At 69.2% G+C, this 55,767-nt stretch carries 52 protein-coding genes (1 of these 52 only partly in view); 24 read left to right on the plus strand and 28 right to left on the minus strand.

Going from position 1 to position 55,767, the window contains the following annotated elements; all coding sequences use genetic code 11:
- The 4 genes from ACX93N_RS05855 to ACX93N_RS05870 all read right to left on the minus strand — a co-directional run.
- The coding region (locus tag ACX93N_RS05855) for a retention module-containing protein (RefSeq protein WP_459427468.1) at positions 1–1,938 on the minus strand (1,938 nt) is incomplete at its 3' end.
- A gap of 196 nt (positions 1,939–2,134) precedes the next feature.
- On the minus strand, positions 2,135–2,761 hold the full coding sequence (locus ACX93N_RS05860) for a response regulator transcription factor (protein WP_459427469.1): 627 nt from the start codon (positions 2,759–2,761) through the stop codon (positions 2,135–2,137).
- Between the two features lie 9 nt (positions 2,762–2,770).
- Positions 2,771–4,216, minus strand: coding sequence for an HlyD family type I secretion periplasmic adaptor subunit (locus ACX93N_RS05865; protein WP_459427470.1), 1,446 nt, complete (start codon positions 4,214–4,216; stop codon positions 2,771–2,773).
- Positions 4,213–6,339: a type I secretion system permease/ATPase gene (locus tag ACX93N_RS05870; RefSeq protein ID WP_459427471.1), complete on the minus strand. Its 2,127-nt coding sequence runs from the start codon at positions 6,337–6,339 to the stop codon at positions 4,213–4,215. The genes ACX93N_RS05865 and ACX93N_RS05870 overlap by 4 nt, the downstream gene beginning before the upstream one ends.
- A 256-nt stretch (positions 6,340–6,595) precedes the next feature.
- Between ACX93N_RS05870 and ACX93N_RS05875 the strand changes: the two genes are divergently transcribed.
- Positions 6,596–7,915 (plus strand): MFS transporter, encoded by a 1,320-nt coding sequence (locus ACX93N_RS05875; protein ID WP_459427472.1) that lies wholly within the window; start codon positions 6,596–6,598, stop codon positions 7,913–7,915.
- 17 nt (positions 7,916–7,932) lie between these two features.
- Here the strand turns inward: ACX93N_RS05875 and ACX93N_RS05880 are convergent, their stop codons facing one another.
- The gene (locus ACX93N_RS05880) at positions 7,933–8,535 is read right to left on the minus strand and encodes a hypothetical protein (RefSeq protein WP_459427473.1); all 603 of its coding nucleotides are present in this window, start codon (positions 8,533–8,535) and stop codon (positions 7,933–7,935) included.
- Positions 8,536–8,562: 27 nt separating this feature from the next.
- Entirely contained in the window at positions 8,563–8,973 is a 411-nt protein-coding gene (locus tag ACX93N_RS05885; protein ID WP_459427474.1) for a bactofilin family protein, read from the minus strand.
- Between the two features lie 344 nt (positions 8,974–9,317).
- Between ACX93N_RS05885 and ACX93N_RS05890 the strand changes: the two genes are divergently transcribed.
- Genes ACX93N_RS05890 through ACX93N_RS05905 form a run of 4 tightly spaced genes read left to right on the plus strand, consistent with a single transcriptional unit; the run spans position 9,318 to position 11,250 of the window.
- On the plus strand, positions 9,318–9,785 hold the full coding sequence (locus tag ACX93N_RS05890; protein WP_459427475.1) for an EF-hand domain-containing protein: 468 nt from the start codon (positions 9,318–9,320) through the stop codon (positions 9,783–9,785).
- Between the two features lie 37 nt (positions 9,786–9,822).
- Positions 9,823–10,365: an RNA polymerase sigma factor gene (locus ACX93N_RS05895; RefSeq protein WP_459427476.1), complete on the plus strand. Its 543-nt coding sequence runs from the start codon at positions 9,823–9,825 to the stop codon at positions 10,363–10,365.
- Positions 10,355–10,771 (plus strand): hypothetical protein, encoded by a 417-nt coding sequence (locus ACX93N_RS05900; protein WP_459427477.1) that lies wholly within the window; start codon positions 10,355–10,357, stop codon positions 10,769–10,771. Before ACX93N_RS05895 ends, ACX93N_RS05900 begins: the two co-directional genes overlap by 11 nt.
- The gene (locus ACX93N_RS05905) at positions 10,768–11,250 is read left to right on the plus strand and encodes a periplasmic heavy metal sensor (RefSeq protein ID WP_459427478.1); all 483 of its coding nucleotides are present in this window, start codon (positions 10,768–10,770) and stop codon (positions 11,248–11,250) included. The genes ACX93N_RS05900 and ACX93N_RS05905 overlap by 4 nt, the downstream gene beginning before the upstream one ends.
- 99 nt (positions 11,251–11,349) lie before the next feature.
- On the opposite strand, the gene ACX93N_RS05910 is transcribed toward ACX93N_RS05905, so the two are convergent.
- Both ACX93N_RS05910 and ACX93N_RS05915 read right to left on the minus strand, forming a co-directional pair.
- On the minus strand, positions 11,350–12,078 hold the full coding sequence (locus ACX93N_RS05910) for a TorF family putative porin (RefSeq protein ID WP_459427479.1): 729 nt from the start codon (positions 12,076–12,078) through the stop codon (positions 11,350–11,352).
- A gap of 266 nt (positions 12,079–12,344) precedes the next feature.
- Positions 12,345–13,076, minus strand: a complete 732-nt coding sequence (locus tag ACX93N_RS05915) for a DUF6733 family protein (protein ID WP_459427480.1) — start codon at positions 13,074–13,076, stop codon at positions 12,345–12,347.
- A 323-nt stretch (positions 13,077–13,399) separates the two neighbouring features.
- On the opposite strand from ACX93N_RS05915, the gene ACX93N_RS05920 reads away from it, so the two are divergent.
- Positions 13,400–13,810, plus strand: coding sequence for a hypothetical protein (locus ACX93N_RS05920; protein WP_459427481.1), 411 nt, complete (start codon positions 13,400–13,402; stop codon positions 13,808–13,810).
- 56 nt (positions 13,811–13,866) lie between these two features.
- Here the strand turns inward: ACX93N_RS05920 and ACX93N_RS05925 are convergent, their stop codons facing one another.
- Both ACX93N_RS05925 and ACX93N_RS05930 read right to left on the minus strand, forming a co-directional pair.
- Positions 13,867–14,181, minus strand: a complete 315-nt coding sequence (locus ACX93N_RS05925; protein ID WP_459427482.1) for a hypothetical protein — start codon at positions 14,179–14,181, stop codon at positions 13,867–13,869.
- Between the two features lie 153 nt (positions 14,182–14,334).
- The gene (locus tag ACX93N_RS05930; protein WP_459427483.1) at positions 14,335–14,544 is read right to left on the minus strand and encodes a hypothetical protein; all 210 of its coding nucleotides are present in this window, start codon (positions 14,542–14,544) and stop codon (positions 14,335–14,337) included.
- 154 nt (positions 14,545–14,698) lie between these two features.
- Between ACX93N_RS05930 and ACX93N_RS05935 the strand changes: the two genes are divergently transcribed.
- The 4 genes from ACX93N_RS05935 (at position 14,699) to ACX93N_RS05950 (ending at position 21,442) form a co-directional block, all read left to right on the plus strand.
- A complete protein-coding gene (locus ACX93N_RS05935; RefSeq protein ID WP_459427484.1) occupies positions 14,699–16,501 on the plus strand; it encodes a DUF885 domain-containing protein in 1,803 nt (600 codons plus the stop codon).
- Positions 16,502–16,661: 160 nt separating this feature from the next.
- Positions 16,662–17,720, plus strand: a complete 1,059-nt coding sequence (locus tag ACX93N_RS05940; protein WP_459427485.1) for an efflux RND transporter periplasmic adaptor subunit — start codon at positions 16,662–16,664, stop codon at positions 17,718–17,720.
- The gene (locus ACX93N_RS05945; protein WP_459427486.1) at positions 17,720–20,848 is read left to right on the plus strand and encodes an efflux RND transporter permease subunit; all 3,129 of its coding nucleotides are present in this window, start codon (positions 17,720–17,722) and stop codon (positions 20,846–20,848) included. Before ACX93N_RS05940 ends, ACX93N_RS05945 begins: the two co-directional genes overlap by 1 nt.
- Positions 20,849–20,899: 51 nt before the next feature.
- Positions 20,900–21,442: a PepSY-associated TM helix domain-containing protein gene (locus ACX93N_RS05950; protein ID WP_459427487.1), complete on the plus strand. Its 543-nt coding sequence runs from the start codon at positions 20,900–20,902 to the stop codon at positions 21,440–21,442.
- Here the strand turns inward: ACX93N_RS05950 and ACX93N_RS05955 are convergent.
- From ACX93N_RS05955 to ACX93N_RS05970, 4 genes are all read right to left on the minus strand, one after another.
- Positions 21,439–21,948: a TlpA family protein disulfide reductase gene (locus ACX93N_RS05955; protein ID WP_459427488.1), complete on the minus strand. Its 510-nt coding sequence runs from the start codon at positions 21,946–21,948 to the stop codon at positions 21,439–21,441. The two genes, ACX93N_RS05950 and ACX93N_RS05955, sit on opposite strands and share 4 nt — an antisense overlap.
- Entirely contained in the window at positions 21,920–24,031 is a 2,112-nt protein-coding gene (locus ACX93N_RS05960; protein WP_459427489.1) for a TonB-dependent receptor plug domain-containing protein, read from the minus strand. Before ACX93N_RS05960 ends, ACX93N_RS05955 begins: the two co-directional genes overlap by 29 nt.
- A 72-nt stretch (positions 24,032–24,103) precedes the next feature.
- Entirely contained in the window at positions 24,104–25,954 is a 1,851-nt protein-coding gene (gene recQ / locus ACX93N_RS05965; RefSeq protein WP_459427490.1) for a DNA helicase RecQ, read from the minus strand.
- Positions 25,951–27,789 (minus strand): alkyl sulfatase dimerization domain-containing protein, encoded by a 1,839-nt coding sequence (locus ACX93N_RS05970; protein WP_459427491.1) that lies wholly within the window; start codon positions 27,787–27,789, stop codon positions 25,951–25,953. Before ACX93N_RS05970 ends, recQ begins: the two co-directional genes overlap by 4 nt.
- A 233-nt stretch (positions 27,790–28,022) precedes the next feature.
- On the opposite strand from ACX93N_RS05970, the gene ACX93N_RS05975 reads away from it, so the two are divergent.
- The 4 genes from ACX93N_RS05975 (at position 28,023) to ACX93N_RS05990 (ending at position 32,172) form a co-directional block, all read left to right on the plus strand.
- Complete coding sequence (locus ACX93N_RS05975; RefSeq protein ID WP_459427492.1) at positions 28,023–29,399, plus strand: FAD-binding oxidoreductase; 1,377 nt, start codon at positions 28,023–28,025, stop codon at positions 29,397–29,399.
- 16 nt (positions 29,400–29,415) lie between these two features.
- Positions 29,416–29,853 carry a D-aminoacyl-tRNA deacylase gene (dtd, locus tag ACX93N_RS05980; RefSeq protein ID WP_459427493.1) on the plus strand — a complete coding sequence of 146 codons (438 nt, stop codon included), beginning with the start codon at positions 29,416–29,418 and terminating at the stop codon, positions 29,851–29,853.
- 5 nt (positions 29,854–29,858) lie between these two features.
- Positions 29,859–30,563, plus strand: a complete 705-nt coding sequence (locus ACX93N_RS05985; RefSeq protein WP_459427494.1) for a hypothetical protein — start codon at positions 29,859–29,861, stop codon at positions 30,561–30,563.
- A gap of 64 nt (positions 30,564–30,627) precedes the next feature.
- Positions 30,628–32,172, plus strand: coding sequence for a BCCT family transporter (locus ACX93N_RS05990; protein WP_459427495.1), 1,545 nt, complete (start codon positions 30,628–30,630; stop codon positions 32,170–32,172).
- 10 nt (positions 32,173–32,182) lie between these two features.
- On the opposite strand, the gene ACX93N_RS05995 is transcribed toward ACX93N_RS05990, so the two are convergent.
- Positions 32,183–33,466: an amidohydrolase gene (locus ACX93N_RS05995; RefSeq protein WP_459427496.1), complete on the minus strand. Its 1,284-nt coding sequence runs from the start codon at positions 33,464–33,466 to the stop codon at positions 32,183–32,185.
- A gap of 174 nt (positions 33,467–33,640) precedes the next feature.
- On the opposite strand from ACX93N_RS05995, the gene ACX93N_RS06000 reads away from it, so the two are divergent.
- On the plus strand, positions 33,641–33,877 hold the full coding sequence (locus ACX93N_RS06000; protein ID WP_459427497.1) for a hypothetical protein: 237 nt from the start codon (positions 33,641–33,643) through the stop codon (positions 33,875–33,877).
- Complete coding sequence (locus tag ACX93N_RS06005; RefSeq protein ID WP_459427498.1) at positions 33,874–34,071, plus strand: DUF2283 domain-containing protein; 198 nt, start codon at positions 33,874–33,876, stop codon at positions 34,069–34,071. Before ACX93N_RS06000 ends, ACX93N_RS06005 begins: the two co-directional genes overlap by 4 nt.
- Here ACX93N_RS06005 and ACX93N_RS06010 read toward each other — a convergent pair.
- Positions 34,068–35,297 carry an MFS transporter gene (locus ACX93N_RS06010; protein WP_459427499.1) on the minus strand — a complete coding sequence of 410 codons (1,230 nt, stop codon included), beginning with the start codon at positions 35,295–35,297 and terminating at the stop codon, positions 34,068–34,070. The two genes, ACX93N_RS06005 and ACX93N_RS06010, sit on opposite strands and share 4 nt — an antisense overlap.
- Before the next feature lie 120 nt (positions 35,298–35,417).
- On the opposite strand from ACX93N_RS06010, the gene ACX93N_RS06015 reads away from it, so the two are divergent.
- Complete coding sequence (locus ACX93N_RS06015; protein WP_459427500.1) at positions 35,418–36,752, plus strand: sodium-dependent transporter; 1,335 nt, start codon at positions 35,418–35,420, stop codon at positions 36,750–36,752.
- Between the two features lie 28 nt (positions 36,753–36,780).
- On the opposite strand, the gene ACX93N_RS06020 is transcribed toward ACX93N_RS06015, so the two are convergent.
- Both ACX93N_RS06020 and ACX93N_RS06025 read right to left on the minus strand, forming a co-directional pair.
- A complete protein-coding gene (locus ACX93N_RS06020) occupies positions 36,781–37,548 on the minus strand; it encodes a slipin family protein (RefSeq protein WP_459427501.1) in 768 nt (255 codons plus the stop codon).
- A gap of 35 nt (positions 37,549–37,583) precedes the next feature.
- Positions 37,584–38,957, minus strand: a complete 1,374-nt coding sequence (locus tag ACX93N_RS06025; RefSeq protein WP_459427502.1) for an NfeD family protein — start codon at positions 38,955–38,957, stop codon at positions 37,584–37,586.
- A 186-nt stretch (positions 38,958–39,143) separates the two neighbouring features.
- On the opposite strand from ACX93N_RS06025, the gene ACX93N_RS06030 reads away from it, so the two are divergent.
- A complete protein-coding gene (locus ACX93N_RS06030) occupies positions 39,144–41,459 on the plus strand; it encodes a DUF6351 family protein (protein ID WP_459427503.1) in 2,316 nt (771 codons plus the stop codon).
- A gap of 9 nt (positions 41,460–41,468) precedes the next feature.
- On the opposite strand, the gene ACX93N_RS06035 is transcribed toward ACX93N_RS06030, so the two are convergent.
- Both ACX93N_RS06035 and ACX93N_RS06040 read right to left on the minus strand, forming a co-directional pair.
- Positions 41,469–41,786 (minus strand): AzlD family protein, encoded by a 318-nt coding sequence (locus tag ACX93N_RS06035; RefSeq protein ID WP_459427504.1) that lies wholly within the window; start codon positions 41,784–41,786, stop codon positions 41,469–41,471.
- The gene (locus tag ACX93N_RS06040; RefSeq protein WP_459427505.1) at positions 41,783–42,490 is read right to left on the minus strand and encodes an AzlC family ABC transporter permease; all 708 of its coding nucleotides are present in this window, start codon (positions 42,488–42,490) and stop codon (positions 41,783–41,785) included. Before ACX93N_RS06040 ends, ACX93N_RS06035 begins: the two co-directional genes overlap by 4 nt.
- Before the next feature lie 171 nt (positions 42,491–42,661).
- On the opposite strand from ACX93N_RS06040, the gene ACX93N_RS06045 reads away from it, so the two are divergent.
- Positions 42,662–44,122: a hypothetical protein gene (locus ACX93N_RS06045; RefSeq protein WP_459427506.1), complete on the plus strand. Its 1,461-nt coding sequence runs from the start codon at positions 42,662–42,664 to the stop codon at positions 44,120–44,122.
- A gap of 3 nt (positions 44,123–44,125) precedes the next feature.
- On the opposite strand, the gene ACX93N_RS06050 is transcribed toward ACX93N_RS06045, so the two are convergent.
- On the minus strand, positions 44,126–45,355 hold the full coding sequence (locus tag ACX93N_RS06050) for an MFS transporter (protein ID WP_459427507.1): 1,230 nt from the start codon (positions 45,353–45,355) through the stop codon (positions 44,126–44,128).
- Between the two features lie 59 nt (positions 45,356–45,414).
- Here ACX93N_RS06050 and ACX93N_RS06055 point away from each other — a divergent pair, with 59 nt between their 5' ends.
- On the plus strand, positions 45,415–46,923 hold the full coding sequence (locus ACX93N_RS06055) for an alpha/beta fold hydrolase (RefSeq protein WP_459427508.1): 1,509 nt from the start codon (positions 45,415–45,417) through the stop codon (positions 46,921–46,923).
- Positions 46,924–46,933: 10 nt separating this feature from the next.
- Here ACX93N_RS06055 and def read toward each other — a convergent pair whose 3' ends face one another.
- The 5 genes from def to pufB form a co-directional block, all read right to left on the minus strand.
- Positions 46,934–47,419, minus strand: coding sequence for a peptide deformylase (gene def, locus ACX93N_RS06060; protein ID WP_459427509.1), 486 nt, complete (start codon positions 47,417–47,419; stop codon positions 46,934–46,936).
- A 10-nt stretch (positions 47,420–47,429) separates the two neighbouring features.
- The gene (locus tag ACX93N_RS06065) at positions 47,430–48,890 is read right to left on the minus strand and encodes a BCD family MFS transporter (protein WP_459427510.1); all 1,461 of its coding nucleotides are present in this window, start codon (positions 48,888–48,890) and stop codon (positions 47,430–47,432) included.
- Positions 48,891–49,119: 229 nt separating this feature from the next.
- Positions 49,120–49,764, minus strand: coding sequence for a hypothetical protein (locus tag ACX93N_RS06070; protein WP_459427511.1), 645 nt, complete (start codon positions 49,762–49,764; stop codon positions 49,120–49,122).
- Between the two features lie 235 nt (positions 49,765–49,999).
- Positions 50,000–50,146 carry a light-harvesting protein gene (locus tag ACX93N_RS06075; protein ID WP_459427512.1) on the minus strand — a complete coding sequence of 49 codons (147 nt, stop codon included), beginning with the start codon at positions 50,144–50,146 and terminating at the stop codon, positions 50,000–50,002.
- Positions 50,147–50,158: 12 nt separating this feature from the next.
- Positions 50,159–50,323, minus strand: a complete 165-nt coding sequence (gene pufB / locus ACX93N_RS06080; RefSeq protein WP_035517902.1) for a light-harvesting antenna LH1, beta subunit — start codon at positions 50,321–50,323, stop codon at positions 50,159–50,161.
- Between the two features lie 430 nt (positions 50,324–50,753).
- Here pufB and ACX93N_RS06085 point away from each other — a divergent pair, with 430 nt between their 5' ends.
- Entirely contained in the window at positions 50,754–51,821 is a 1,068-nt protein-coding gene (locus tag ACX93N_RS06085) for an SMP-30/gluconolactonase/LRE family protein (RefSeq protein ID WP_459427513.1), read from the plus strand.
- Positions 51,822–51,842: 21 nt separating this feature from the next.
- On the opposite strand, the gene ACX93N_RS06090 is transcribed toward ACX93N_RS06085, so the two are convergent.
- Complete coding sequence (locus tag ACX93N_RS06090; protein ID WP_459427514.1) at positions 51,843–52,934, minus strand: adenylate/guanylate cyclase domain-containing protein; 1,092 nt, start codon at positions 52,932–52,934, stop codon at positions 51,843–51,845.
- A 170-nt stretch (positions 52,935–53,104) separates the two neighbouring features.
- Between ACX93N_RS06090 and udk the strand changes: the two genes are divergently transcribed.
- The 3 genes from udk to ACX93N_RS06105 are packed head-to-tail and all read left to right on the plus strand — an operon-like array spanning position 53,105 to position 55,540.
- Positions 53,105–53,755 (plus strand): uridine kinase, encoded by a 651-nt coding sequence (gene udk, locus ACX93N_RS06095; RefSeq protein WP_459427515.1) that lies wholly within the window; start codon positions 53,105–53,107, stop codon positions 53,753–53,755.
- The gene (locus ACX93N_RS06100) at positions 53,752–54,972 is read left to right on the plus strand and encodes a NupC/NupG family nucleoside CNT transporter (RefSeq protein WP_459427516.1); all 1,221 of its coding nucleotides are present in this window, start codon (positions 53,752–53,754) and stop codon (positions 54,970–54,972) included. The genes udk and ACX93N_RS06100 overlap by 4 nt, the downstream gene beginning before the upstream one ends.
- Before the next feature lie 55 nt (positions 54,973–55,027).
- A complete protein-coding gene (locus tag ACX93N_RS06105) occupies positions 55,028–55,540 on the plus strand; it encodes a DUF427 domain-containing protein (protein ID WP_459427517.1) in 513 nt (170 codons plus the stop codon).
- 4 nt (positions 55,541–55,544) lie between these two features.
- On the opposite strand, the gene ACX93N_RS06110 is transcribed toward ACX93N_RS06105, so the two are convergent.
- Positions 55,545–55,767 carry the 3' portion of an alpha/beta hydrolase family protein gene (locus ACX93N_RS06110; protein ID WP_459427518.1) on the minus strand. Its footprint extends 722 nt past the window's final position, so the window shows 223 of its 945 coding nt (coding positions 723–945); its start codon lies off the right edge, out of view; it ends in the stop codon at positions 55,545–55,547.

Genomic DNA, 55,767 nt, shown 5'->3' on the forward strand with positions numbered 1-55,767 from the left:
CGGCCCGCCGGTGACGACGACGGTGGCGGGGTCGATGCTGCCGTCGGGGTCGCTGTCGTTGCCGGTGATGGAGAAGGTGACGGCAGTGTCCTCCGCCGTGCTGGCGGCGTCATCGATGGCCACGGGCGGGTCGTTGTCCGGCGGCGGAGGCGGAGGCTCCGAGCCGTCGATGATCGTGATCGTGCCCGTGCCGTCGGCGATGGTCGCGCCTACGGGGCTGTTCAGGTTCAGGAGAGCGTTTTCGTTGCCCTCTTCGAGATCGTCGCTATTGGTCTGGACCAGGATGGTCTTCCCGGTCTCGCCGGGGGCGAAGCTCAGGGTACCGCCGACCGGGTCGTAGTCGCCCCCCACGACTGTCGCGGTGCCGTCGGCGCTGGCAAAGCTCACGGTGACCGTGCTGTCGCTGGGCGAGGACAGGGTGACGGTGACTTCGGCCGTGTCGCCTTCCACAACCGTGCTATCGCCGATGGCCAGGGTCGGCAGCTCCTGCGGGGGCGGCGGAGGCGGCTCCGAGCCGTCGGTGATCGTGAGTGTGCCCGTGCCATCAGCAATGGTCGCGCCGCCGGGGTTGCTCAGGTTCACGAAGGCGTTTTCGGTGCCCTCTGCGAGATCGTCCTCGTTCGTCTGCACAGTGACGGTGGCCGTCGTGCTGCCCGGCGCAAAGGTGACCGTGCCGCTGTTCGGGTCGTAGTCGGCGCCGGAGACCGCGGAACCGTCCGCGGTTGCGAAGGCCACGGTGACCGGGCTGTCGACGGGATTCGACAGGGTGAGCGTGAACTGAGCGGCTTGACCCTCGGTGACGGTGACGTCATCGATACTGATGCTCGGCGGTGCCGGGGTGAAGTCGTCGGTGATCTCGACGATGCCCGCGCCGTCAGCGATCACGGCATTGTCGGGTGCCGTCAGCTCGAGGTTGAGAAATTCGGTGCCTTCCTCGAGATCGTCGCTGTTGGTCTGGACCAGGATGGTCTTCCCGGTCTCGCCGGGGGCGAAGCTCAGGGTGCCGCTGACCGGGTCGTAGTCGCCCCCCACGACTGTCGCGGTGCCGTCGGCGCTGGCAAAGCTCACGGTGACCGTGCTGTCGCTGGGCGAGGACAGAGTGACCGTCACCTCGGCGGTATCGCCCTCGATCACCACGGCGTCGCCTATGGACAGGGCCGGCAGTTCCGGCGGCGGGGGCGGCGGCTCGCTGGTCGGGGTGACGTCGACGGTCACCGTGGTGGTGCCGGTGACATTGCCGTCCGGTGTGATGGCCGTGTAGGTAAAGGTGTCCTGGCCGGTGAAGCCCGGGTCGGGCGTGTAGGTCACGGTGCCGTCTTCGTTGATGCTGGCGGCGCCGTTCTGCGGTACGGAGACAGCACTGACGATGGCGCCCTCGACGAAGTCGTCGTTGTCGAGGACCGGGATGGTCACCGGTTGCTCTTCCGGCGTCGTGGCCTCGTCAGGCCGGAGGTCCGCGCCGATGATGGGTTCACCCTGCTCGACGAAGGCGCTGGCGTCCGCGCCGGAGGCGTCCCGCAGGCCGCTGAACTCGGGCGTTTCCTCGCTGATGCGGGCCAGGCGGATGAAGCTGGAGCCGGCATTGGTGCCGGCGTCCCCGCCCGCGGCGGGGGCATCGAGCACCTCGGAGAGATCGCCGTCGCCGTCGAGGGCGGCGATCACCTCGTCGAGGGTCGCTTCGCGGACTGCGGCCTCATCGGCGCTCGCGGCGAGCCGGGTGAGCATGTCGGCGCTGATCGCCAGTTCCTCGGCCTGAGCAACGACCATGGCCTCGCCCTCGGCGCTCTCGAGCTCGACGCTGCTTCCCTCGGGGGTGACCAGGGTCTCGCCCTGGCGCAGTTCGTCACCGACCCTGAGTTCGCGCAGTTCGCCCTCGGCGCTTCGCGCGTAGGCGGTGCCTTCGATAGCGGTAACGGTCGCAATAACGGCTGTAGCCATGGTGATAATCCCTGTTCTGTCAGCACGGACGAGCGGCGTGTTGGCCCGCTCCGGTTATCCATGGACACAGGATGGGGCCTGGAGCGCTTCCAGCCATCGTACCTTTGGGCAGACTTCGCTCATCGCATCAGGAATTGTGATACGCCTCACAGCCTTGTTCCGTATGGCGGGCAGGGAGGTGGTAGCAGGGCCCCGGTCAGCTTTCCTTGGCGATCGGGATGTCGTTCATGGCCAGGGCGAGCTGCACCCGGTCGCGGACGTCCATCTTGCGGAAGATTGAGGACAGATGGGCTTTCACGGTGCGCTCGGACATGGCCAGGCGCTCGGCGATTTCCCGGTTGCTGGCGCCGCCGCCCACGAGGCTGGCCACGGCGAATTCCTTGTCCGTGAGGCTGCTTACGCCGGCGGCGTCACGCGGCTCGGGGGACACCACCCGCCGTGAAAGCGAGACCAGGCGCCGCAGCAGCTCCGGCGGCATCCAGATGCCGCCTTCCGCGACGACCCCGGCGATCTCCCGGAGCTGGGCGGGGCTCGCCGCCAGGTGGCAGTAACCGCTGACGCCGCGGGAAAGCAGTGCAAAGGCCTCGCTTTCCGACGGTGCCGGGCGCATCACGATCACCCGCGGCGAGACTTCAAGCGCCCGCCGTGCCGCGCGCTCCAGGCTCTCCCGGTCGCCGATACGGCCGCCGTCCAGCCAGAGCAGGGCGCCTGCTGCGCCGTCGATCTCCGCGGCCGCGCGCGGCTCAACCAGCCGCGCCCGGGGGAAGGCTTCCCGCCAGCGGGCCGCCAGGGTGTTGCCATCAGAGAGAAAGATCTGGTCCATGAGCCTGGCTCAGCGCTCGGAAAGCGCGTACTCCTTGGCGCGGAGCACGGGCTTCATGAGGTAGGCGAGCACCGTCTTCTTGCCGGTGAGAATGTCCACTTCCGCCGTCATGCCCGGGATGATCGGCTTGTCTTCGCCGAGGCTCGCTTCCTGGGTCCGTACGTTGACCTTGTAGAAGGGGTTGCCGTCCTCGTCCAGCACCGTATCGGCGCCGATATGCTCCACGGTGCCGTCGAGGCCGCCATAGACCACGAAGTCGTAGGCGGAGAACTTCACCAGCGCCTCCTGGCCGGGCACCAGGAAGGCGATGTCGCGTGGGCGGATGCGCACCTCCACCAGCAGCGTGTCGTCCAGCGGGACGATTTCCACGATCTCCTTGCCGGGGAGCACAACGCCGCCGATGGTGTTGTAGTAGAGCTGCTTGACAGTGCCGGCCACCGGTGAGCGCACATCCGTCTGCGCGACCCGGTCGGAGAGGCCCGCCCGGGTCTCCTCGAGGGCGCTGATGCGGCTGAGGGTCTCCGTGAGGTCCTCCCGGGCGAGGTTCAGGAACTCCACGGTCACTTCCTCGACCTTGCGCTCGGCCTCCGTAATGGACGCTCGAATGCGCTGCATCTGCGCCCGGGCCTGGTCGCGCTCGCCGGCGAGCTGGTTTACCTCGCGCTCGAGGCGCAGGATCTCGACCTCGGACACGGCGCCCGAGGCCACCATCGGCCGGGTGACGGCAAGCTCCCGCTGCGACAGTTCCAGCGAGCGCGCCATCTGCCGCTCGCGGGCGGTCACCTCAGTGAGTTCCTCCCGGCGCTGGGTCAGCTGCTCGCGGGCAATCTGCTGCTGCAGGGCGAGCTGCTCGAGGCTGGACTCGTAGAGTTCCCGCTCCTCGGCGACGATCTCCGGCACGGCCTCCACGAATTCCGCCGGCGGCTCGAAGGGGGAACGGTCGATGAGCGCCTGCAGGCGCAGCGCCTTCAGCTTCAGTGCGCGGGTCTCGGCGACGTTCTCGCGCAGCGTGGAGCGGGAGCGGGTCTGGTCCAGACGCACCAGCAGTTCACCGGCCTTCACCACCTGGCCTTCGCGGATGTTGATCTCCCGGATCACGCCGCCATCCTGGGACTGGATGACCTGTACCTGCCGGGACGGGATGACTTTTCCGCTGCCGCGGGTCACCTCATCGATCTCGGCGAAGGCAGCCCAGGTGAGCAGCGCGATGACGGTGAGCGCGACGGCATAGAGAAGGGCGCGGGCGCGCAGCGGGTTCTGCTCGATCCGCGCCTGGTGCGCGTCCTGCTGCCAGTTGATGGTGTCCGCCTCGACCTCTCGCATCCAGGGCGCAAAGAGGCGGTCCACGAGGCGGCGCCCCGCGCCGGGCCGGCGTGCCGCACCGCCGTCGGTCCCGGGGATCACGGGTGGCGCCGTGTTCCGGTGATCCTCGTCCCTGCGCTCCGTGTCAGTCATTTCACTTTCCCGATGCGCCCCTGCTGCAGGGCCTCGATGACCTTGTCGCGCGGGCCGTCGGCGACGAGCCGGCCGTTGTCGATGACGATGATACGGTCGACCATGGACAGCAGCGAGTTGCGGTGCGTCACCACCAGCCAGGTCCGGCCCTGGAGATACGCCTCGAGGTGCTTGCGTACGGCGGTTTCCGTCGAGTGGTCCATGGAGCCCGTGGGTTCGTCCATGAGCAGGATCGGCGGATCGCCGACGAGGGCCCGGGCGAGGGCGACGCACTTGCGCTGGCCGCCGGAGAGCGAATCACCCCGCTCGCCGATCATCATGTCGAAGCCTTCCGGGTGGCGGTTGATGAACTCGCCGAGGTTGGCGATCTCGGCTGCGCGTACCAGCGCGCTGTCGCCCACGCCCGTGTGGGCCAGGGTCAGGTTGTCGCGCAGGCTGCCGTAGAAGAGGGTGACGTCCTGGGGTACGTAGCCGATGCGGGAGCGCAGTTCCGTGGGGTCGAGCTGCCGCAGGTCGATCCCGTCGATCATGATGGCGCCGTCGGAGGGCTGGTAGAGGCCCATGGCCAGCTTCTGCAGCGTCGTCTTGCCGGAGCCGACACGGCCGAGGATGGCGACATGCTCTCCCGGCTCGATGCGGAAGGAGACGTTTTCCAGCGAGGGCATGGCCGCGTCCGGGTAGTGGAAGCTGACGTTCCTGAACTCGATCTCGCCGCGGAACATCTCCCGGGAGAGGAACCGGGCCCCTTCGGGGCGCTCCAGCGGCGTCTTCATGACCTCGTCGAGGGACTTCAGGGCGATCTCTGCGTTGTGGTACTGGGTCAGGAGCCCCGCGACCTGCGAGATGGGCGCCATGATCCGGCCCGAGAGCATCGTGCAGGCGATCAGTCCGCCCATGGTCAGCTCGCCGGCGGTGATGAGATAGACGCCGGTGACGATGACGAACATGGTCACCATCTGCGAGGCCCACTGGGTGAGGTTAACGTTGGAGTTGGTCAGCAGCCGCAGCTGTACGCCGACGTGGCTCAGGAAGGCGGTCGCGTCCTCCCACTTGCGCTGCATGACCGACTCGGCACCCATGGCCTTGATGGAGTCGAGGCCGACGAGGCTCTCGATGAGCGTGCTGTTGCGCTGCGCGCTCGCCCGGAAGGTGGTCTCCGTCAGTTCGCGCAGCTTGCCCTGGAGGATCATGGCGTAGACCAGCACGACCGTCAGGCCCACGGCGATGGGGATCAGAAGCGGCCAGGCGATCCAGGCGATGACGGCCATGAAGATGAGGGCGAAGGGCACGTCGATCATGGTGGCGATCGTGGCGGAGGTAATGAAGTCGCGCACGGTCTCGAAGGCGCGCAGGTTGACCGCGTAGGAGCCGACGGACGGTGCGCGGTGCTCGAGGCGCATGCCGAGGACCCGCTCGAGGATGCGCGCCGACAGCTTTACGTCCACGCGCTTGCTGGCGAGGTCGAGGAAGTAGCCGCGCATGGTGCGCAGCGTGATATCGGCGAGGAGGATCACGATGACGCCCGCCGCCAGCATCCACAGCGTCTCCACCGCGTAGTTCGGTACCACCCGGTCGTAGACGTTCATGGTGAACAGGGGCAGTGCGAGGGCGAACACGTTGATGAAAAAAGCCGCCAGGAGCACATCCCGGTAGATGGGGGCGTTCTCCCGCAGCGCGCTCCAGAACCAGTGCCCCCGGTCCGTGGTCCCCGTGCGCGGCGTGCGGGCATCGAAGCGGAAGCGCGGCCGGCAGATGATCACGTCGCCGGTGGCCCGGCGCCCGAGTTCACCGGCGTCGAGCTCTACCTCGGCATCGTTCAGCTCCGGGAAGACGACCCGGGCGTGACTGCCGTCGTCACTCCAGCCGAGCAGCAGGCAGGCTTTCTGCTCCTCGAGGAGGATGACTGCGGGCAGCAGCGCCCGGTCGATGGCCGCCGGCGCGCGCTCGAGGATGCGGCTGGTCATGCCGGCGCGGCTGGCGGCCCGCTCGAACAGCGAGGGGGTCAGGCCGCTGTCGCCGAGAGGCAGCCCGGCGCGCAGCGCCTCGCGGGTCGTCGGCAGCCGGTGCAGCCGGCACAGCCCCAGCAGGCATTCCAGGAGGTGGTCTGTCTCGTCAGTCTGCACGCGGCGGCAGCTCCAGCATGGTCGAGGCCTGTCTCAGCGTAAAGGGCATAATGCATCTGTCTGGCTGGCGATCGCCAGCATAAGGGATAGAGACAGACCCGGTCACGGCTGACGGGCCTTCGGCACTCCGCTTCTGTGCCGCCGTTCACGCTTCCGGTCACGGCGCCTTCCGCGGCGGGTACTTTTCCGCGCCATTGCCGCTTGCCAGCCTGCCGGCAGCGTCCCTAGACTCGCGCCCCCGAACCGGTACTCGCTCATGGCTGCTCGCACGCTGTTTTCTCTCTGGCCTCTCTTCTTCGGCCTCCTGCTCGTGGGCCTGGCAAGCGGCGTGCAGGGCACGCTGCTCGGCTTCCGTGCGGAACAGGAAGGCTTTGCCGAAGGGCTCACGGGCCTGGTCATGTCGGCCTATTTCGCCGGCTTCCTGCTCGGCTCCGTGTGGGCGCCCCGGCTCATCGACCGGGTGGGGCACATCCGCACTTTTGCGGCCGTTTCCGCGGTGGCCTCCGTGACCATCCTCGCGCACGCCAGCTTTGTCGATCCCTGGGTCTGGGCCGCCATGCGCCTGGTGACGGGGCTGGCCTTCTCGACCATCTTCGTGGTGACCGAAAGCTGGCTGAACGAGGCGGCGACCAACGAGAGCCGCGGCCGCATTCTCGCCGCCTACATGGTCATCCTCCTCGCCGGCACGGCGGGCGGCCAGTTCCTGCTCACGCTCGCGGACCCGGGCGGTTTCGCCCTCTTCGTGCTTGTCTCGGTGCTGGTCAGCGTCGCCGCTATCCCGATCCTCATGACCGTGCTGCGAACACCGGTGATCGAGGCTACGGAGCGGGTCAGCCTCGGGCACCTGTGGTACCGCGCCAGGATGGGGGTCATCGGGCTCGTGCTGATCCAGTGGTGCGGCAGCATGGTGTACGGCATGGGCGCCGTCTACGCTGCCAGGCTCGGCCTCGATGCCGGGGAGGTCGCGCTTTTCATGGGGGCGCTGCTCGGCGGCGCTATGCTGCTGCAGTGGCCGCTCGGTCAGCTGTCCGACGTGGTCGATCGCCGTTGGGTGCTCGGTGGTGCCAGCATCCTCGCTGCTGTCGCGGCCGTCTATGCCGCGGCGGAGACCAGCGCCGGCCCGCGACTCTACCTGGCGGCCTTCGTTTTCGGCGGTTTCTGCCTGTCGCAGTACTCGCTGGTCGTAGCACTCATCCACGACCACCTGCGGCCTGCGGAGATCACGCCGGCAAGCGGTACTATCGTTCTCCTGTCGGGCATCGTTTCCGTGGCCGGCCCGCTCACCGTGTCCGTCGTGCAGGCGAGTTTCGGGCTCGAGAGCTTCTTCCTGCTGATGGCGGGGCTCCTGTTGCTCATGGCCGCGATCAGCATCTGGCGGGTGCTCACCATCCCCGCCCTGCCGGCCGAGTACAAGACCACGACCACCATGCAGGCCCCGGTGGCTGCCGTGGGCTCCGTCCTGCACCCGGAGGAGAAGGAGGTCGTCGAGGCGCCCGCAGAGGAGGGCGCAACGGAAACCGTCTTCGACGGGGTCGGCGGGGCCGCGAACGAGGCCTCCAGTAAGGACGTGGCCTGAGGCGGGTGACCAGCAGCCTAGCGGAGCAGGAACTCCTGGCGGCCGTCCCCGTGCAGCACCGCATGCTCGATAGCCAGGGGAAGCATGGCCTCGTTGATGACCTTGCGGTTGTGCAGGTGCAGCGTCAGCGGCTGCTCCTCGATGAGCCGCAGCGTATCCTCCGCACAGATACCGAAATGCCGGAAGCGGGGTTCCACGGTGCGCTTGTGCAGGATAAAACCGTGGCCCTGGCAGCCGTCATGGAGGTGTTCGGCGAGGAAACGGAAGAAGGCCGGCAGGTCGCCCACCGGCAGGAGGTTGATGCAGTCCCAGAGCAGGACGATGTCGAAGCGCTGGCCGGCGAGTTCCGGGAAGAGGGTGTCGAACTCCGCCACCGCCGCGGGCGGGCTGTCCTCGTCCTGTGGACGCTCCGCCAGGGGCCGCAGCGTATCGGCCGCGTCCAGCACCTGCAGCCGGCATGGATGGTTACTGAAGTAACCGAGGCTGTCGGCATTCGCGCGGCCGAAGTCGAGCACGCGCGCCGTGCCGAGCTTCTCGAGCCGTTCTGTCCCGAGTAGCCGCGGCAGCAGGCGGCTGCGCAGGACCCCGCTGTCGTCCCGTCGCGCGGATGCGATTCCCATCTCGCCGCTCAGGCTGCCGGGGCGGCGCTAGCTGGCTTTCTCCACGCCCGCGACACCGGCCTTTGCCTGCGGCGCGGTGTCGGCGGAAGCAGTTTTCGGCGAGGGCGATGGCGAGGGTGCCGCTGCCGCCTTGCTGCCCCCCATGTCGATGCTGCCCTTGAAGCGGCCGCCGTCCTCCAGCATGACCCGCGGGGCGCTGACGTTGCCCTGCACATTGCCGGAGGCGGTGATCACGACCCGCTCCCTGCCGGTAATGTCACCCTGTACCTCACCCTCGATGCGTACGGTCTTGGCCTCGATATCCGCGCTAACGCGCCCCGAGTTGCCGATCACGAGCTCGTTCTCCGCGAGCGTTACCGTGCCGTTGACCTCGCCCTCGATGAGGAGATCCTCCGCGCTCTCGATGTCGCCGGTGACTTTCACTTTGGATCCGATCATGGCCCTGGCCTCGCTGCTTGCTGACTGGGTGGGTGCCTTTGCCTGCACCGGTGGTGCCGCCGGCGCCGCGCTTGCTGCGCCAGGCGCGGGCTCGGCCTCGGGCCGGGAACTCTTGCGCTCGAACATGGTGCCGCCCCCTGCTGTCCTTTGCGGGTGTCTTGGGTGGGTCTATCGTGCGGGTACCGGCGCACCCGTTTCGGCCGGTGGCCCCCGATGCTAGGCCAACCCCGGGGGCAGCGCAAACGGGCTGCGTGATCCGTTCGGACCTGCGACGGAAAGCAGCGCCCCGGCCGTATCATAGGCAGGCGGACGATGATGCCGCCGGTCCACAAGGGAGGTACACCATGAAGCGGCAATTCCCAGCACCTGTTTCAGCACTCGGAGCGCTGCTCCTTGCGAGCGCGCTGGCGGTAACGGCCGTCGCCCAGCCGGGGCGCGGTCCCGGGGCGGCGGCGATGTTCGACGCCATGGATGAGGACGGCGACGGTCGCATCGGCCCGGGCGAGTTCGAGCCGCCCCGCCTGGGCCGGGGCGCCGATCAGCGCGAACAGGCCGACAGCGATGGTGACGACCGGATCAGTCGCGCCGAGCACGACGCCATGCAGGCGGACCGTGCCCGGCGCATGGCGGAGCGGGCTGACGCCATGTTCGAGGCCATGGATGCCGATGGTGACGGTTACATCACCGATGCCGAGGCCCGCCAGCAGGCTTTCGAGCGCTTCGACGCGGATGGCGACGGCCATATCACCGAGGACGAGTTCACGCGCATGCGTGACCGCCGCCCCGGCATGAAGCCGCGGCGTCCCGAGTAGGGAGCGGTGTAAGCGGCCGCCGCAGGCCCTGCCGGGCGTGGCCAGCGAGGAAGCGGCGCTCGTCGCCCGCGTCGCCGCGGGGGATGAGCATGCCTACCGGGCCCTGCTGGGGACGCACCTGGGGCCACTCAATCGCTACGCCCGGCGGATGCTCGGCGATCGCGACGAGGCCGACGACGTGACCCAGGAAGTCTTCGTGCGCCTGTGGACCGATGCCCACCGCTATCGGCCGGAGGCGGCCCGGCTCACGACCTGGCTGCACCGAATCGCCCACAACCTCTGCGTGGACTGGCAGCGGCGCCGGGGACGGGTCTCCCCGGCGGGTGATGCGCTGCCGGAGGGAGAGGCGCCCGGCCCGGACGGCACTCTCGCCGGCGCCGAGCGCGTGCGGCGGGTGCGCGCCGCCGTCGCCGCCCTGCCGGAGCGGCAGCGCAGCGCCCTGCTGCTCTGTCACTACCAGGGGCTCGGTAACCGGGAGACCGCCGAGATCGTGGGCGTCAGCGTCGAGGCGCTGGAATCGTTACTGGCCCGTGCGCGGCGGACGCTGCGCCGGGCCCTGGAGGACGAACATGGAGCTTGAGCGTTTTCAACGCCTGGTCGATGTGTACGGGGGCGATGATGCCGCCTGGCCGGCCGGGGAGCGCGATGCGGCGCGGGCGCTGCTGGCAGTGGAGCCGCGCGCCCGCGACCTGCAGCGGGCGGCACGGGCGCTGGACGAGGAGCTGGCGCTGTTCCAGGTGGCGTCGCCGCCGCCGGTCAGTCGCATCCTGGCGGCCCGCCCAGGGCCTGGTGCGGTGGAGCGCCTGCTGGCCTGGATGGTTCCCGCAGCGCCCCTGCAGTTGTGGCGTCCCGCCCTTGCGGCGATGCTGCCACTGGCCCTCGGCGTGCTCCTCGGGGCGGGGCTGCCCGCATCCCTCGAGACGGATGGCTGGGAGCAGCAGGAGCGCCTGCTGCTTGCAGCGCCGGGCGCGGGGGAAACACCATGAAGAAATCGCACTGGGTCGGCCTCGCCCTGGCGCTGTCCGTGGCGGTAAACCTGCTGGTTGGCGGTGCGCTGGTCGGTCGCCTGTTCCGTGCGCCGCCGGGGCCGCCCCCGCCCATGGCCTGGGCGCTGCGTGACCTTGACCCCGCCGTTCGTGAGACCCTCCGTCCCAGGCTGCGGGAGCGCCTTTCCGAGGCTCAGCCGGCCCGGCGAGAGCTTCGCCGCGCCTTGCAGGCCCTAGGCCATGCACTGCGAGCGGAGCCGATGGACCGTGACGCGGCATCGGCTGCGCTGGCAACGCTGCGCGAGAGCGGTGAGCGCTACCAGGCGGTGCTCCACGAGAGCCTCCTCGACATTCTCGCCGAGCTGCCGGCGGCGCGCCGCGAGGCGGCCATGCGTGCTGCGCTGCGCGGCAAGGGCGGCGCACTACTGCCCGGGCCTGGCCGGCTGCCTTCATCCAGGGAAAGCGGGGTGGACGAATAAACAGCGGCGACCCTGCGCTGCCCGACCGTAGCGGGTCCGGAAGGCCCTGTTGAGCAAAGGAAAAAAGGGCGCGGGCCGGCCGGCCCGCGCGGGGAAGGCTTACATCAGGTCGACGTCGACGGAGTAGGACACGACGAACTTGGGCTCGTCGTTGTCGTAGCCGCCCTCGGCCGCGGGGCCACCGGCGTTCGTGTCGGTGATCATGAAGCCGAAGCCGCCCTTGGACAGGCTGATGTTGTAGTCGAAGTAGCCATCGTCGGTGCCGTTGAAGGCCTCGGCGAAATCGCCGTCGTGGTAGCCCACGTGCAGGCCCATCTCGACGCCGTTACCGATCTCGAAACCGTAGTCTGCCGACAGGTAGTAGGTGCCAAAGGCCTCGAAGTCCTGGTCCGGTCCCTCGTCGGCCTCCGTGTTGGTGAGGAAGTAGCCCGAGAAGCTGAAGCCGCCCATGCCGATGGTGGCGTAGACCTCGCCGAAGTCGAAGTTCGCCTCGGAGTCGTAGTTGTAGTACAGGTAGCCGACATCGAAGGTCATGCCACCTGCCTCGAAGGCGTAGCCCGCGTAGATGTCGTGCTCGTAGGAGTAGACGTCACCGGCGCCGTAGTTAACGTTCGACGCCCAGGTGCCGACGTAGAAACCGCTGTCCGCGGCATAGTCGATACCGCCCTGGACGGCCGCCTCGTTTTCCGTTTGCGTCAGGCCGCGCCAGATATAGTTGTTGTTCACCGAGACGTTGCCGCTCAGGCTGCCGGCCTGGCTCGGGGCCGCGACGGCCAGGCCGAAACCGGCCAGCAGGACGGCAGCAGAAATGCCTTTGATTGGCTGCATGGGTTCCCTCTCCCTCTATTGTCTGTCGTTCGTGCGGTGGTCTGTCGTTGCGCCACCGTCGCGGGGTGCACAGCAGGCGCCGTGCCATAACCGGAAAAAAGGCTGACGGCTCATGGGGTTAAGGGAGTTTTCGAGGGCAAAAAAGGAACGTCCACAGCCCTGGCTGCGGCTTTATGGTGCGCGTCCGACCGCGGCTGCGTCGCTGCGCGCTATTCTGGTGCCTGGTGCCGCCGGCCGCCCCCGGGGCGGCGGCCGGCGGCTGGCGCTCAGAAGCTGTAGAAGAACTGCAGCTTGTAGAAGTCGCTGGTCGAGAACGAATCGTCGTCTTCGGTCAGGTCGGCGCCGAAGGAAAAGCGCATGCCGGCGTTGTCCTTCGCGATCTGGATGTAGGGCCCGAGCCACTGGTAGCCGTCCTGGCTGCTCACGTTCGAGCCGCCCTCCAGCGACAGTTCCTCGAAGTGCAGGCCGACGGAAAAGTAGTCGCCGAACTTTCTGCCGCCGTTGACCCAGTAATGCAGGTATTCCAGCGTGGTACCGTCCTCCGGTGCCTCGTCCCGGAGTTCGCCGTACCAGCCGGCGTACAGGTTGCCCTCCCACTCGTCGGTGTCGTAGACGAGGGTGAGGTTGGGCACGATGGCGTCGCCGACCACGCCGTCGCCGGCCGTACCCGAGGACACGAGGTTGCCGTTGGTGAAGCCGAGCTGCGGGTTCACGTACAGGTCCCCATCCATCATCTCGAAGCCGAGGCCGACGCCGAACTCGGTCCAGTTGCCCCAGTCCCCGCCGCTGCCGGCGCCCCAGGCAATGCCATAGAACGTGAGGTCGTAGCCTTTCCCGGTGTCGTAGCTGGCGCCCACGAAGGGGTTCGGCCCGAAGAAGGCATCGGTGTTGTAGGACACGGACACGCCGAGCCGGTCATCGTCCTGTGCCAGGGCGCCCTGGGCGATGCCGGCCAGGACGAGAGCGGAAGAAAAACGAACGAGCTTGCTGTTGGTCATGATCAGATCCTCAGTCACTTGTCGATTGTCATCTGTGCAGTAACGGCGGCCCGTGATCTCGCTCTTTTCTGGTTGTCGAGCGGGCTCCCGGGATCCCTCCGACCGAAGTAACGCAGAAACCATGCCAATGCTTATCAAATGGCGTTTTGCTGATAACTTAGACTAATCAACAAAAGCTCGATGGTTCGTTTTTGCACCACATTGGTGCGAATTGTTGGTGCGTCGGGCCGGGCGGTGTGCGCGGGGCCGGGTGGGCGGCTCGCCGGGGTGCACGGTGGCTTTTGCAGGCTATACTGCGCAATCACCAACGATGGAGAGCTGCCATGCGCCCGTCTGTTCTGACCGCTCTGTGCCTTTGCGGGTTTGCCGCCGCGGCACCCTTCGCTGCGCCCGACGATGACTGCGGCGCAATTGTTGCAACCACGATCGAGGAGCTGCGGGTGGCTGCGGGGAAAGCCTGGGATGGCGGGCAGGAGGCCCTGGCGCGACGTGCCGCGGCAGCCGCGTGCGTGAAAGCCCGTTCCGGCCGTTACGATGTCATGGCGAGTGAGGCGGTCGGACCGCGGAGCGCGGAGGCGGCAGCAAGGACCGGGGCGGAGGACGGGGCCTCTGCGGCGGAGGCAAAGGACGACGATGGCGGCCTCTGGCCGTTCGGCGAGTTCAAGATCAATGATGTCTCGGCATCGCCGAGCAGGAAGCCGTACGAGCGGCGCCGCCTCGACAACGACGACTGAACGCCCGTGGCGGGTGAGCCGGCCCTGTTAGGTTTTTCTGGGCCGGCGGCAGCGCCTCAGCGGCCGGCGACCAGCTCGGAGCGGTCGAGGAAGGTATCCAGTTCCCGGTTGTAGGCGGTGGCTACCTGGACCAGCTTCGAGCGCAGGCGGTTGTGCAGCATCGGGTGCAGGTCCCGGCAGGCGAGGAAGGCGTCGCCTTTGGCGATGTACGCGTTCACGGCCGCCTGGGCGGAGAGCATGGTGTTCTCACTGGCGCTGGCGCCGTCGGGAATGGCCGGCTGCGTGGCGGGCATGGTCCGCGGGCACTCGGCCCGGACCTGTGCGGTGAGCGCCAGCAAAGCACCGAGAAGCAGGGGTTGTATGAGTTTCATGGTCATCATCTCCAGCTTGGTGTCACTTCGCGGGCTGCGAAGTGTTACCTTAAGGTACACCCGTAACGTGGCCATGGATTCGGTTGATGGGCGAATTTTTGGGTCTTTTAAGGCCACTTCGAGGCTGATGGCCAGATTTGACTTTATTTGGTGTTACTCAAGGTAACGAGGCTGCGCAAGGCTGGAGAGAAGAGCCCGCCGCGCTCCCTCCGCCGTCCCCGGGTCCAGGCAGCGAAGTTCGGCGGCAACCAGCGCCCGCTCCCGGAGCAGCCGCTCGAGCACCGGGCGGGGCAGCGCGACCTGCAGCCAGTCATGAGCGCCGCCGTCGCCGGTGGGCTGGGGGAAAGGCGTCCCGGAGGCCATGGCATACTCCTTCAATGATAGTTTAAATATGATAATGTGAATCATTATCATTCGCAAGATCCCTGTTGCAGAGGCCGCCTGGTGAAGGGCACTGGCTGGCGCCGGTGCGCGCCATCGGGTAAGGTCCGTCGGTCCAAAGCGCGGGAGTCGCCACATGCGCAGGGTGCTTGTCCTCGTTTTTTTCGCTGTCTTCGGTGCCCTCACCGGTGCTATCGCCGGCTGTGCGGGCACGGGGGGCAGCAGCGCCGAGCCTGCCGACGAGCGTCTGCGGGCGCTGTACCAACGGGAATTCGCGTGGCGCCAGGCGGAGGAGGGGTATGTCCGCGACGAGGACGGCGACTGGGTGCGCGGTCCGGCCTGGCCCGATGTGAGCGCCGACGCCCAGGCGCGCCGGCTGGCTTACTGGGAGCAGGTGCTCGGTGAACTCGCGGCGATTCCGCGGGACGCGCTCAGTGAGGCGGAGCGCGTTAACGCGGCGGTCTTCGAGGAGATCGTCTCGGCGCTGGCCAGCAATGCCCGTTTTCGCACTTATGAGGCACCGCTCAACTCCGATACCTTTTTCTGGGGCAGGCTGTACCCCCGCGCTGGCGGTTTCGACGACGAGGCGGGCTATCGGCGCTATCTCGCCCGGCTGAGAGACCTGCCGCGCTATTTTGCCCAGCAGCAGGCCAACATGCGCGCGGGCCTCGCCCGGGGTTTCACGCCCCCGCAGGTCACGCTCGAGGGACGCGAGCGATCGTTGCTGCCCTACCTCGCCGGGGGGCGCGCCAATCCGTTCTGGACGCCGCTCGAGAGCCTGCCGAGACAGCTCGACGACGCAACCCGCGAGGCCCTCCGGTCCGAGGCGCTGGCGGCGATCGACGAGGCGGTGGTGCCGGCCTACCGCGAGCTGCTGACATTCATGCGCGAGGTCTACCTGCCCGGTGCCCGCCGCAGCCTCGCCGCCCGGGACCTGCCCGATGGTGAAGCGTTCTACAGGGCGCAGATCCGTCGCTTCACGACCCTCGACCTCGACCCGGAGACGATCCACGAAACGGGCCTTGCGGAGGTCGCGCGCATCCGCGCGGAGATGCTCGAGGTCAAGGCCGCCGCCGGCTTCGACGGCGACCTCGCCGCGTTCATCACGTTCCTGCGCACGGATCCGCAGTTCGTCGCCGAGACCCCCGAGGAACTGCTGGGCGTGTCGGCCTATGTCGCCAAGCGCATGGATGGATACCTCGACGAGGTGCTCGGTTTCCTGCCGCGGCGGCGCTTCACGATCCGCCCGGTGCCCGATTCCATCGCGCCGTTCTACACCGGTGGAAGGGGTGGCCTCGAGGCGTGCCTGATGAATACCTACGATCTGCCCTCGCGACCGCTCTACAACATCCCCGCGCTGACCCTGCACGAGTGCGCCCCGGGCCATGCGCTCCAGGCAGCCATTGCCCTGGAGGCCCCGGGCGATATCCCGGAGTTCCGTGCCCGCAATTACTTCTCCGGCTACGGTGAGGGCTGGGGGCTCTACACCGAGTGGCTGGGCAAGGAACTGGGCATCTACCGCACGCCCTACGAGGACTTCGGCCGGCTCTCCTACGAGATGTGGCGCGCCTGCCGCCTGGTCATCGACACCGGCGTGCATTATTTCGGCTGGAGCCGGGAGGAAGCACTGGACTACCTTGCACGGCACACCGCGCTGTCGACGCACGAGGTGACCACGGAGGTGGACCGCTACATTTCCTGGCCCGCGCAGGCCCTGGCCTACAAGCTGGGCGAGTTGCTCATCCGCGAAAAGCGCGCCAGGGCGGAAGCAGAGCTGGGCGCTGCTTTCGATCCGCGTTACTTCCACGACGAGATCCTCAGGCTGCGTTCAGTGCCCCTGTCCGTCCTCGAGGAGGCGCTGGATGCATGGATCGCCGCCGGCGGCCCGGACCCCTACAAGGATGCGCACAGCAACGAGCCTGTGCCCGGTAAGTCCTGACGCCTGCCGCAAAAAAAGCGGTATCATAGGCGCACGCTAATAATCGTTAATGACCGCGGCGAGTGAACCCGCAAGGCTCGCCGCGGTCTTCCCTATTCCCGGTTGCCTTGCGGCCTACAGTGGAGGCGCGCCCCGGTGGGTGCGCGGAACAAAGGAGACCATGAAGAAGATCCTTGCAGGCTTCGCCGGCCTCGCGCTCATCGGCGTCATCGCCTGGCCCAGGGTGGCACCGTTACTGCACGAAGAAGCCGCCTCACCCGCCGCCTCGAAGGCTGCGCCCGCCGTGCGCACGGTACGCCTGGAGCCCCGGCCGTTCGAGAGCACGCTGACCTTCAACGGCACGCTGCTGGCCGACAAGGCCATAGACCTCAAGAGCGAGCTGCGCGGCAAGATCGACCGTATCGCCTTCACCGACGGCCAGCAGGTAGCCGCGGGCGACCTCATCGTCACCATCGAGTCGGGCGAGCTGGCGGCGGAACTCGAATCTGTGCGCGAGCAGCTCGTCCTGGCCGAGACCAACGCGGAGCGGCTGCAGAGCCTCTTCGAGCGCGGTTCGGTGACGGCGAGCGAGCGCGACGACGCCGTCAGTCAGCGCGAGGTGCTGCGCGCGGAAGCGCGCCGCCTGCGGGTGCGCCTGGAGAAGACGCGCATTATCGCGCCCTTCGCCGGCACCCTCGGCCTGCGCCGGGTCAGCCCCGGGGACCTGATCGAGGCGGACACGCTGATTACGACGCTGCAGACGGTCTCCGACCTGAAGGTCGACTTCAGTGTGCCGGAGCGCTACCGGGCGCTGGTCAACCCGGACACGAAGCTCTCCCTCTACGTGGCCGGCTACGAGGACCCGTTCACGGCCCGGGTGCGGGCCATCAGCCCCCGCGTTGACCTGGCCACGCGCACGCTCACGGTGCGCGCCGACGTCGCCAACCCGCAGCGCAAGCTGCTGCCGGGAAACTACGCGCGGGTCGAACTCATCAGCCGCAATCCCGATGCGCTGCTGGTGCCGAGTGTCGCCGTGTTGCAGAGCCTCGAGGCCATCAGTGTGTTTACCGTGGAGGACGGCCGGGCGGTGCGCCGGACCGTCGAGACCGGGGAGCGGAGTGCGGCGCAGGTGGAGATCCTGCGCGGCCTGAAGCCCGGTGACGAGATCATCACCTCCGGTATCCAGAGCGTCCGCGACGGCCAGGCGGTCGACGTCCGCAATATCCCGGGCGTCGGCTGATGCGCCTCCACGAGCTGTCTATCCAGCGCCCCGTGCTGGCGATCGTGCTGTCGACCGTCATCGTCGTTTTCGGCTTCATTGGCCTGCGCGAGCTGCCGGTGCGCGAATTCCCCCTTGCCGAGCGGCCGATTGTCAGCGTCCAGGCGAGCTACCCGGGTGCCAACGCGACGGTGATCGAAAACCAGATCACCGAGCCGCTCGAGGAGGAGATCAACTCGGTTTCCGGCATCCGCACCATGACGGCGGTCAGCCGGGAGGGGCGCAGCACCGTCACCGTGGAGTTCGAACTCGGCGACGATCTCGACCGTGCTGCCAACGATGTACGCGACCGTGTCGCTGCCGCCATGCGCCGCCTGCCCGACGACGCCGAAGCGCCGACGGTGGAAAAGGCCGACGCGGAGGGCGACCCCATCGTCTTCCTTAACATCAGCAGTGAACAGCGCAGCCTTCTCGAACTCTCCGCCCTCGCAGACAACCTGTTCAAGGCCCGCTTCGAGACCATCGATGGTGTCGGCAGGGTCGATATCTGGGGAGACAAGGAATACTCCATGCGCCTGCGCATGGATGCCAACGCCCTGGCCGCTCATGGTCTCACGGCCATTGATGTCCGTGAGGCCTTCCGCGCTGCCAACGTCGAGCTGCCCACGGGCCGGGTAGAGGGCGACAGTATCGACCTCAACATCCGCACACTGAGCCGCCTCGGCGATGACCCGCGGGAGTTCAACGACCGCGTCATCAAGCGCGACGGCGACAACGTGGTGCGCTTTCGTGACGTGGGCTACGCCGAGCTGGCGCCGCTCAACGAACGGACGCTGTTGCGCCGCGATGGCGTGACCATGGTCGGGGTAGTGCTCCGGCCGCAGAGCGGCGCCAACGAGATCGCCATCGCCGACGAGTTCTACCGCCGGCTGGCGATCATCAAGCGCGACCTGCCGCCGGATGTGAAAACGGCGATCGGTTTCGACATGAGCCGCTTCATCCGCGCGTCGATCCAGGAAGTCATCCAGACGCTCTTCGTGGCGTTGCTGCTCGTCTGCATCACCATTTACCTGTTCCTGCGTGAGTGGCGGACGACCCTGATCCCGCTGGTGACCATTCCCATCGCCCTGACCGGTACGTTCTTCGTGCTCTACCTCGCCGGTTTCTCCATCAACGTGCTGACGCTCCTCGGCCTGGTGCTGGCCATCGGCCTCGTGGTGGACGACGCGATCGTCGTCGTGGAGAACATCTACAAGCGTGTCGAGCGCGGCGAGGCGCCACGGGAGGCGGGCTTTGCCGGCGTCAAGGAGATTTTCTTCGCCATCATCGCTACCACGCTCGCGCTGGTGGCCGTGTTCGCCCCGCTGATTTTCCTCGGCGGCCTGACCGGCGTGCTGTTCCGGGAATTCGGCGTGACGCTGGCCGCGGCGGTGGTGATTTCCTCCTTTGTCGCCCTGACCCTGGCGCCCATGCTCTGCAGCCGGCTGCTCAAGAACCGCGCGCAGCACCCCGCCTTCTACCGCGCCACGGAGCCGCTGTTCGAGGGCATGGCGGAGCGCTACCGCAGCGCCCTGCATGGCTTTCTCGCCCGGCGCTGGCTGGCGCCGCTGGTCATTCTCGCCTGCGTTGCCCTCATCACCGTGCTCTACCGCGCGCTGCCGGAGGAGCTCGCGCCCCTGGAGGACCGGGGCCTGCTCGTCCTCAATGCCGATGGGCCGCAGGGCGCGGGCTTTGACTACATGTTCGACGCCATGAACGAGGTAGACCAGGCGGTACGCAATGCCATCGGAGACGCGCTGGAGGCGACCATCACCGTGACCTCCCCGGGCTTCGGTGCATCGACGACGACCAATACGGGTTTCTCCCGGGTAATCCTCAAGGACGCCGACGAGCGGGAGCTGTCGCAGCAGGAAATCGTGCCCAGGCTCGAGAAGGGCTTGTCGGAGGTCAGCAGTGTGCGCACCTTCGTGCGCCAGCCGGCCACCATCAACACCGGTGGCCGCGGCCTGCCCGTGCAGTTCGTGGTGCAAAACTCGGACCTGGAGAAGGTCCGCGAGGTGATCCCCCGCTTCCTGGACGAGGCCCGCTCGCGGCCGGAGTTCAGCTTCGTGCAGGTGGACCTCAAGTTCAACCAGCCGGAGCTGGTGCTGGAAATCGACCGAACCCGCAGCGACGCCATCGGGGTCAGCGCCCGGGAAATCGCCGATGTGGTGCAGGCCTCGCTCTCCGGGCAGCGCTATGGCTATTTCCTCAAGGATGGCGAGCAGTACGAGATCATCGGCCAGATGCTGCGCGAGGCCCGCAACGACCCCGGTGACCTCTCCCGCCTGCTGGTTCGCGGCGCGGACGGCACGCTTATCCCGGTTGATAACCTCGTCACCCGCAGGGAGCAGAGCTCTGCGCCCGTGCTCTACCGCTTCAACCGCTTCACGGCCGCGACCTTCTCCGCAAACCTGGCACCCGGGTACACCCTGGGGGATGGCGTCCAGGCCATGCGCGAGGTCGGGCAGAACGTGCTCGATGACAGCTTCAGCACCGACCTCGATGGCCAGTCCCGGGAACTCGTGGAAACCGGGAGCAGCCTGCTGTTCGTTTTCGGCCTTGCCCTCCTGCTTATCTACCTGGTGCTTGCCGCCCAGTTCGAGAGCTTTCGCGACCCGCTCGCCATCATGCTCACGGTGCCCATGGCGCTCACCGGCGGGCTCATGGCCCTGTGGTATTTCGGCCAGACCCTCAACATCTTTTCGCAGATCGGCCTGATCATGCTCATCGGCCTGGTGACCAAGAACGGGATCCTCATCGTCGAGTTCGCCAACCAGCGCCGTGCCGCGGGACTGTCCATTGCCGAGGCGGTGGAGGACGCGGCCGCGGCCCGCTTCCGGCCGATCCTGATGACCACCATGTCCACGGTCCTCGGCACGCTGCCCATCGCCCTGGCCATCGGTGCCGGCGCCCAGAGCCGTATCCCGCTGGGCCTGGCGGTCATCGGCGGTATGCTGGTGGGCTCTTTCCTGTCCCTGTTCGTGGTGCCGGCGGCCTACCGGGTGCTGGCCTCCAGGCTCGCGCCGGAACCTGCCGCCGCCGGCGCGGAGCCGGCCGGCGGTGCCGGCGGCGCTCTACCGGGGCCCGCCCGTCAAAGGCAGGATTGATGTCGCGCCGCCATCGGCTATGATGGCCGCGCCTTTTCCGGAGACCTCGCCATGAATCGACGCCTTTTCATTACCATTCACCTGTACCTGTCGTCCTTCTTTGCTGCCGCGGTGCTCCTCGTCGCCATCAGCGGCGGGCTGTACCTCGTGGGCGTGAAGGGGGAGATGGCCGAGACGGTGGTGGCGTCGCTGCCGAAGGCCGGCCGCGGACCGCTGGAGACCCTGAGCAAGGCCGACATGCAGGCACTGCTCGCGGACGCCGGCGTGGAGGGTTTCGACTTCGATTACGTGCGCCAGAGCGGCAAGCGGGCCTATACGCGGCCGACTTCCCGCACCCACTACCTCGTCGATGCGACGGGGCCCGCGGTGGACATCGTGAAACGCGAGCCGGACCTGCAGGCGCGCATGATCGAGCTGCACAAGGGCCACGGCCCGACGGTCTTCAAGACCTTCCAGAAGGTCTTCGCCCTCGGCATGGTGTTCATCATCCTTAGCGGCCTCTGGCTGGGGCTGACCGCGCCGCGGCTGGTGCGTAACACCACGATCTCCTTCGGCGCGGGGCTCGCGCTGTTCCTGGTGCTGGTGCTGGTCTAGGACTGCGGACAAAGCTCCGGGAAAGCCGCGGCGAGCGGCGCTTCGCGGACAAAGCCCCGAAGGGTGGCGGCGAGTTCCCCACCGGGGGTCATCACCAGGGTCCAGGGCGTGGCCGGCACCTCGCCTGTCAGCGCCAGCAGCGCCGCGCTCGCCCGCGTGCCGGGAAAGGTCACCTGGGCGCGACGCAGCTCACGGCGCAGGGCGTCGTTGCGCCCATTGATTCCCACGGCAATCGGCTGCAGGCCCTGGCCGCAGCGCGCCTGCAGCCGTTCCAGTGTCCTGAGCTGGCGGTAGCACCACGCGCACTCCGGCTCGAAGAAACTGAGCAACAGCACATGCCCGCGATAGTCTTCGAGTGCCAGTGCGCCTCGTGCCTCCAGACGTTCCAGGGAGAGGTCGTAAAGCCCCGCGGCCGGCGTCGCCGCGGCGGCGAGCAGGCAGAGCGCCAGCAGGCAACCGGCGCCTGCCCGCCCGCGCCTAGCGGAAGCTGTACTTGATGCCCGCATAGGCTTCCCGGCCGCGCAGCGGCCCGAAGATGTAGGCGACATCGAAGGCCCCGCCGTCGTAGAACAGGGGCGTCTGCGCGTCCTCTGCCTGGGTATAGCCCAGCAGGTTGCTGGCGCCGGCATAGACCTGCCAGCGCTCGCCGATCTCGCGCGCGATGCGCAGGTCCACGGTCCAGAAGGCCTCGGCGTCGGTGTCCATGGGCAGCGTGCCGGCGGCGTCAAAGGTGGGTCTCCGCGGGGTGCCGTAGGCAGCGAGGTCGCGCTCCCCGACCCAGGTGGCGCTGGCGAAAACATCCCAGCCGGCGGCCTCCCAGTCGGCGGTCAGCGTCAGCCGCTCCTCCACCGGCACCACGCCGAAGGCCGCCTTGAAGGCCGCGTCGTAGTCGACGGTCTCCAGGGTGGCGGCGAGGCTCAGGCGGTGGTCGACGCGCCAGGTCAGGGCGACGTCTGCGACCAGCACTTCGGCGTCGTCATCGAGCTGTGTGAGCACGGGCACGCCGGCCTCCGTCTCATCCAGCGCCGCCAGGTTCTCCACCTGCGTCCAGGCGAGGCCGCCGCTCGCTGACAGGCGCTCACCCTCGAAACTGAGCGTGTAACTCGCGGAGTTGGAACGCTCGAGCTCGTCGATGTCGATGAAGAAGCCGACCTCGGCGTCGAGGATGCCGTGGTCGCTCTCGAAGAAGGACAGCGGCGCACGGAAACCACGGCCAGCGGAGAGCCGCGAGGTCCAGTGCATGTCGTGCGTGTAGCGAAGGTCGAGGCGCGGCGCGAGGATGTCGTCATTGATTTCCGTGCCCGGCTTGGCCGGGTCGACGAAATCCGCCTGCACGCTGTCGTAGCGAAGGGCGGCGGCGATCTCCAGCCGGTCGTTTACGTTCCAGGTGTCCTGCAGGTAGAGGCCGTAGACATCGTAGTCGAAGCTGTCGGACTCGAAGTCGGGGCTCGTGCTGTTGGTCTCCGAACGCAGCTCCTCGAGCCTCGCGTCGGTGCCGAAGGTGAGCAGGTGCGCGTCCGAGAGCGCCCAGTGGGCACGGGCGTCGACGAAGCGCATCTCGTCCTCGGCGTTGTAGATGAAGCCCTCGTAAAAGGAGTCCTGCTCGTGTTCGTTCCAGGACCCGGTGAGGGTGACGTTCAGTTCGGGGCCGAACTCGTGCAGCCAGCTGGCGTAGAGTTCTGTGCGGGTCGTGTCGATCCACTCGGTGGTTTCCCAGGGACGGCCGATATAGCGGTTGCGGACGTCGCCGCCCGCGAACAGCTGCTCCGACGCGAAGTCCGGGTCGGCCAGGTAGTCGGCGAGCACCGTGTCGATAGCGCCCTTGTGCGGGCCGCCGAAAATCTCCGAGGCGACCCGGCTCACGCGCACTCGCAGGTTGTCGCTGTCGCCGAAATCCTGCGACAGGTAGGCGGTGAGCGACTGGTGCGTGGTCTCCGGGCTTTCGCTGACGCCGTTGTCGTCGCCGTCGTACTGCTCCCGCTCCAGCAGCTGGCCGCTGAGGGTGACGCGGGTCGCTTCGCGGTCGGTGATGCCCGTGGCCACGGCGCTGGCCTTGCGGTAGCCAAGCTCACCGCCGGCGATGTCGAGGTCGAGGTCGTTGCCGGTCGCCTCGCGCGTAACGAGGTTGAGGGAGCCGCCGATGGCTTCCGGCGCGATCAGCGAGGCGCCGCTGCCCCGGGCGACCTCGACCCGCGACAACCCGGCAGCGGCCGCGGCATCCAGGCCGTAGAAGCCGGACATCATGGTATGCGTGGGGATGCCGTCGGTAAGCACCGTGGTGTGCTCACCGCGCAGGCCGTTGAGCATGACCCGCTTGACGCCGCACATGGAGCACTCGTTGTTGACCCGGACCCCGGGCGAGTAGGCGATGGCCTCCGTCAGGATCATGGCGTTGCGCTTTTCCATGTTGATCGCGGAGACGACCTCGGTTTTCTGGATCACGTCCTTGAGCATGCCGGCTTCGTAGAGACGCTCGCGCACGCCGGTTACGGTCACCTCCTCGAGGACAGCTTGCGGTGCGTCCGCGGTAGCAGCGGCCGCAGTGAATGCCAGTGCGCTGACGGCCAGGGAGAGCAGCGTTCGTTTCATGGGCTTTACCTCGAGTGAAGAGCGTGACAGCGAGATATTCCCGCACACTCCGTGAGGATACCATGATGCAAATCAAAATCGTTCGTATTTGTATGAGTTGTGTGAGTATGCCGCCTCGGCGCCAGCGTGCTCCGCGATGACGGCCAGAAAAGCCGGCCCGTAAGCCTCGCGCTTGCGCTCACCCACACCGCTGATCGCCCCGAAGGCCTCCAGGTCCTGCGGCTGCTCGAGGCACAGCGCCTGCAGCGTCCGGTCGTGGAAGATCATGTAGGGCGGCACGCCCTGCGCCTTTGCCAGTTCCGTGCGACAGGCGCGGAGCGCCTCCCAGAGCGCCGGGTCGACGTCCGCTGCCAGCGCTGTCGCCGTGCGTGCCGGGCTGCGTCGGGCGGCGCCCCTGCCGCGGTTGTCCTTGCGCAGGGGCAGGGTCTCTTCCCCCTTCAGCAGCGGCCGCGCCTTCTCGCGCAGGCGCAGGGCGCCGTAGCGTTCGAGGTCCACCGCGAGGTAGGCGCTGGCGACCAGCTGCCGGAACACGCTGCGCCACTGGTTCACGTCCAGGGCGCTGCCGACGCCGAAAGTGGGCAGGTTGTCGTGGGCGAACTGCCGCACCTTGTCGCTGTCGACGCCCCGGAGCACGTCCACCAGGTGGCCGACGCCGAAGCGCTGCCCGGTCCGGTACACCGCCGACAGGGCCATGCGCGCCGCCTCGGTGCCGTCCCAGGTGTCTACCGGTTCCAGGCAGGTGTCGCAGTTGCCGCAGGGCTCAGGGAGCTCCTCGCCGAAGTAGGCGAGCAGCGCCTGGCGCCGGCAGCCGGTGATCTCGCACAGGCCGAGCATGGCGTTCAGGCGCTGCTGCTCGGCGCGCTTGTGTGCCTCGCTGCCCTGGGACGTATCCATCATCTGGCGCAGCTTCATCACGTCCTGCAGGCCGTAGACCAGCCAGGCGTCGGCCGGCAGCCCGTCGCGGCCGGCGCGGCCGGTCTCCTGGTAGTAGGCCTCCACCGTCTTCGGCAGGTCCAGGTGCGCGACGAAGCGCACGTCCGGCTTGTCGATACCCATGCCGAAGGCGATGGTGGCGACCATCACCAGCCCCTCCTCGCGGAGGAAGCGGGCCTGGTTGGCAGCGCGTTCGGCGCTGTCGAGGCCGGCGTGGTAGGGCAGGGCGTCGAAGCCCTGCTGGCGCAGCCACCGTGCGGTCTCGTCCACCTTGCGCCGGGACAGGCAGTAGACAATGCCTGCGTCCTGCGGGTGTTCGTCGCGGAGGAAGCGCAGCAGCTGCTGCCGCGGGTTGTCCTTGAGGGCGATGCGGTAGCGGATGTTGGGGCGGTCGAAGCTGGCGATGAACGGGCGGGCGTCCTCGAGGCCCAGGCGGCGGGCGATTTCAGCGCGGGTGCGGTCATCGGCGGTGGCAGTGAGGGCGATGCGCGGCACGCCCGGGAAGCGCTCGGCCAGGATGCTGAGCTCCAGGTAGTCGGCGCGGAAGTCGTGGCCCCACTGGGACACGCAGTGTGCTTCGTCGATGGCGAAGAGGGCGATGGCTGCCTCGTCCAGCAGCGCCTGGGTCCGCGGCTGCAGCAGACGCTCCGGGGCCACGTAGAGGAGGTCCAGCTCCCCGTCGCGTAGCGCCCGCTCCACCGCCGCGGCACCTGCCGGATCGAGGCTGGAGTTCAGGTAGGCGGCGCGCACGCCCAGCTCGCGCAGGCCGTCGACCTGGTCCTGCATGAGGGCGATGAGCGGCGAGACTACGACCCCGCAGCCCGGGCGCACCAGCGCCGGCAGCTGGTAGCAGAGCGATTTGCCGCCCCCGGTCGGCATGATGACCAGCGCGTCGTCGCCGGCCAGCAGCGTCCCGACGATCTCTTCCTGGGGCGGGCGGAAGCTGTCATAGCCGAAGACCGCCTGCAGGGTGTCCCGGGCGGTACTCACTGGCTGTGGAAGGCCACTGCCGGTATGCCCCTCTCAAGGGCACCGAAGAAGTCGCGCAGGGCGTCGGGATCACCGCTGAGCTCGGCGCCCCCGGTGAGCAGGGCCCAGCGCAGGTCCGCCTCGCCGAGGAGTACTTTCTTCAGCGTATCGGACGCCAGCGTGAGCGTGGCATCGGCGCGTGCCAGCGCCGCTGCGGAGGGCGAATCGTCGCGGTGCAGGACGGCGTTGCGCAGGGTCAGCAGCCAGGCCGCATCACGGTCGGCGAGCACGAAGGCGACCTGCAGGCGCCGGTCGCCGATGCGCTTGGCGGCCACCCGGTAGCGCATGGCATCGAGGAGCACGGGGATGGAGAGGTCACTGCCGCGGGCGATGTCGCGGATGGTTTCGGCGAGATCCTGCGGGTCGATACTGCCATCGAGCTCGCCTGCCCCGGTGAGGTACCAGTTGCGCCACTGCGGGTTGGTCTCGGCGTAGCCCAGGGTGCGCAGGGCGGCGGCCTTGAGCAGCCGCGCTTCCTCGTCGGCCGGGTCCCGGCGCAGGGCCAGGGTGGTGAGCTCGGCGCACCACTGCGGGTCGCCGTCGGCGAGCGCTTCCTGGGCCTTGCGCAGGACCCGGTCGCGCCCGCCCATCAGGGCGACCAGCCGTTTGCCGCGCTCCGCGGGCGCCGTGCGCCGGAACTGGGTCGCATCGCCTTCGTGCACGCCGAGGTAGCCGACGAACTGCTGGGCCGCGTTGTACTGCGGCGTGCCGTACATGGCGCGGGTGTAGGGGTCGCGGTCGAGGAAGGGCGGCAGCGCCTGGAAGCGCGCGCTCAGCTGGTCCGGCGTTTCGCCCTTGAGCATGAAGCGCACGGCCTGGTCGTGCAGGTAGAGAATGGCGTCGCCGTGGGTCTCCACGACAGACGCAATGGCCTCCCGGCCGACGATGGGCCCGGGCAGGTGCGTGCCGAGCAGGTACTCCACGTCGAACTCCAGGGCCCGCCGGCCGGCGGCGGCCCACTTCCGCGCATCGCGGAACTTGGCGCCGCGGATCGTGTACAGGTTGGCGAGCGCCGGGTACAGCTCATCGCCGAGCAGGACCACGCGGTGCGCCGGCAGGTACAGGCCGATCTCGCTGGCCGCTTCGCCGCCGGTGTGGAACAGCTCGAAGTCGACGCCGCCGGCGCTGAAGCGTCCATCGGCCTCGACCAGCCGGTTCGGCGGCAGGTAGCCGCGGCTGCCGCCGACGAACTGGCGGCCGCAGCACCCCTGGTGCACGTTCTCCTCGGGGGGGAGTGCGGCGCCGAACATGTACATGGCGCGCAGACCCATGATCGGGCCCACCACCTCGTTCTCGTCGCGGTACTCGTCGATGAAGTTGTGCCATGCGTACACCGGCAGCTCGCCGCTCGCTACCCGGGCCGGGTCCACCAGCTGGTCCGTGCCCGAGACGTGGTCCACGTGATGGTGCGAGTAGACGATGGCGGCGATCGGCTTGTCGCTCACGCTGGCGATGGCCTTCGCGAGCAGCCGGCCGTGGGCCCGGTTCACCCCGGTGTCGTAGACCACCAGCCCCTCCGGGCCCTCGATGACGATGCTGTTCGCGGCCCAGCCGCCGAGGTTGCGCAGCAGCCACACGGGGGTCTCGCCAACCCGGCTGACGTGCGGGGTGAAGTACTCCTTGTGGGCCAGGAAGTAGTCCGGGAAGCTGCGCTCCACCGCAAGCAGGGACCGGTCCAGCTCGAAGGGGGTGTTATCGGCAGCGGGGTCTTCAGGCGCGTCGCCGACCGGGTCCCCGGACTGGCCGCAGGCCGCGAGCAGGACGGCCAGGGCCAAGGTGGTGAGCAGTCGTTTCATGGCTGGGGTCCTCGGGCCGGCGCGCTCCGCATGGTACCGCAGTGGGGGGGCGGCGCCACCGTCATGGTTGGCCAATGACGGTGTTTCAGAGCGTGTTGATCCAGCCCCGTGATGCGCACTGTCGGCACTCATCAACGTTGACAAACGACGTTCCCGCGGAAACGCGGAGTAACTGCTCACTCGCCCCGGAATCTGCTAGCTTGAGAGGTGTCGAGACGAGGGATGGACCCGGTATGGCGCAGTTCGAACAACTCCGCGACCTGGTGGATGCGGGCGGTTATCTCCCGGCAGAGGCCGTGGTGCAGCGCTCCGCGGGGATTTGGCGGGCGGATCACCTGGAGGCCGGGGCCCTGGTGCGGCCGCGGAGCACGGAGGACGTGGCCCGGGTGCTCGCCTGGTGCAATGAGCACGGCGTGAGCGTGGTTGCCCAGGGCGGGCTCACGGGGCTGGTGCACGGCGCCGATGCGGGGCCGGAGCAGGTGATCCTCTCCCTGGAACGGATGCGCACCATCGAGGCCATCGACCCGCGGCAGCGCACGGCCACGGTGCAGGCCGGCGTGACGCTGCAGGCGCTGGAGGAGGCGGTTGACGAGGAGGGGCTGCTGTTCCCGCTGGACCTCGGGGCCCGCGGCACCGCCACCCTCGGCGGCAACGCGGCCACCAACGCCGGCGGCAACCGGGTGATCCGCTACGGCATGATGCGGGACATGGTGCTGGGTCTCGAGGCGGTACTCGCCGACGGTACCGTGGTCTCGTCCATGAACCACCTGATCAAGAACAACACCGGCTACGACCTCAAGCAGCTGTTCATCGGCTCCGAGGGCACGCTCGGTGTCATTACCCGCCTCGTGCTGCGGCTGCGGGAAAAGCCCGCCACCCGGTCCATGGCTCTGGTCGCCGTCGATGAGTTCGACAAGGTGGTGGCCCTCCTGAAGCACATGGACCACGGCCTCGGCGGTTCCCTCTCGGCCTTCGAGGCGCTGTGGCAGGATTTCTACCGCCTGGTGACCTCGCCGCCGGCAAAGGGGCGGCCGCCGGTGGCGCAGGCGTACCCCTACTACGTGCTCCTCGAAAGCCAGGGCGCCGAGCGGGAACTGGACGAGGCCCGCTTCCAGCGCGCGCTCGAAGGTGCTTTCGAGGCGGGGCTCATCGCCGATGCGGCGGTGGCGCAGTCGGAGGCTGATTGCCAGGCCTTCTGGGCCCTGCGCGACGATGTCGAGCAGACGATGCACGGCGGCCTGCCGGTGATTTTCGATGTCTCCCTGCCGGTGGGCGCCATGGAGGCCTACACGCAGGCGCTGCCGGCGTCGCTCGAGGCGGCCGTCGGTGAGCACCGGCTGTTCATCTTCGGCCACCTCGGCGACGGCAACCTGCACGTGATCGTGCAGGTGGCGCCGGAAGCTTACGAGCGCCTGCGGCCGAAGGTGGAGCAAGTGGTCTACGCGCCGCTCGAGGCAGTGGGCGGGTCCGTCTCCGCGGAGCACGGCATCGGCCTCGAGAAAAAACCCTGGCTCGGGCTCTCGCGCTCGCCGGTCGAGCTCGCGCTCATGCGGCGCCTGAAGGGGGCCCTGGACCCGCGGGGCATCCTCAACCCCGGCAAGATCCTGTGAGCGGGGCGCCTGGCGGATGAAGGCGCTGCTGCAGCGCGTGGCCGAGGCGGCCGTCACTGTCGAGGGCCGCGAGGTGGGCCGCATCGGCCCGGGCCTCCTGGTATTCCTCGGCCTGGACCGGGGCGACGACCTGGCGGTGGCCGAGCTCCTGCTGTCCCGTGTCCTGCGCTACCGTGTCTTCGCCGACGACGCCGGCCGCATGAACCGCAGCGTGGTCGACAGCGGTGGCGGCGTGCTGCTGGTGTCCCAGTTCACCCTGTCCGCCGACACGGGCCGGGGCCTGCGGCCGAGCTTTTCCCCGGCCCTGCCGCCGGCGGAGGCCGAGGCGCTGTATGACGAATGCCTCGCCTGGCTGCGCGCGAAGCACGCCCCGGTGGCGGCCGGCGAATTCGGTGCCGACATGGAGGTGAGCCTGGTCAACGACGGACCGGTCACCTTCCTGCTCGAGTCCTGAGCGCCATGAGCCTCTCGCTGGCGGGCGCCGGGGCCCTGGCGGGCCTGCTCTGCGAACTGACCGACGATCTCCTGTACGCGCCGCGCGCGGCGGGCCTTGCGCGCGAGGCGCCCTGGCACCGCTACCGCGCCCGCGTCGGCAGCGGCCGCCAGACCTGCCTGCGCCACTACCCGGATGGCCGGCTGGAAATCACCTACGGACGGCGCATGGTGCAGGACAAGTACGACCGGGAGCATTCCCGGGTGTGGGCCACGAGCCGCGAACTGGCGCGCTTCGGCTGGTTCGGCGGCGCCGTGTCGCCACCGCACATGCTGGCGCACACGGCGCTCCACGAGTTCGCCCACCTGTTGCAGGCCGCTCGCGGCCAGCGCCGGGCCGGCAGCGTGCACAACGCCGCCCTCTACCGGACCCTCGGTGAGCTCCACGAGGACGGCGACGGCGAGCGCCTGCTCCGGGCGCTGGTCGAGCGGGCCGGGACCGCGGGGCTGCCCCTTGACTTCCGCGACCCCGGGGATGAGGAGCAGGCCCGGCGCAGCGCGCGGCAGCAGGCCTGGGCCGCGCTCGCCGTGGGCGATCGCGTCCGCCTGCGCGGCCGCGACCGTGACTACCTCGGCACGGTGCGCCGCATCAACCGGCGCACCGTGAGCTGCGACCTCGACGGCGGCGGCCGGCTGCGCTTCTCGGAGCATGCGGATTTCGAGCGGCTCTGAGCGGGCGCTCCCGGGCGCCGGCCGGTGGATTTAAGGCGCGTCGGCGACCGGCTACACTCCCCTGATGAGTTCCCGCTTACCTCGCCCCCTGGCGCGCATGGCGGCGGCCATGGAGCCCGCGGTGTTCCTTGGCTCCGCAGGCACCGTCGTGGCGTTCGTGCTCTTCGGCGCGCTCTACGACGAAGCCGCCGTGCGCCTGTTCACCGCGGTCCAGGGCTTTATCGTCGGTCGCCTCGGCTGGTTCTACGTGCTCACCGTCAGCGTACTGCTGGCGGTGGTGCTGTGGCTGATGCTCGGCCCCTTCGGCCGCATTCGCCTCGGTGGCCCGGACGCCCGCCCGGAGTTCGGCTACGCCGGCTGGTTTGCCATGCTGTTCAGCGCCGGCATGGGCACGGGGCTGGTGTTCTGGAGCGTGGCGGAGCCAGTGACCCACCTCCTCGCCCCCCCGGCGCTGCCCGGCGTGGCCGACAGCCAGGCGGACGCCATGCGCGTCACTTTCTTCCACTGGGGGCTGCACCCCTGGGCGGTCTATGCCGTGTTCGGCCTGGCCATCGCTTATTACCACTTCCGCCACGGGCTGCCGCTGGCACCGCGCTCGCTGCTCTACCCGCTGCTCGGTGAGCGGATTCACGGGCCGGCCGGGCACGCCGTGGACATCCTCGCCACGGTGGGGACGCTGTTCGGCGTCGCCACCTCCCTCGGCTTCGGGGCCATGCAGATCAATGCGGGGCTTGCCCAGGTCAGTGGCGTGCCGCAGGGTGCCGAGGTGCAGGTGCTGGTCATCGCGCTGATCACGCTGGTGGCGACGATCTCCGTGGTCGTCGGTCTCCACGGCGGCATCCAGCGCCTGTCGAAGCTGAACATGGTGCTCGCCGCCGGCATGCTGCTGTTTGTCTTCCTCGTCGGGCCCACGGTGTACCAGCTGGAGGTGCTGACCACGAGCGTAGGCGGCTACCTGCAGCACCTGGTCGGCAACAGCCTCTGGCTGGACATCGACGGGGCCGGCGGGTGGCAGGCGGACTGGACGCTTTTCTACTGGAGCTGGTGGATTTCCTGGTCGCCCTTCGTCGGCGTGTTCGTCGCGCGGATATCCTACGGCCGCACGGTGCGCGAGTTCACCGTGACCGTTCTCCTCGTGCCCACTGCGGCGACGTTTCTGTGGCTGGCCGTGTTCGGCGGTACGGCCCTGGACCTCGCGGTAGCCGACACGGCATTTGCGGAGCAGGTAAAGGGCGATGCGTCCATGGCGCTGCACGCGATGCTCGCGCAGCTGCCGGGTGGTTCGGTGACCGGTGTGCTGGCGACGCTGCTGGTAGTGGTGTTCTTCATCACGTCGTCGGACTCCGGCTCCCTGGTCGACGACATGGTCACCTCCGGCGGGCACCCGAACCCGCCGCGGGCGCAGCGGGTTTTCTGGGCCGTGTCCGAGGGGGCGGTCGCGGGCACGCTGCTGCTCGCCGGCGGGCTGCAGGCCCTGCGCACGGCCTCGCTCACCTCCGGGCTCGCCATGGCCGCGCTCCTGCTGCTGGCGAGCTACGGCCTGCTGCGCTCGCTGCACCGGGACCGCGAGGTCCCGGGCGTGCCCCGGCGCGAGAAGCTGGGGCCCTGAGCTCGCCCGGTCAGGGCGCGCCGGCGAGGTAGTCGAGGGTGAGTTCGGTGAGGGCCTTCACGCCCAGGGGCAGGGCCCGCTCATCCGCGTAAAAGCGCGGCGAGTGGTTCGGTGCGACCAGCGCCGGGTCCTCGGGGGCCACGCCGAGGAAGAAGAACAGGCCGGGCACCGCCTCGGCGAGATAGGAGAAGTCTTCCGCCCCGGTCACCGGGCGCGCCTCGACGAAACCGGGGCCGGCCACGCGCTGGAGCGTCGGGGCCATGCGCCGGTAGAGGTCCGGGTCGTTGCGCGTGACCGGGTAGCCGAGGTCCACGGCGACGTCCGCGGTCGCGCCGGCGCTCTCGGCGATGTGCGTTGCCGTGTTCTCGATGCGGCGGTGGATATCGGCCCGCGTGTCGGCGTCGAAGGTACGGATCGTGCCCTCCAGCTCCACGGTTTCCGGGATGATGTTGTTGCGCACGCCGCCCTCGATGCGGCCCACGCTGACGATCGACGGGGTGAGCGTGGCATCGAGCTGCCGGGCGGGAATCGTCTGCAGGCCGAGCACAACCTGGCTGGCGGTCACCACCGGGTCGACACCCATCCAGGGCATGGCGCCGTGGGTCTGGGTGCCGTTCACGGTGATCGTGAAGCGGTCCGAGGACGCCATGAGTCCCTCCGGCCGGCTGGCGATCACGCCCACGGGCATGGGGAAGACATGCAGACCGAAAACGGCATCGGGGACCGGGTCGGCAAAGGCGCCCTCGCGCAGCATCAGGTCCGCGCCGCCTTCCTCGCCCTCGGGCGCGCCTTCCTCGGCGGGCTGGAACAGGAAGAGCACCGTCCCCGGCAGTTCGTCACCGAGGCCGGCGAGGATTTCGGCGACCCCCATGAGGATGGCCACGTGGTTGTCGTGACCGCAGGCATGCATGACCCCGACCTCCTCACCGTTGTACTCGGTGGTGACCGTCGAGGCGAAGGGCAGGTCGACCTGCTCCGTGACCGGCAGCGCGTCCATGTCCGCGCGCAGGGCGACCACCGGGCCGTCGCCCCCGCGCAGGACGCCCACCACGCCGGTGTGGGCAATGCCGGTGCGCACCTCCATGCCCAGGCTTTCCAGGTGCTCCGCCACCAGAGCGGCGGTGCGGAACTCGCGGTTGCCGAGCTCCGGGTGTGCGTGGATATCCCGGCGCCAGGCGACCACCTTCGGCGTCACGGCTGTGACGCTGGCGTCGAGCTCGGCAGCGTTGGTCTCGGCCTTCGCGGCCGAGGCGCCGAGCAGGCAGGCAAGCAGCACTGTAAAGACGGGTTTCATGACGAACTCCGATTAGGCAAAACAGCAGCATAACGCCTCCCGCCGGTCGATGGCAGTGTCCGGCCGGTTGCCAGGCTGCGCGCAGCCGGCTGAAATCGACCGATGCTCGCTTGCGGTGCTGCGAGTAGTTTGCTCCTTCGGGTGCTTTTACCTGGCTGAGGAGTTTGTGGGGCGGTGAAGATGACGCAGTACTTCGAATGGTCGAGGCGACGCCCCGATCGCGCCGCGATCAGGTTTGCATGGATCCGGCGCGTCATTGCCCGTCCTGAACGCTGCCTGATCCAGGCAGACGGTCGCATCCGTTGTTGGGCTAAAATCGAAGAGGCTGGCGATCGTTATCTGCGGGTGGTTTTGCTTCCAGATGGCGAAACCGTTCATAACGCGTTCTTCGACCGGGGATTCAGGCCATGAAAGTGTGTTACTTCAGGGATACCGATACGCTTTACATCGAAATTGATGGCGGTGCGGTTTCCGAGACGCGAGACCTTGATCAGGACACCACCCTGGATCTTGATGATCGAGGGCGAATCTGCGGTATTACCCTTGAGCATGCGAGCCAGCGTACCGATGTGAGCCGGCTGATCGTCGAAGGCATGGCCGCCTAGAGCGCTTCCGCCGCGACGTCGGGTTCCGCGTCCCGGGCCTGCCAGAGCGCGGCGAGGACGGCGGCGACCATGCCGGCCGACAGCCACACCAGTACCGGCCAGCCGAAGCCGTTGATTACCCAGCCTGAGGCGAGGGCCGCGACGGCCTGGCAGCCGAAGACCGCGAACTCGTTCAGGCTCTGCACCCGGAAGCGCTCGGCCGGCGTGTGGCACTGCGGCAGCAGGGCGGTCCCGGTCACGAACAGGAAGTTCCAGCCGATCCCCAGGAGCACCAGGGCCCACCAGTAGTGGAGCAGGTGCTGCCCCGAGGCGGCGATAGCGAGGCAGGCCAGGTAGGCGAGGATGCCGAGGGCGATCATGCGGCGGTGGCCCAGGCGTGTGATCAGCCAGCCGGAGAACAGCGACGGCGCGAACATCGCCATGATGTGCGACTGGATGACCCACTTCGTCTCCGCCAGGGAGTGGCCGTCGATGCTGTGCATGCTGAGCGGCGTGGCCGTCATCATGAAGCTCATCATCGCGTAGCCCATGGCTGCGGCGATGATCGCCAGGCGCAGGAGCGGACTGGCCAGGAGTGTGCGCAGGGGCCGGGCATTCCCGCGGCTTTCCGCGTCGGGTACCGGGACATTGCGGTAGCCGACAGCAACCAGCAGGGCCACCGCCGCGGCGATGACGGCGAGCAGCAGGAAGCCGCCGATGAAGGCGCCATGGGCGGGACGGGCTCCGGTCGCCAGCGGCAGGGCCTCTGCGAAGGCACCCCAGGTCACCAGTTCCGGGCCGAGCCAGGCCGCGGCGAGGCCGGCGAGGAGCACGCGGGCCGTGGCCTTGCCGGCGAGGGCCGGTGGCACCGTCTCGATCGCCGCGAAGCGGTATTGCTGGGCAACGGCGATGCTCATGCCCGCCGCGGCGCCAGCGGCGCAGAACAGTACGAAGCTGCCGGCGGCCAGCGCGCCGGCGGCGAGGAGCGCCCCCGCGCCGTTGACCAGGGCGCCGGCGAAAAACAGGCGCTTGCGCCCGAAGCGGCGCATGGCGCGGGTGACCGGTACCACGGCCAGGGCGGTGGCCACGATGATGCAGGCGACGGGCAGTGTGGCGAGGCCCGGCCGCGGGGCCAGGGCGTCGCCGACGATGCCGCCGGTGAGGAAGTAGAGCGGTGCCGTGCATAGCGAGAGGGCCTGCACGGCCATGAGCAGGTAGACGGCGCCCGGCAGTCTTTCGCGGACCATGGAGGGACTCCCCGGGTGGTTGGGAAAGGGGTGCGGCTGGCAGTATACCGGGCTGGGGAATGCGCCGCCGCCCGGAGTCCCGGCGGCGCGGCTGTGGAACAGGCTGTCACGGGGAGGCCTATGCGCCGTCGCCACGAATTCGTCGAGGAGTCGCGCCGGGAGTGGAGTTCCGAGCCCGCTTTTATCGCGTCCATGGCCGCCGCCGCCGTGGGCCTGGGCAATCTCTGGCGCTTTCCCTACATCATGGGAGAGAACGGCGGTGGCGCCTTTGTCGTGGCCTATCTCACTGCGCTCATCGTGGTCGTCATGCCGATCATGATCCTGGAGGTGGCCGCGGGGCGCCTGTCCAAGGGCAGCACGGTAGGGACGTATCGGCAGGTCAATCGCTTCGGCACCGCCTATGGGTGGTTCGTGGTGCTGGTGACCACGGCGATCACCAGTTACTACCTCGTGATCACCGGCTGGACTCTCGGCTACACGGTGGAGGCGCTGCGCGGCGATGTCCGCGTCTTCGAACAGTTCAGCGCGGGCTTCAATTCACTCTGGTATTTCCTGGCGACAACGGCGCTGGCGGCCGCGGTGCTGCTGCGCGGCGTCCGGGCGATCGAAACGCTGTCGAAGCTGCTGATGCCCGCGCTGCTGGCGCTGGTGCTGTTTCTTGTCTCCCGGGCCGCGCAGACGCCGGGCTGGGGCGAGGCCCGGGACTTCTTCTTCCAGGTTGACTGGGCCCGGCTCCTCGACGGCAAGCTCTGGGGTTTTGCCTTCGGCCAGGCTTTCTATACGCTCGCCATCGGCCAGGGATACCTGGTGACCTATGGCAGTTTCATCCCGCGGAAAACGCACCTCCCCCGGGCCTGCCTGGTCGTGGCCGGTGTCGAGACGAGTGTGGCGCTCCTCGCGGGATGGATGATCTTTCCCTATGTGTTCAGCTTCGGCATGGCCCCGGACCAGGGCTCGGCACTGGCCTTCGAGACGCTGCCGCGGGTCTTCGAGCGGCAGGCGGGTGGTGGGCTGCTCGCGGTGCTGTTCTTCGCCTTGTTCTTCGCCGCGGCCTTCAGCTCGTCCCTCGCCGGCCTCAAGGTGATCATCGCCGCAGTCGCCGAGGAGTTCCGCCTCCGGGAGAAGAGTGCCGTGCTGGCCGTCGCGGTATTGATGGCGCTGCTCGGCAGCGCCTCGGCCCTCAGCTTCACGCCGCTGCAGCTGACCCTTGGCGGCGAGCCGGTGCTGGATGCCGTCGACCGGGTGGCGGGCGGGGACGTGATCATTTTCTCAGGCCTGACCGGCGCCGCGCTCCTGTGCTGGTTCATCCCACCGCAGCGGATCCGCACCGTGCTGGGCACGGCAAACCGCTGGTGGGAGTGGCGGATCTACCTGGTCGGGCGCTACCTGCCGGTGCTGGTTCTGCTCTGGGGCGCGGTCACCTACGGGGTCAGCCAGCTGCGGGGAGCCGGCTGACCGCCGCCGGTACGCTCCTCACGCCGGGTCAGGCCTCCTCCTTGCCGGCGCCCGGCAGGGTCAGGCCCTTGAGCATCTCGATCGGCATGGGGAAGACGATGGTCGACGAGTTCGTGTTGCTCATGTCCGAGAGCGTCTGCAGGTAGCGCAGCTGCATGGCGCCGGAACTGGCGGCCATGACCTGTGCGGCCTCCACGAGCTTCTGCGACGCCTGCAGTTCGCCCTCGGCGTGGATGACCTTGGCGCGCCGCTCCCGCTCCGCCTCGGCCTGGCGGCCGATGGCCCGGATCATGGACTCGTCGAGGTCCACCTGCTTGATCTCGACATTGGCGACCTTGATGCCCCACTCCTCGGTCTGCGCGTCGATGATCTCCTGCACGTCGTTGTTGAGCTTGTCGCGCTCCGACAGCATCTCGTCGAGGTCGTGCTTGCCGAGCACCGAGCGCAGCGTGGTCTGGGCCAGCTGGCTGGTGGCCACGTGGTAGTCCTCGACGCGGATCACCGCCCGCTCCGGGTCCACCACCCGGTAGTAGAGGACCGCGTTCACGTGCACGGTGACGTTGTCCTGGGAGATGACGTCCTGGCTCGGCACGTCCAGGGTGATCACCCGCAGGTCGACCCGGATGAACTGCTGGATCACCGGGATGACGATGATCAGCCCCGGCCCCTTCACGCCCTGGAAGCGGCCGAGGAAGAAGACGACCCCCCGCTCGTATTCGGGCACGATCTTGATAGCCGAGGCCAGGATCGCGAAGAGCAGGATCAGCGGTGCGATGTAGGGGATAATCTGTTCCATGGTGCCTTACCTCCGCGGCAGTGCGCGCTAGTCGATCAGGGGGTGTCGTGGGCGGGTGTCACGGTGACCGTCAGGCCGTCGAGGGCGGCCACGGCCAGCGCCTGCCCCGCTTTCACGGGCGCGCTGCTGGTCGCCTGCCAGCGCTCGCCGTTCATGCGTACGTGGCCGGCGTAACCGGCCTCTGCCGGCTGGAAGTCGTCCAGCGCCACGGCCCGCTCCGCAGTGACGTGCTCGCTGCCGACCACCGGGGTCTGCCGGCGGAAGGCCACGAGCCGGGTGACGGCCCAGAGCAGGAAGCCCGCGCCGATGGCGGCGATGCCGCCCACCGTGGGCAGCGATACCGCCTGGTTGCTGCCGTCCATGAGGATCACCGAGCCGGCGATGAAGGCCACCAGGCCGCCGATGCCCAGGATGCCGAAGCTGGGCACGAAGGCCTCGCCGATGATGAAGGCGAGGCCCAGGAAGATCAGGGCGAGGCCGGCATAGTTCACCGACAGTACCTGGAAGGCGAAGAGGGCCAGCAGCAGGCAGGTGGCGCCGATCACGCCGGGCACGAGGCTGCCGGGGTTCGCGAGCTCGAAGAAGATGCCGTAGAAGCCGATGAGCATCAGCAGGTAGGCGATGTTGGGGTCGGTGATCACCGACAGGAGCTGCGTGCGCCAGCCGGGCTCGCGATCCACGAGGTTCATGCCGGCTGTCGACAGCATTTGCTCGCCACCGGCGAGAGACACCGTGCGGCCGTCGAGCTTGTCGAGCAGCTCCGCACGGCCGCTGGCGACGAGGTCGATCACGCCCGCCTTGAGCGCTTCGCTGGCCCCGAGGTTGGCCGCCTCGCGCACGGCGCGTTCGGCCCAGTCGGCGTTGCGGCCGTGGCGCTCGGCCAGTTCGCGAATGTAGCTCACCGCGTCCTCGAGCACCTTGCGCTCCATGGCCGACTTGCCGCCCCCGGGGGCGTTCGGGTCCTCGGCCTCCGAGGGCATGCCGGGCATGCCGCCGAGCTGCACCGGCGTCGCCGAGCCGAGGTGCGTCGCCGGCGCCATGGCGGCGACGTGGCTGGCGAGGAGGATGTAGGTCCCGGCGCTGGCGGCCCGGGCGCCGGAGGGGGCGACCCAGGTCACCACGGGCAGCGGCGCGGCAAGGATGCCCTGGATCAGATCCCGGGTAGCCTCCATGAGCCCGCCCGGCGTGTCGAGCTTGATGACGACCAGGCTCGCACCGTTGTCGTCGGCGCTGGCGATGCCGCGCAGCAGGTAGTCGACGGTCGCCGGGCCGATGGCGCCGTCAACGGTGAGCACCTCGCCGCGCGGCGCGCCGTCCTGTGCAGGTGCCAGCAGTGGTCCGAGGCACAGCAGCGCGGCGCCGAGCAGGATCGCCAGCACACTGAGGCGAGGGCGCGTGCCCGGCGTCATGGGGTTCTCCTTGCGCGCATCGGTTGCATCGCCCTGAAGTGTAGCAGCTTGCCCGTGAAAGCCGTGGCGCGCTTGGCAGCCTGCTCCGCGCTGGACTACGCTTGGGACGCGGGTGCGGCGCGGGGCCGGCCCGCGTGAATCACACAAGACACAGAAAGACACAGAAAGAACAATAAGGAGTCATGCATGCCCGCATTCCCGGCCGGCGCGCTGTCGCGCCGCATCCTGTCCTGTCTCGTTCCCGTCCTTGCCGCGCTGGCCCTGGTGGCCTGTGACGGCGGGTCGAACACCATCACCATCGACCCGCCGGCACCGCCGCCGGATCCGGAGCCCCTCGGCGAGTTTTCCGCCACGGTGGTCTCCAGCCCGCCGGATGCCGTGAGCGGCGGCACCGCCCGCGTCGGCATCGACGCCCCGGCGGCGCTGCCCGACGAGGACATCATCGTGGAACTCGACGGGGAGGACATCAGCGACCGCTTCCGGGCGACGGGAGGCAAGTACCGCCTCATGGGGCGTGTCGAGGGCCTGGCAGAGGGTGAGAACCGGCTGCGCGTCACCAGCGCCGGCGAGCCGGTCACGCCCGCGGAGCTGACCCTGGTCAATCACCCGGCGACCGGGCCCATCTTCTCGGGCCCGCAGCAGGCGCCGTTCTTCTGCGCCACGGATGACGACCGCGCCAACCTGGAGCTCGGCCCGATCCTCGACGAGCAGTGCAGCGTGGAGCGGGTGGTGAGCTTCAAGTACCGCACCACGGAAGGCGCCTGGGCAGACTGGGAGCCCGGGCAGGAGCGGCCGGAGGACATGGCGACCACCACCACCATCGACGGTGAAACCGTGGACTTCATCGTGCGCTGGGAGCGCGGCACCATCAACCGCTTTCTCTATTCCCTGGCGGTACTCGTGCCCGGCGGCGACGTGGACGGCGAGCCGGACCTCGGCGCCTGGAACCGCCGCCTCATCTACTACTTCCAGGGCGGCGTGGCCATCGGCCACTACCAGGGCGACCCGAGCCAGCGCCGCGCGCTCTACGCGGACGGCCTCGGTGCCGGCTATGCCATCGCCTATTCCACCGGCACGAAGACCGGTACGCACTACAACCTCGAACTCGGCGGCGAGACCGCCATCATGGTCAAGGACCGCTTCGTGAGCGCCTACGGCATGCCGGACTACACGGTCGGCGTGGGCGGGTCCGGCGGGGGCATCCAGCAGTACGTCTACGGGCAGAACCACCCGGGGCTCATCGATGCCGGCGTGCCGCAATACTCTTACCCGGACATGATCACGCAGACGATCCATATCGGCGATTGTGAACTGATCGAGCGCTGGATCGACTTCCAGCTGCAGGCGGACCCGAACTCGAAGTGGGCCGACTGGAACAACCGCAGCTGGCTCATCGGCCTCAACGCCAACAACGAGGTGCCGAACGACGTCATCGACTTCGGCCTCACCCCCTGGGTGCCACCGGGCTCGAGCGAGTGCACCGCGTCCTGGCGCGGGCTCTCGCCCCTGGCGCTGAACCCGAATTTCGGCACCGTGCCGGGAATCAGCGACGAGCAACAGGCCGAGGTCGAATGGACGCACTTTGCGGACCTGGTCAACATCTACGGCCGCGCGGACGATGGCTTCGCCCGTAGCACCTGGGACAACGTGGGCGTGCAGTACGGCCTGCAGGCGCTGCGTGACGGCAACATCACGCCGGCGGAGTTCCTCGACCTCAATGCGTCCGTCGGCTCCTGGAAACAGGAGGCGGAGACCGTGCAGGAGGGCTGCCCCTTCCTCATCGACCTCTGCTTTGCCCTGGACTTCGAGCAGCCGCTCTATCCGGACCAGATCGACCCCTGGAGCTGGCGCAACGCCAATGTCGGCTCCCTGGAGAACCCGGCGCCCCGGCGCGCGGCGGATCCCGGCGCCATCGAGCGGGCCTTCGAGTCGGGCATGGTAAACCGGGGGGAGATCGAGATTCCGCTCATCGATGTGCGGCCCTACCTCGAGGAGGAACTGGACATGCACAACACGCACCAGTCCTTCGCCGCCCGGCAGCGGCTCCTCAACCACGATGGTGATGCCAGCAACCAGGTGATCTGGTTCCAGGAGCCGAGCGAGGACGATATCGCGGCGCTGACCATGGAAGCCTTTGCGGTCATCGACGAGTGGATGGCGACTATCGCCGCCAACCCGGACCGCTCCGTGGGCGAGAACCGCCCGGCGGAGGCCGTGGATGCCTGCTTCGATGCCGGCGGTGCGGTGATCGCTTCCGGCGACGATGTCTGGAGCGGCATCCTCGACGACAGTGAGCCGGGGACCTGCACGGCGCAGTTCCCGGTCTACAGCACCTCCCGGATCGTGGCCGGCGCGCCGATCACCGGCGACGTGTTCAAGTGCGAGCTGCAGCCGGTGGCCGAGGCGATCGACAGCGGGGTCTATGGCGACTGGACGCCGGGCGCCCAGGAGCAGGCAACGCTCGAGGCCATCTTCCCCGACGGCGTCTGCCGCTACGACTGAGCCGGGCGATCAGCCCCCCAGCCCCGTGGCGCGCAGCAGCGCCGCGGTGGCGATGCCCGCCGCGATGGCGGGCATGGGGCGACCCAGCACCAGCATCAGGACCGCCGTGGCCGCCAGGGCCACGCGCCCCGCGACGTCCGCCTCGAGGGCGACCGGTACGATCACCGCAACCAGCACCGCCCCCGACATCCCGTCGATGAAACCGCGTACCCGTGGCCGCAGCGGCACCAGCGAGGTGATGAAAACACCGCCCAGGCGCGTGCCGAGAGTCACCAGGCCCATGAGCAGGGCGATGATGAGCGCGCCGCTGCCGTCGGTAGCCATCATGACGGGGTGCGCTCCAGCCAGAGCGCGCCGACGATGCCGCCGGCGAGGGCTCCGAGGATCACGTGGGTATTCGGCGGCAGCCAGCGCCAGGCGGCATAGGCAGTGGCGCCGGCGGCGACCCAGGTCACGGCCCGGCGCAGGTTACGCTTGCCCACGAGCACCATGGTCAGCATGAAGCAGCCCATCACCATGTCGAGGCCGAAGGTCGCGGGCTCGGGAATGCCCGCCCCGAGCAGAAGCCCGGCGATGGTCCCGGCCTGCCAGGTCGTCCACAGCGCGAGGCCGCCGCCGACGAGGATGCCGAGATTGTTGCGGCCCTGCTGCAGGTCGTTCAGGTTCATCGCCCAGTTGGCGTCGGAGAGCAGGGCGACGGACGTGTAGCGGCGCCCCGGGGGCAGGAGCCGCAGCCAGGGGTAGAGCGTGGCGCCCATGAGCAGCATGCGGCCGTTGATGGCCAGTGTCGTTGCCAGCAGGGGCAGCAGCGGCACCTGGGCGCCCCACAGGTCGAGGGCGGCGAACTGCGCCGTGCCCGCGAAGACCACCGCGCTCATGACGATGATCTCGAGCTCGGCCAGCCCCGTCTCCCGCGCGGCCAGGCCCAGGGCGAGGCCGAAGACGAAGACGAAGGTGGAGATGGGCATCATGCGCCAGAAGCCCGCGCGGCAGTCCGCGAAGGTCAGGCTGGGCGCGTGTTGCGGATCCATGGCGAGGACTCCCGGGCAAGGGCTGGCTTGAAAGGCGGCGTTAACGGCGACCATAACGGCGGCGTTACAAGGGACGCGTACTTTACCAGCGCCGCGCGGACGCTGCAGGGCGACAGCATCGGTCGCACCGTGGCAAGCTCTGGACCGGGAGCCCCAGGAGGAAAGCAAGCGATGCCGGGACACAGCCTGCGACCGGGCCTCGCCGCCGGCCTGCTGGTGCTGCTGACGGCCTGCCAGGGCGGACCGCGCCCCGCCCCGGACGATCCGTTCGCCCGCTGCGAGGCCCTTTTTGCCGCGCAGGACCAGGCCGTCGAGGCGGCGGGAAGCGGGCGCTCCCATCCCCATCGCATCGCGGGCTTTCCCTACCTGCGGATCACCCGCCTGCTGGCCAGCTACCGCGCTGCCGCCGAGGACCCGCTGCGGGTCGAGGCATGGCTCTCGAGGCTGGCGAAGGCGGACGCGCGGGCCCGGGCCTCGGAGCTGGCGCTCCTGGGGCCCGCGGAGCGCGAGCAGCTGGAAACGGGTTGGTCAACCGATCTCGGGACGGCAACCGCGCAGTGCCGGGAGCGGCTGCTGGCGCGGGACCGCGCCTCCCCCGGGCGCCTCGCGCTGCTTGCTGAGCGGGCCGTGGTACCGGGCGAGTACAGCACAGCCGCGCGGGTGCTGGGCGCTTATCCGCTCGCCGCCATCGGCCTTCGCGCCGGGATACTGCGCTGGCACGAGGCAGTCCGGTCGCGCTGGCAGCTGCCGCGCGAAGCGCTGGCCGGCGGCCTGCCACTGGAGCGCTATGTGCCCGTGGCCGGAACCGAAACCGAAGCCGGCGCGGTGCCGCGCGATGCGCTGGGGCTGCCGGCACCGTCTGCGGCCCGGCTTTCGGCGCTCCTCGACCGGCACGCGCCGGTCTGGGTCATTGCCACCGCGGGCGCGGCGGACCGGCCCGGTGTTCCGCGCCATACGCACGCCGGGCCGACCGTCATGACCGCTTTGCCGACGGTCTACCGCTACCCGTCGCTGACCCGCTTCCGCGGGTCGGCGCGGCTGCAGCTCAACTACCTGGTCTGGTTCGGCGCGCGGCCCCCGGAAGGCCCGCTGGACCCGCTGGCGGGCGCCCTGGACGGCGTGATCTGGCGGGTGACCGTGGATGAGGACGGCGTGCCCCTTGCCTACGACAGCGTCCATGCCTGCGGCTGCTACCATCTGCTATTCCCGGCGGGTGAGCTGCGCCCGCGCGTTGAACTCACCTCGCTGCCGGAGCCGCCGCTCGTGCTGCCGGCTCTGGCGCCGCCCGGGCCGGGCGAGCGCATGCACCTGTTCCTCGCCAGTGGCAGCCATTACCTCGAGCGCGCCTGGCCGGCGCCGCCGGCGGGCGGACAGCGCTATCGGAGCGTCGACCGGGAAGCGCTGTACCGCATCGCCGGGCCCGGCGGTAAGCGCAGCCTGTTTGACCCGGACGGGCTGGTGCCGGGCACCGGGCGTGGCGAGCGCTGGTTCCTCTGGCCCAGCGGCGTGCGTTCGCCGGGCGCCATGCGCGAGCGCGGCCGCCGGGCCACGGCCTTTCTGGGTCGGCGCCACTTCGACGACCCGTTCCTTCTCGACACGGTTTTCGCTACGCCGGAGGGCATGAAGCCGTAGCGGTCAGCCGCTCTGCAGCGCGTCCCGGCGCCGGAAGAGCAGCAGCGCGATCATCGCGCCGGCCGCGCCGAAGGCGGTGAGCACGACAGGAAAGCCGAGGCGGTCCGCGGCGGTACCCATGACCAGGCCGCCGAGGGCCGGCGCGCCCATGGCGAGCACGGTCCACAGGCTGAGGACGCGGCCGCGGAAGGCCTCGTCCACGGTCAGCTGCGCCAGTGCCTGGCTGCCGGTCCCCGCCATCGTGGTGATAAGGCTGATCAGGGCGATGAGGCCGCAGAAGGCGGGCAGGCCGTTCAGGAGCGTTGCCAGGCCGAGGGCGACGCCACCGCAGCCGAGGGCGGCGGCGACCAGCCCGAGGAGCCGCGTCTCGCGGCCGCTCTGGCGGCTCACGATGAGTCCGCCGGCGATGGATCCGGCGCCGGCGCTGGCGGTCAGTGTGGCCAGGGTGGTGGAGTCGCCGCCGAGGAGCTGGCCGTTCAGGGCCGGCAGCAGCTCGATGACCGTGCGGCCGAGGAGCCCGTTCAGCAGGGTGAAGGCGAAGATCAGCCGGATGCCCGGGTGCTGCCGGGCATAGGCCACGCCTTCGCGCAGCTGGCGGGCAAAGCTGCCGGCGGCCCGGGGCGGCGGCGCCTCCACATCGCGCAGGGATGCGAGCACCGGCAGCGCGCCGGCGAAGAGCAGGCCGGCCACCGTGTAGGCCGCGGCCACGGAAAAATGGGCGATGAGCCAGGCACCCGCGGCCGGGCCGAGGATGCGCGCCGTGTTGAAGGTCATGGCGGAGATGCCGATGGCGCTCGGGAGGGCGTTGCGGCCGACGAGGCGCGGAACGAGAGCGAGGCGGATGGGCGTGTGCGCGGCGGTGGCGGCGCCCAGGGTCGTGGCCAGTACCAGCAGCGTCGGCAGCGTGAGCAGCCCCAGGGCTTCTGCGACGCCGGCGGAAAGCGCGATGAGCGCGTGCGCCGCGAGGGTGGCCATGATGCCGTTGCGGGGGTTGATGCGCTCGGCGAGGATCCCGAAGAGCGGCGACAGCAGGAAGGTCGGGGCCAGCATGAGGCCGGCAACCACGCCGACCCAGAAGGCGCTCCCGGTCAGCGCCCAGGCGCTCCAGCCCACCAGGAAGCGCACGATCCAGCTGCCCAGGGTGGAGAACAGGCTGGAAGGAAAATAGCGGGCGAAACGCGGCTCCGTGAAGGCGGAGCGGCGCTCGCCGGGGGCATTGGCGGTCTGGGGCACGGGCTTCCCGGCAGGAAAAGGGCTGACACTATACCGCAGGGCGCCGCTACAATCGCCGCATGGCATTCCTCAGACACCTGGCCCCCCGCCGCCACCCGGTCGCCTGGCTGCTGCTCGCCGCCGGACTCGCCCTGGCTGCCCTGTGGCACCTCGAGCAGGCCCGGGAAGGGGTCGAGACCCGGCCGTTCAGGGCCGGCGACACACCGGGGACGCTCTACCTGGCGAGGGATCGCGAAGGCGCCGCGCCGCTGGTGGTGGTGGCCCATGGCTTTGCCGGTTCCCGGCAGCTCATGCAGGCCCTGTCCTTCCACCTCGCCCGTGCCGGTTATACCGTCGTCGCCTATGACTCGGAGGGGCACGGCCGCAACCCGCTTCCCATGTCCGGCGACGTGACCGCCATCGATGGCACCACGCGCCTGCTGGTCGCGGAACTGCGCCGCGTGGTCGACGCCGGCCTGGCCCTCGCCGAGAGCGACGGCGGGGTCGCGCTTCTGGGCCACTCCATGGCCAGCGACATCGTGGTGCGCAGCGCGCTGGCCGACGCGCGCGTGGACGCCGTGATTGCCGTGTCCATGTTTTCCGAGGCCATGACGGCCACGGCGCCGGCCCGGCTCCTCATGGTGAGTGGAGCCTGGGAGGGGCGCCTGCGCGCCGTGGCCCTCGACGCGGTGCGGCAGGTCGACCCCGACGCGGAGGAAAACGAGACCGTCGGCACCGGGGCCGTGCGCCGCCGCGCGGCCGTCGCGCCGGGCCGCGAGCACCTCGGCGTGCTCTACAGTGCGACCACGCTTGAGGAAACGACGCGCTGGCTCCACGACACCTTCGGCCGCGACGGAGACCCGGCCCTACGGCCGACCGGCGCCTGGATCCTCGTTCTCCTCGCCGCCATCGTCCTCGCTTTCAGGCCGGTGACCCGGTGGCTGCCCGCGCCGCTGCCACCGCCGGCCGAGGCGACGCCGCGGCGCTTCCTGCTCGCGGTGGCGGCGCCGGCGCTGCTGGTGCCGCTCGTCGCCGTGGCGGCCTACCGGCCCTTCCTGCCCGTGCTCGTTGCCGACTACCTCGCGCTGCACCTCGCCCTCTACGGCGTGCTGCAGCTGGCGGTGCTCGGCCGCTCACCGCTCGCGGGCAGCCGCGCCAGCGGGCGCGCGGTGGCACTGCTGCTCCTCTGGGGCGTGGGTTTCTTCGGGCTGGCGCTGGACCGCTATGCGGCCAGCTTCCTGCCCAGCGGTGAGCGCTGGGCGGTGATCGCCGCCCTGGCGCCGGGGGCTGTTCTCTTCCTGGTGGCCGATGCGGTGGCCACGGACGCAGGGCATGGCAGGGCCTGGCGCCGCGTGCTCGCGCGCTTCGGGCTCCTGCTTTCGCTGGCGCTGGCCGCGCTCCTCGATCGCGAGCGGTTGGGCTTCGTGCTGCTGGTGCTGCCGGTGGTGCTGCTGTTCTTCTGCATACACGGCCTTATGGGCCGCTGGGTGGCGCAGCGCGCCGGCCCCCTCGGGGCGGGGGTCGGCCTGGGGCTGGCCCTGGCCTGGGCACTGGGGGTGAGTTTCCCGCTGTTTGCGGGCGAGCACTGAAGGCGCGCGGCTAAGCCGCCCCGGCGAGCTTCAGGCGCAGGCGGCGGAGCCAGGACAGGCGCTCGATAAAGAGTTTGCCGTCGAGGTGATCCATCTCGTGCTGCAGGGCAACGGCGTGCATTCCCGCCAGGTCCTTCTCGATGGTTTCACCGTGGATGTCGCGGGCGCGCAGGCGGACCTGCGTGTGGCGCACCACGTTGCCGACGATGCCGGGCACGGAGAGGCAGCTTTCCTCGACCAGGCCGGGTTTTTTCCGGGCCAGGATCTCCGGGTTCAGGTAGACCTCCGGAGCCGAGTGATCCTCCGACAGGTCCATTACCAGCACCTGGCGCAGGTCGCCGACCTGCGGTGCCGAGAGGGCGATGCCGGTGCTGCCGTAGAGGGTGTCGAGGAGGTTGGCGGCGAGCTCCGCCACCGCCGGGCCGAAGTCCGTCACCGGCGCGCAGGGCGTGTTCAGGCGCGGGTCCGGGTATGCGAGAACCGGTAGCTTGGCCATGGCGCTTTCCTCAGCCGGCGCCGCCGCGGGCGGCGAGGGCGGCATCCGGTGCCGCCGGGCGTCCCTCGAGCACGGCGCTGCGCGCGTGGCGCAGCAGCGGGATCGTGGCGACGATGGTCAGGGCGAGCAGGGCCAGCTCGATGGCGTAGACGATCGCGTAGCCGGCGGCGGCGCCGCTGAAGCCCCAGGGCAGGCTGGCGCCCGAGAGCGCCGCCGTGGAGATGTCGCGGATGGTGCCGGCGAAGGCCAGGGCGAGGCCGGCGGCGGTGGCCTGCACGGCGCCCCAGGCACCGAGGGCGAGGCCGGCCTGGGAGACCGGCGCCCGGTTCATCGCGGCGGTGAGCGTGCCGTGCGCGAAGAGGGCGCCGCCGTAACCTATGAGGAAGTTGCCGACCAGGAAGAACGGCAGGAGCGCCGTGGGGACCGAGGCCAGCACCAGGGCGAAGGCGGGCAGACCGATAAGCGCCCCGGCCCGGGCAACGGCGTAGGCCTCCATGCCGCGCTGGGTGATCCAGACGGCCGATGCGAAACCGGCGAGGCCGCCGACGGCGAACAGGGCGGTGAGTTTGGTCGTATAGCTCACGGACAGCCCGAGGACCTCGCCGCCGAAGGGCTCGAGGAGCACGTCGGCCATGTTGAAGGCGATGGTGCCGAGGCCGACGATGGTCAGGCGCAGGATGGCACTGCTGCCCTCGCAGAACTTGGCCCAGGACTCGGCAAAGGTCGGGTCGTCCTGCTGGATAGCTGCGCCCCGGGGCGGGCGCCGCGTCTCCTGTTTCCACAGGGAGAGGATGTTCAGCGCCACGGTGGCCACGGCGGCCCCCTGGATCACCTGGATCAGCCGGCCCGGCGAGAAGTTGGCCAGTGCCGCGCCGAAGAGCAGCGCCGTGGCGATCATGCCGAGCAGCTGCATGACATACATGAGCCCGACGACCTTCGCGTGCGATTCCTGCGGCGTCAGGTCCGTGGCGAGGGCCAGGCCAGCGGTCTGGGTCACGTGCACGCCGGCGCCGACTAGCAGGAAGGCCAGGGCGGCGGAAATGTAGCCGACCCAGACCGGCGCCGTCGCCGCCTGTTCCTGCCCCGCCAGCACGAGGATGGCGAAGGGCATGATGGTAAAGCCGCCGAACTGGGCCAGGGTGCCGTTCCACATGAACGGGACGCGGCGCCAGCCGAGTTCGCACTTGTGCGTGTCGGAGCGGTGGCCGATGAGCGCGCGGAAGGGCGCGAAGGCCAGGGGCAGCGCCAGCATGATGCCGACCAGGGAGGCGGGTACGTCGAGCTCGACGATCATCACGCGGTTCAGGGTGCCGACCAGCAGGACGAGGGCCATGCCGACGGAGACCTGGAACAGCGACAGGCGCAGCAGCTTGGACAGGGGCAGGTCCGGCGTGGCGACGTCGGCAAAGGGCATGTAGCGGATGCCCGCTTCTGCCCACGCGCGCATCATCTTGCGGCCGAAACGGTTCATTCGGGTTCCGCGATCCTCGCTGCTGATGGCCGGCGCCGGGATGCACCTGCCCTTTTATCGTCCGCAGAGGCTAGCAACCGTGGCGGGGAAGCGTCAAGTCAGCTTGTCACTGTTCAGTGTCTAGGCGGGCTTACGTTGACTTGCCGCAAAGGCCCGCTGCGCGGGCAGGCAAAAGAAAACCCGGCCGAGCTACCTCGACCGGGTTTCGTGGCCCGCCGGGTGGGCGGGTTCAGTCCTGCTGGTTGCTCAGCAGTTTGAAACCGAAGCTGGTCTTCCAGGGCTTGTCCTTGGACAGCGTCTTCATGCCGATCTTCGACGACAGCCACTCGGGGTTGTCGATGAGCTTGACGTTGAAGGTCAGCTTGTCTTTCAGCTGCACCGGGAACAGCGTCCAGTTGGAATCCTTCAGCGGGTTGTCCCCGGAGAGGAAGCTCAGGCGGTTCTCCAGGCAGGGCATGCCGATGAAGTCGGAGAACGGCGACGGATTGTCCGGCTTGGCTGTATCCAGCACCTCCGCCGGCGCTGCGCCGCAGCCATCCATGATCTCGTTCGCCCGGACGAGGTACCCGTAGGGCGCGCCCACGACCACCACGGACTTGCCACCGGCCAGGGCCCGGCTGCAGAGGATGGCGCGGGTGATTTCCAGTTCGCCGGCTGCGCTGACCTTCCCGACCAGTTCCTCGGCGCTGACTGCCGTGCTGGCTTCCGCGGCCGGTGCGGGCGCGTCGGTGTCGCCTTCATCTTCCTGCGCTGGCGCGGCGGCCGGCGCTGCCGCCGGCGCCATGACGAAGATCTTGTCCGGGTCGTAGCCGGCTGCTTCAAGCTTGTGCGCGGCGTCGCGGGCCTGATCTCCGCTTTCGAAAATTCGTGCCACAGGTTTCATGGTGGACCTCCAGAAACAGTGATGGGGACCTAGTGCCTTGCGACAGCGCGACTCCCCCGACACGCAGCCGTTGTCACCGGCGGATGGCCGATGATGAATTCGAGTGTACCGTGTTTTCCTCCCCTCGGCGCTGGTGGCCCACGGTCAGGCTCAACCGGCGTGAGGCGGGGGGCGACCGGGGCCGCCCCCCGAAAGTCCGCGGTTGCCCGCGGTAACTACGCCAACCTTAGCTGCCTGCGAAGAACGCCGCCATCCAGGGGACGTTGTTCAGCACTGAGGTGTGCACGATGAGCGAGATAATCGCTACCGAGCCCAGGAACAGCGGCAGGCCAACGGTTGGGTTAACAACGCACCAGATTCTTCCTTGGTTCATGGTTTCTCCTCCTTAGCCGAGCCACGGCGTGAGTACGGCCGCGAGAATGTGTGCGAGTACCGCGATGGCGAAGAACACGCGCGCGCCGTCAATGACGTGCTTGTGCAGTTCTTCGGACTCTTTGATCGTCAGGCCAGTCGGCCATACACGATCGGGATCGTTGATATCAGTTGCCATATGTTGTCTCCCTCAATATAGCGGTCTGAACCTGAGTTAGCCTTCGTGCTACCCCGCTTGAGCAGGAGAGCCCGGTTGAAACAATCAACCGGGCGCCACAGCCAGTTCTCCAATTTCCCTTGAAGAACCTGTCCCGGCTACCACTAAAGCTAGCAACGTCCGCCGAAAGTGTCAACAAAACTTGTCGTCTAAAACTGTCAAATCAAATTGACACAGGACAAGGTTTCAGCCGATGGGGGCTCCCGGTGCCGTGCTCCGTCGAAGTGCCCGGTCGCCTGCCGCAGGGTGACCCCCTACAATGAGGCCACCTGCCGCGCTATCCGCGCGGGCGCCGGTTCGGGAGCCTGGCACCGCAACCCGCCCCGTAACGACAGCACCGGAAAGAGCCGGAAAAAACCGGAAAGAACCGGAAAGAATAAGGATATCCGCCATGATCCCGCCCCTGCACCGCGCCCGCCGCCTGGCCGCCTGTCTTCTCGCCGCGCTCGCCGCTGCCGGCGCCGCTGCCGCCGACACGCCACCCTGCGACGCTGTCGACGGGCTGGTGCCGGTGTGCGGTTTCGTCGGTCCCGAGGATATCGTGCGGGCGCCGGGCGGCCGCTACCTGGTCGTCGGGCAGATGGGCGATCCCGGCGGCCTCGTGCTGGTTGATACGCAGGCGCCGGGAGCCTCCGCGGTCACGCCGGCGATCGCGCCGGCCGATGGCTGGGGCGACCCGGCCTGCCCGCCCCCGGAGAGCGCCCTGCACCTGCATGGCCTCGACCTCTCGCGGCGCGGCGACGACCGCTGGCAGCTGCTCGCGGTGAACCACGCCGGCCGGGAATCCGTTGAGTTCTTCGAGCTGTCGCCGGGGGAGCCGGGCGGGGAAGTGCCCCCGCAGCTGGCCTGGCGCGGTTGCGTGGAGGCGCCGCCCGAGGGTTACTTCAATGACGTGGCCGCGCTGCCGGAGGGCGGTTTCGTCGTCAGCCACATGGCTCCGCGCAGCGCCGAGCTGCGCTCCTTTATTTTTGCCCTCTTCGGGCGCGACACGGGCTTCGTCTACCGCTGGGATCCGGCGACGGGTTTCAGCGAGCAGCCCGGTACGGCCAGCCGCTACCCGAATGGCGTCACCGTGTCGCCGGATGGCAGTGCGCTCTACCTGAACGAGTACCTTGCCGACCGCATGCGCAAGATAGACCTCGCCACCGGTGAGCGGCTCGGCGAGGTCGCGGTGGAGAAGCCGGACAACGCCAGCTGGGCGGCCGACGGCCGCCTGCTGATCGCATCGCACCACGCCGGCCTGTTCGCGCTCCTGGGCTCGCTGCGGCAGCCGCGGGACGAGGTCAGCCTGCTGCCCTTTTCCATCATCGCCGTCGACCCGGACACCCTGGCCAAGGAGACACTCTTCCGCCACGAAGGGCCACCGATGGGGGCCGGGACGGTCGCCGTGGATGCCGCGGGCAGCCTGTGGATCGGTTCCTATGTCGGCGACCGGGTGCTGCGGGTGCGCGCCCCCTAGGGGAACGCACCGAGCGCCGCGTCAGCGGCGCCAGAGCATGCGGTCCACGTAGCGGCACACCGCCTCGTGCCCGGGCGTGCCCGTGTTGAGGAAGGCGAAGGCCGCGTCGCAGGCGCTGCCCGCGGGCCGCTGGTGCAGGCGCCGCGCCACGAGTTCGCTGTGCTCGTTTGAGGCGAGCTCCGGCGTTACCGTGAAGCGGATTTCGCCGGGAACCGGGCCCGCTCCCGGCAGACGCGTGAGCATGCCGTCGTAGCCGAGGTTGAGGATGTGGCCGCGCTGGGCCTCGGACAGCGGGCGCGTATCCAGCACCGGGTAGTAGTGCAGCGGCAGGTCCACGCTCACCCGCGGCGAGCGCCGGGACTCGATCCGCGGCACCTCGCGCCGCGCGGGCCGGGTGATCGCGGCGACTTCATACAGGCGCACCGGCCGGTCGCGGCCCTTCACCCGCAGTTCGCGCACGCGGCCGGGTTCCACCAGGTCGCCCGCGGCGCGGAAGCTGTGCTCGCTGAGCAGCACCTGGCCGCGGAGGCTGAAGGCCTCTACCCGGGCGGCGAAGTTGACGGTGTCGCCGATGGCCGTGTACTCCCGGTGCGCCGGCGGCCCGAAGCTGCCGACCACCGCCTCGCCGCTGTTGATGCCGATGCCCGCGTGGATGGCCGGCAGCCGGCTCGCGGTGTGCGCGGCGTTGAGGGCCACCATGGCGATCTGCATGTCGACCGCACAGGCGATTGCGCGGGCGAGGTGGTCTTCGGTGGCTTCCGGGGCGCCGAACAGGGCCAGGAGGCCATCGCCGAGGAACTTGTCGACGAACCCGCCGTGATCGTGCACCACCTCGGTCATCCGGGTGAGGAAGGGGGTCAGCACCGCGAGCAGTTCCTCCGCCGGCCGGCTGGCGGCGAAGGTCGAGAAATCGCGCAGATCGATGAGCAGCACTGCGACCTCGCGGGTGGCGGGTACCGTCGCCGGGGGGAGGGGGTCGAGCAGGTCGCAGGCGAGCTGCAGCAGGCGCGCCTGGGTGGTCACGGAGAGCGGTCTGCCGCCACTGGCGGTGAGCTCGCTAAGGAACGCGTTGACGCGTCCACTGGAGGAACCGGCCAGATCCAGTGTGCCCAAGAACTCTCTCCTCAACCCGGGAGCGTGAAGCCGGCACGGAGCGCTGACGCAGCGCCGTCGATGCCAGCGGCACTTTAGCACGGTGCCGCCCCTTGGCAAGGCGCCCCTCTCCCGGCTCTGTGCATTCCCTGTAGAATGCAGCCGGAGTCGGAGCAAGGCGAGGGACGGCCGTGCGCACCTATTTCATCGCGATTGCCGGTCCCTCCGCCTCGGGGAAGACCCTGTTCGCGCAGACACTGCGCGAGACGGTGCAGGCGGGAGCCCCGGGCCTCGGCCTCACGCTTATCAGCGAAGACAGCTACTACCGCGACCAGGGTGCCGTGCCGCCGGCCGAGCGCGAGCGGGTGAACTACGACCACCCGGATGCCCTCGAACAGGATCTCCTGCTGTCGCACCTCCACTGCCTGCGCGCCGGCGAGGCCGTCGAGGTGCCCGTCTACGATTACGAGCGCCATACACGCGCAGCGCGTCACGAGCGGATCGCGCCGGCGCCGGTGGTGCTCGTGGAGGGTATCCTGCTCCTGGCCCACCCGGGGCTGCGGGAGTTCTTCGACATCCGCTTCTTCGTCGACACGCCGCTGGACCTTTGCCTGTTGCGGCGCCTCTCGCGGGACCTCGACGAGCGCGGCCGCAGCGTCGCCGACGTGCTCCGGCAGTACGAAGAGAGCGTGCGCCCCATGTACTTCGAGTACATCCAGCCCAGTGCGCGCCACGCCGATATGGTGATCACCGGCGGCGGCCGTAACAAGGCGGCCCTGGATGTGGTCAAGCGCCTGGTTCTGTCCCACCTGGCGGCCGAGCCGGCGGCTCCCGCTCCTTGACTGCGCTGCTCTGTGCGCTGGCCGCGGCGCTGCTCCTGCTGGTCGGCTGGGCCGCGTCCGCGGACCGCTCCCGCATTGCCTGGCGGACCGTGCTCGCCGGCCTCGCCCTGCAGGTCGGCCTCGGCGGCCTGGTGCTCTACCTGCCGGCGGGCCGGGCGCTGCTCGAGGGGCTGGCCGGCGCCGTCAACGCGGTGCTCGGTTACGCGTCCGCGGGGATCGGCTTCGTTTTCGGTGACCTCGGCGGCGGCGGGCTCGGCTTCGTCTTCGCCTTCCAGGTCCTGCCGGTCATCATTTTCTTCTCGTCGCTGATGGCAGTGCTGTATTACCTCGGCGTCATGGGCTGGGTGATCCGCGTCCTTGGCGGTGCCCTGCGCCGCCTCCTCGGGACGAGCCGGGCCGAATCGCTGTCGGCCACGGCCAACATCTTCGTCAGCCAGACCGAGGCGCCGCTGGTGATCCGCCCCTACCTGCCGGCCATGACCCGCTCCGAGCTCTTTGCGGTGATGGTCGGGGGCATGGCCACTGTCGCCGGCTCCGTGCTGGCCGGCTACGTCGCGCTCGGGGTGGAGCTGCGCTACCTGCTCGCGGCCAGCTTCATGGCGGCGCCCGGCGGTTTGCTCATGGCCAAGCTGCTGGTGCCGGAAACCGAGCCGGAGCGGGTCTCCGACGCCACCGCGGAGCCGCAGGTGGAGCCCCATGTGAACGTGATCGACGCCGCGGCGGCGGGGGCCAGCAGCGGCCTTTCCCTCGCGGTGAACATCGGCGCCATGCTGCTCGCCTTCATCGGCCTCATCGCCCTGCTCAACGGCATCCTCGGCTGGGCCGGCGGGCTCGTGGGTCTGGAGGCCCTGTCGCTGGAGCTGGTGCTGGGTACGCTGTTCCGTCCCCTCGCCTTCCTGCTCGGTGTGCCCTGGGACGAGGCCGTGGTCGCCGGCAACCTCATCGGCCAGAAGCTCGTCCTCAACGAATTCGTGGCCTACGCGGCCTTCTCGGAGGACAGGGCGCAGCTCGGCGCCCATGCGCAGGCGGTGGTCTCCTTCGCGCTCTGCGGCTTCGCCAATTTCTCCTCCATCGCCATCCTGCTCGGGGGTATCGGTACGCTGGCGCCCTCGCGCCGGGCCGAGGTCGCCGAGCTCGGGCTGCGCGCCGTGCTCGCCGGCTTCATGGCCAACCTGATGAGCGCGGCCATTGCCGGTTTCTTCCTCGCCCTGGCTTGAGAGGGCGCTGACAGCGCGCTTGGCGCACCCGGCACACCCGGCTAGCCTTGTGGGCATGTGGAATTACCGTGGACAGGGGCGCCCGCCCTTCGCCGAGGAGCCGGGCCCGGGCCAGGAGTCGGTGTGGGACTACCCGCGGCCCCCGGTCGCGGCGCCGGACACGCGCCGGGTCCGGGTCCTGCACGGCGACCGCTGCCTGTGCGACAGCCGCGCGGCGGTGCGCCTGCTGGAGACGGCGAGCCCGCCCACCTGGTACCTGCCGCCCGCGGCCTGCGCACTCGATGAGCTGGAGCCGGTCAGTGACCGTTCCTTCTGCGAGTGGAAGGGCCGGGCGAGCTATTTTGCCCTGCGGGACGCCCCCGAGCTGGGCGCGGTGGCCTGGTGCTACCCCGAACCCGCGGCGCGCTTCGCCGCCCTCGCGGGCTATCTCAGCTTCTATCCCGGCAAGGTGGCCTGCTTCGTGGACGACGAGCGGGTTCGGCCGCAGCCCGGCGGCTTCTACGGCGGCTGGATGACCAGCGACATTGCCGGGCCGGTCAAGGGCGAGCCCGGCACCGGCGGCTGGTAGGCACTCAGGGGCTCGCGGCAGCGTAAACGCGCTCGCGGATCATCGCCGAGAGCAGATCCATGATTTCGGGGCGCTTGGGATGCACGTGGTCTCCCGGCGTCCACAGGATCTCCGTGCCGCGCGGCACGGCCTCGTGCAGCGCCGCGATGGCGCGGGCGGGGATCGACTCGTCCGCATCGGCATTGATCACCACCAGCGGCCGCGGCGCGTAGCGGCCCACCCAGCGC

Source organism: Pseudohaliea sp., assembly GCF_054552115.1.

Coding starts and splice junctions, on each gene's coding strand:
- ACX93N_RS06015 (WP_459427500.1), top strand. CDS start 35,418: ATGCGCCGTCGCCACGAATTCGTCGAGGAGTCGCGCCGGGAGTGGAGT.
- ACX93N_RS06010 (WP_459427499.1), bottom strand. CDS start 35,297: ATGGTCCGCGAAAGACTGCCGGGCGCCGTCTACCTGCTCATGGCCGTG.
- ACX93N_RS05990 (WP_459427495.1), top strand. CDS start 30,628: ATGAGTTCCCGCTTACCTCGCCCCCTGGCGCGCATGGCGGCGGCCATG.
- ACX93N_RS05945 (WP_459427486.1), top strand. CDS start 17,720: ATGCGCCTCCACGAGCTGTCTATCCAGCGCCCCGTGCTGGCGATCGTG.
- ACX93N_RS06085 (WP_459427513.1), top strand. CDS start 50,754: ATGATCCCGCCCCTGCACCGCGCCCGCCGCCTGGCCGCCTGTCTTCTC.
- ACX93N_RS05880 (WP_459427473.1), bottom strand. CDS start 8,535: ATGGGAATCGCATCCGCGCGACGGGACGACAGCGGGGTCCTGCGCAGC.
- ACX93N_RS06025 (WP_459427502.1), bottom strand. CDS start 38,957: ATGACGCCGGGCACGCGCCCTCGCCTCAGTGTGCTGGCGATCCTGCTC.
- ACX93N_RS05950 (WP_459427487.1), top strand. CDS start 20,900: ATGAATCGACGCCTTTTCATTACCATTCACCTGTACCTGTCGTCCTTC.
- ACX93N_RS05960 (WP_459427489.1), bottom strand. CDS start 24,031: ATGAAACGAACGCTGCTCTCCCTGGCCGTCAGCGCACTGGCATTCACT.
- ACX93N_RS05900 (WP_459427477.1), top strand. CDS start 10,355: ATGGAGCTTGAGCGTTTTCAACGCCTGGTCGATGTGTACGGGGGCGAT.
- ACX93N_RS05860 (WP_459427469.1), bottom strand. CDS start 2,761: ATGGACCAGATCTTTCTCTCTGATGGCAACACCCTGGCGGCCCGCTGG.
- ACX93N_RS05940 (WP_459427485.1), top strand. CDS start 16,662: ATGAAGAAGATCCTTGCAGGCTTCGCCGGCCTCGCGCTCATCGGCGTC.
- ACX93N_RS05925 (WP_459427482.1), bottom strand. CDS start 14,181: ATGAAACTCATACAACCCCTGCTTCTCGGTGCTTTGCTGGCGCTCACC.
- ACX93N_RS06005 (WP_459427498.1), top strand. CDS start 33,874: ATGAAAGTGTGTTACTTCAGGGATACCGATACGCTTTACATCGAAATT.
- ACX93N_RS05915 (WP_459427480.1), bottom strand. CDS start 13,076: ATGACCAACAGCAAGCTCGTTCGTTTTTCTTCCGCTCTCGTCCTGGCC.
- ACX93N_RS05975 (WP_459427492.1), top strand. CDS start 28,023: ATGGCGCAGTTCGAACAACTCCGCGACCTGGTGGATGCGGGCGGTTAT.
- ACX93N_RS06045 (WP_459427506.1), top strand. CDS start 42,662: ATGCCGGGACACAGCCTGCGACCGGGCCTCGCCGCCGGCCTGCTGGTG.
- ACX93N_RS06035 (WP_459427504.1), bottom strand. CDS start 41,786: ATGATGGCTACCGACGGCAGCGGCGCGCTCATCATCGCCCTGCTCATG.
- ACX93N_RS05935 (WP_459427484.1), top strand. CDS start 14,699: ATGCGCAGGGTGCTTGTCCTCGTTTTTTTCGCTGTCTTCGGTGCCCTC.
- ACX93N_RS05910 (WP_459427479.1), bottom strand. CDS start 12,078: ATGCAGCCAATCAAAGGCATTTCTGCTGCCGTCCTGCTGGCCGGTTTC.
- def (WP_459427509.1), bottom strand. CDS start 47,419: ATGGCCAAGCTACCGGTTCTCGCATACCCGGACCCGCGCCTGAACACG.
- ACX93N_RS05985 (WP_459427494.1), top strand. CDS start 29,859: ATGAGCCTCTCGCTGGCGGGCGCCGGGGCCCTGGCGGGCCTGCTCTGC.
- ACX93N_RS06075 (WP_459427512.1), bottom strand. CDS start 50,146: ATGAACCAAGGAAGAATCTGGTGCGTTGTTAACCCAACCGTTGGCCTG.
- ACX93N_RS05955 (WP_459427488.1), bottom strand. CDS start 21,948: ATGCGGGCATCAAGTACAGCTTCCGCTAGGCGCGGGCGGGCAGGCGCC.
- ACX93N_RS06040 (WP_459427505.1), bottom strand. CDS start 42,490: ATGGATCCGCAACACGCGCCCAGCCTGACCTTCGCGGACTGCCGCGCG.
- ACX93N_RS05920 (WP_459427481.1), top strand. CDS start 13,400: ATGCGCCCGTCTGTTCTGACCGCTCTGTGCCTTTGCGGGTTTGCCGCC.
- ACX93N_RS06055 (WP_459427508.1), top strand. CDS start 45,415: ATGGCATTCCTCAGACACCTGGCCCCCCGCCGCCACCCGGTCGCCTGG.
- ACX93N_RS06020 (WP_459427501.1), bottom strand. CDS start 37,548: ATGGAACAGATTATCCCCTACATCGCACCGCTGATCCTGCTCTTCGCG.
- ACX93N_RS05875 (WP_459427472.1), top strand. CDS start 6,596: ATGGCTGCTCGCACGCTGTTTTCTCTCTGGCCTCTCTTCTTCGGCCTC.
- ACX93N_RS06065 (WP_459427510.1), bottom strand. CDS start 48,890: ATGAACCGTTTCGGCCGCAAGATGATGCGCGCGTGGGCAGAAGCGGGC.
- ACX93N_RS05970 (WP_459427491.1), bottom strand. CDS start 27,789: ATGAAACGACTGCTCACCACCTTGGCCCTGGCCGTCCTGCTCGCGGCC.
- ACX93N_RS05865 (WP_459427470.1), bottom strand. CDS start 4,216: ATGACTGACACGGAGCGCAGGGACGAGGATCACCGGAACACGGCGCCA.
- ACX93N_RS06105 (WP_459427517.1), top strand. CDS start 55,028: ATGTGGAATTACCGTGGACAGGGGCGCCCGCCCTTCGCCGAGGAGCCG.
- ACX93N_RS06030 (WP_459427503.1), top strand. CDS start 39,144: ATGCCCGCATTCCCGGCCGGCGCGCTGTCGCGCCGCATCCTGTCCTGT.
- ACX93N_RS05995 (WP_459427496.1), bottom strand. CDS start 33,466: ATGAAACCCGTCTTTACAGTGCTGCTTGCCTGCCTGCTCGGCGCCTCG.
- pufB (WP_035517902.1), bottom strand. CDS start 50,323: ATGGCAACTGATATCAACGATCCCGATCGTGTATGGCCGACTGGCCTG.
- ACX93N_RS05885 (WP_459427474.1), bottom strand. CDS start 8,973: ATGATCGGATCCAAAGTGAAAGTCACCGGCGACATCGAGAGCGCGGAG.
- ACX93N_RS05890 (WP_459427475.1), top strand. CDS start 9,318: ATGAAGCGGCAATTCCCAGCACCTGTTTCAGCACTCGGAGCGCTGCTC.
- ACX93N_RS05905 (WP_459427478.1), top strand. CDS start 10,768: ATGAAGAAATCGCACTGGGTCGGCCTCGCCCTGGCGCTGTCCGTGGCG.
- ACX93N_RS05930 (WP_459427483.1), bottom strand. CDS start 14,544: ATGGCCTCCGGGACGCCTTTCCCCCAGCCCACCGGCGACGGCGGCGCT.
- dtd (WP_459427493.1), top strand. CDS start 29,416: ATGAAGGCGCTGCTGCAGCGCGTGGCCGAGGCGGCCGTCACTGTCGAG.